The following is a 57,671-nucleotide window of genomic DNA, read 5'->3' on the forward strand; positions in this document are numbered from 1 at the left end:
AGATATTTATCGGATCTTTGGCGTGGCAACAATTGAAAAAGAAAGGCTTTCACGTTTGCGTACTGGAAAATATCGAAGTAGCAGCCGTTACTGTTAATCCTTATGCACCTTCAGGATATTCATTTGATCACAATGAATTAAAAAAAGCAATGGAAGATGCATTAGATGGAATTCCTGTAATTGATGTAAAGCTGGGGGGTGTGTTTGAATGAGTACGGAAGCACCAAAGCGTCTGTCTAATAGTAAAACAAGAACAGAAACAGGATTAGAAAGCGTATTACATAACATCAATACGTTAACACCCTATGGTACACGTAAAGTAAAAGAAATCAAGCCTTTCATGCCTGGCCGTGAAGTGGAATTAAGGCATGAATTTGATAAATTGGATTTGATGATAGGGTTAATACATGATTATCCTTCGGAAATTGAGCAGTTAACAGAGATTTTTATGGAAATCAAAGAGATTGCTTATACGTTAGATCGAAGTATAAAAAATGTATTGTCTGTAGTCGAATTGTATGAAATTAAAACTTTTTTATTGCAAACAAAGAAAGCATTGGATCTTCTTTCCGACATTAGTCATAATATGCCGTTGGAGTTTAAGCTTCATGATACGGTTACATTACTGGATACAATGGACCCGGGAAAAGATCGTATTAATACATTTTATATCTATGATCAATTTTCAGAAAAGCTGGGAAGCTTACGAAAAGAAAAAAGAGAGATAGAGTTAGAAATTCGAAAAGAACTGAAACAGGTTCGAAGAAAGTTGGAGCAAGAATATAAATTTCAGATGACTCCAAAATGTGAACTTCTAGTTCCAAAATCGGATGAAGCTACGATGAAGTTAGCGCGTGGAATATCTGAGATTGAACAAGTAGAAGAAGATTATATGACCATTACCTTTAAGGTGAAGGCTAATGATGCTGTTTACGAATTACAGAAGAAGATGTCTGATTTGAATGAAGCAATTGATGAAGAGGAATTGGCGGTTCGTACCACATTATCTCAAAAAATAGCAAAAGAAGCAGATGTTTTAAAAAAGAATTGTGAACACATTGGGAATCTCGATTTTGTATTAGCGAAGGCTTTTTATGCGCAATCACATGATTGTGTTCGTCCGACCATTGTAAATGAGCATATTTTAAAAATTGAAGATGGTCGACATTTGCTTGTTGAAGAAGTATTAAAGAAAAAGCACAAGCAATATTGTCCTGTAAGCGTTGATTTGGGCGATGGTGTTAGCTGCATTACCGGTGCAAACATGGGAGGAAAAACCATTTCATTAAAAATGATTGGATTAGTAGCAATCATGGCACAATATGGTTTTTTTGTTCCTTGTAAATCTGCTAGTATAGGCTTATCCAATTATATGCATATTTTGATTGGGGATAGCCAAAATGTACAAAGAGGGCTTTCTAGCTTTGGAAGCGAAATGGAAGAACTCAGAGAGATTTTGGATAACAGTAAAGACAGATCATTGTTGTTAATTGATGAAATTGCCAGCGGTACCAATCCGGTAGAAGGGTTGGCTTTAACAAAGAGTTTAATCCGTTATTTAATAGATCGTACCTATATTACAGTTATTACTACACATTTTGATCATGCAGCTGTAGGAAATAAGGTACATAATATGCAGGTAAGAGGTTTGGCAGATGCAGATTTCAATCGTTTAGCAAAGGAACTTGCACATGCAAATCGAAAAGAGCGTATCGAAATTGTTGGTCGATACATGGATTATCGTTTATATACTGTCAAAAATGAAGAACAGATTCCAAAAGATGCACTTAACATTGCAAGAATTTTAGGAATCTATGATGAAATCATTGATTATGCAAGAGAAATCATGCAATCAGATAAATAATTCGTCTTATTTTTAAGTTGATAGAAAATGTTGAAAAGGAGAAAAAAGGATGAAAAGTAAGCTAAATCTAGACCCAAAAGTGATCGACAGCGCAAGAACCGCTGCTGCTCACATTGCGGAAAGTATGCAGAGTTTCATTGACAAGCATACCACAGTAACTACAGAAAGAACAATTCTAAGATTATTAGGTATTGATGGTGTTGATGATGTAGAAAGACCACTTCCAAACGTAATTGTTGATGCAATTAAGGATGCTGGCGGACTTCCAAGAGGTGTTGCATACTGGATCGGTAATGCAATCATTCAGACTGGTAAAGAGCCACAGGAAATTGCAGAACTAGTTGGAAAAGGCGAATTGGATTTAATGAAGCTTGACATGTGCAAAAAGGAAGAAGCTGAAAAAGCAATTGGACTTTATGTAGATAAAGCTTTAAATAGAATTAAGGAACAAACTGCAAAGAGAGATGAATACCTTGCAACAATTGGAGAAGGCAGAAGACCTTATCTATATGTAATCGTTGCGACTGGTAACATCTATGAAGACGTTATCCAGGCACAGGCTGCAGCTCGTCAGGGTGCAGACATCATCGCAGTAATCCGTACAACAGCACAATCCTTGTTAGACTATGTTCCTTATGGACCAACTACAGAAGGTTTTGGTGGTACGTATGCGACTCAGGAAAACTTCAGAATCATGAGAAAAGCATTGGATGAAGTTGGTGAAGAAGTTGGAAGATACATTCGTCTTTGTAACTACAGTTCCGGACTTTGTATGCCTGAAATCGCAGCAATGGGTGCATTAGAAAGACTTGACGTTATGTTAAACGACGCACTTTATGGAATCTTATTCCGTGATATCAACATGCAGAGAACAATTGTTGACCAGTTCTTCTCTCGTGTGATTATCGGTTACTGCGGAATTATCTTTAACTCTGGTGAAGATAATTATCTAACTACAGATGACGCAATTGAATCTGCACATACAGTACTTGCATCTCAGTTGATGAATGAACAGTTTGCAGTTCTTGCAAATATTCCGGAAGGACAGATGGGTCTTGGTCACGCATTTGAAATGGATCCAGACACAGAAAATGGTTTCTTATATGAATTAGCACAGGCTCAGATGGCAAAGGAAATCTTCCCGAATGCTTCCTTGAAGTACATGCCGCCTACAAAGTTCATGACTGGAAATATCTTCAGAGGACACATTCAGGATGCATTGTTTAACTTAATTTCCGTATGGACTGGACAGTCTTTACAGTTGTTAGGAATGCTTACCGAAGCAATTCACACTCCACATCTACACGACAGAATGCTTTCCATTGAAAATGCACAATACATTTTCAACAATGCAAGAGACCTTGGCGAAGAAGTTGAATATAAGAAGGATGGAATTATCCAGAAGAGAGCACAAAAAGTTCTTGCTGATGCAAATGAACTTTTAATGCAAATCGAAAAGGATGGCTTATTCCCTACAATTGAAGCTGGTAAGTTTGCGGCAGTAAAACGTCCTATGGACGGCGGAAAAGGATTGGAAGGCGTATGCACTAGAGACGAACAGTACTTCAATCCATTTATTGCGAAGATGCTTGGAGGTGCGAAATAATGAGTAATACAGCAGCAGTAACAAAATTAGATTTAACGAAAATTAAGCCTTATGGTGATACATTGAACGACGGTCAGGTGCAGATGAGTTTTACTTTACCGGTACCTGCAGGTGAAGAAGCAAATGAAGCAGCTAGACTTCTTATGAAGAAGATGGGCTTCGAAGAACCAAGTGTAGTATATTTCAAGGACCTTGGAATTGGATATACTTACTTTGTCTGCTACGGTAAGACAACTCATACCGTTGATTATACTTCTATTAAGGTTACAAAGGTTGAAGTTGATATCATGGATCGTTTGGAATGCGAAAAGTATATCGAAGAAAATGTTAAGAGAACCGTAACAATGGTTGGTGCTTCTACCGGTACGGATGCTCATACAGTAGGTATTGACGCTATCATGAACATGAAGGGCTTCCATGGTCACTTCGGTCTTGAAAGATACCATGGTGTAAATGCAATCAACATGGGATCTCAGGTGCCTAACGAAGAATTAATTGCAAAAGCAATTGAAACAAAGGCAGATGCAATTTTAGTTTCCCAGACTGTAACACAGAAAGATGTTCATATTCCGAACTTAACTCAGATGGTTGAACTTTGTGAAGCAGAAGGCATCCGCGATAAAATTGTTCTTGTTTGCGGTGGTCCAAGAATTTCTCATGAATTGGCTCAGGAACTTGGTTATGATGCTGGTTTCGGTCCGAATACTCATGCAGAAGATGTTGCATCCTTTGTATTGACTGAAGTTGTAAGAAGAGGTTTGGTATAATTTACAAACAAGGGCTGGAAAATGTCTAAATAAAGATGTAAACTATTAGGGGCGGGTATCTATTTCACCTGCCCCAATTGTTATATTTTAAAGCGTTGAAAACCGTTAGTACAAATGTATTAGTGGTTTCGATGTATATTATTATAGTAATGGAGGGAGAAAATATATGATTAACAAAATCAGAACTGCTGAAGAAGCAGTAGCTGGCATCAAAGATGGCGCTACGATTATGGTCGGCGGATTTCTAGGCACAGGTTCACCTGAAATTTTGGTTGATGCTCTTGTAAAGAAGGGTGTTAAGCATCTGACTGTAATTGGTAATGATGGAGGACTTCCTGCAAATGAGGGAACTTCTGCAAGAGGTATTGGTAAATTATTAGAGGCAGGAATGGTTGACCATATCATCGCTTCCCATGTTGGTATGAATCCATTGATTGGAAAAGGAATGAATGATGGTACGTTAAAGTGCACTTTAGTTCCACAGGGTTCTTTGGCTGAAAAAATCAGAGCAGGTGGAGCTGGTCTTGGTGGTGTTTTAACTCCAACCGGTGTAGGTACTATTGTAGCTGAAGGAAAAGAAACTTTTAATATTGATGGCAAAGATTATCTTTTAGAAAAACCATTAAAGGCTGATTTTGCATTAATTCGTGCTTCTATTTGTGACGAATTCGGTAACTATTCTTGTGCTAAAGCGACTAAGAATTTTAACTATGTAATGGCAATGGCTGCAGAAACTGTAATCATTGGAACAGAAAAATTAGTTAAGGTTGGCGAAATGGATCCGGATACCTTTACAATGTCCGGCGTTTTTGCAAAGTATATTGTTGGAGGTGAAAAACCATGGCAGATTTAAAGGCAAGAATCGCTTCTAGAACAGCGAAGGAATTTAATGATGGTGATGTAGCAAATCTTGGGATTGGTCTTCCTACTAAGGTTGCTAATTATCTTCCAGAGGGTGTGCATATTACTCTTCAATCAGAGAATGGATTTACAGGTCTTTCTGGAAGCGCAGAATCGGGAAAAGAAAACGTTGACGTTATCAACTCTGGTGGGGCTTATGTAACATATGCTCCAGAAGCTAACTTCTTTGATTCTGCAATGAGTTTTTCAATTATTCGAGGTGGACATGTAGATGCAACTGTTCTTGGTGCAATGGAAGTTGATGAACATGGAAACTTAGCAAACTGGATCGTACCTGGAAAAATGGTTGCAGGTATGGGTGGAGCTATGGACCTTGTAGTTGGAGCAAAGAAAGTTATTATTGCAATGCTTCATACTCAAAAAGGAAACCATAAAATTTTAAAAGAGTGTACCCTTCCATATACTGCACTTGGTGTTGTTGACAAGATCATTACTGAAATGGGTGTTATGGATGTAACTCCAGAAGGTATTGTATTAAAGGAATTACATCCGGACTATACATTGGATGAAATTAAGGCAGCAACTGGATGTGAATTAATTATCAGTCCTGACTTAAAGCCAATGGAAGAAGAATAAATTAAAAAATATTTAACATAAAAAGGATTCATGCAATTGCATGGATCCTCAGACTGTAGACAAGGATATCTCTATCTTTGCCTACAGTTTTTTTTACATAATGTAATACATTTTATTGTATTTATGGTAAAATATATGTATAAATACATGGAGGTATTTGCTTTATGATGGGTAAGAAAGATTTATTAGGTCGTGATCAATTTCAAATGGTAACCTTGAATTCTCTTGTTCCACAAGATCATATTATTCGTAAGATAGATACTGCGATTAATCTCTCTTTCATTTATGACCTTGTAAAAGATTTGTATTCTGATGTGGGAAAAGAAAGCATCGACCCTGTCGTCTTAATTAAAATTACCCTCATTCAATATACCTTTGGTATTCGATCCATGAGGCAGACCATTAAAGAAATTCAAACGAATGTAGCTTATCGATGGTATCTTGGTTATAGTTTAGAGGAAGAAATTCCTCACTTTTCTACCTTTGGTAAAAACTACTCTCGTCGGTTTCAAAATACTGACTTATTCGAACAAATCTTTCAAAGAGTCATTGCTGAAATTATGGAATATGAATTCATTAATTCAGAAAGCATTTTCATTGACGGTACACATATTAAAGCAAGTGCAAATAACCATAACAGTGAAAAAGAAACCGTTTTGGAATCCGTTAAATACTATGAAAAAGAACTAATGAAAGAAATTAACGAAGATCGCATTGAACGAGGAAAACAAGCTTGTAAAAAAAAACGGAAGCCAAAGAAAAGACAAAAGTAATCAAGAAAAGTACCGTAGATCCGGATTGCGGTGTATTTCATAAAGGAAAGCATAAGGTAGTATTTGCTTATGCTGCAAATGTAGCTTGCGATCGAAACAATTACATACTTGCTTTTCATACAAATCCAGGAAATGTACATGACTCAGTTGCATTCCCAAAGATTTATGAAAAAGTAAAAAGATATAAAGGTGTAAAAAATATTGTAATGGATTCCGGATATAAAACACCTGCAATTGCTAGAGAAATACTCAAAGATAAACGAATTCCTATCCTACCATACAAACGACCTATGACAAAAAATGGTTATTTTAAAAAACACGAATATGCTTATGATGAATACTATGATTGCTTTGTATGCCCAGAAAACCAAGTGTTAAACTATACTACAACAAATAGAGAAGGGTATCGGGAATATAAGAGTAAAGGAGAAATTTGCAAGAGTTGCCCTTCCTTATCAGAATGCACAGCAAGTAAAGACCATGTAAAAGTAGTCACACGTCATATATGGGAAAACTACATAGAGCAATGTGAGGACATTCGTCATACTCCAAAGTATCGAGATCTTTACAAACTACGGAGTCAAACCATTGAGCGAGTCTTTGCCGATGCAAAAGAAAAACATAATATGCGTTATACACAATATCGAGGGATTCAGAAGATAGAAATGGAACTGAATCTTCTTTTTGCGTCCATGAATCTAAAAAAACTAGCAACATGGATTCATAAATCTGAAAGAAGGAATCAAATGGCATAGAGATATCCTTTTATTTTTTCTTTTTTTAAAAGCTTTATAGAAAAAATAGAAAATACCTTGCAGAAATTATAAGAATATAAATTTAGCAAGGTATTTTGTCTACAGTCTGAGGATTCATGCAATTGCATGGATCCTTTTTATATATCTTGGAAAACATAAAAAATGTAACTTAATTTGTATTTCTTTTTATGTATAAAAAATCATAAATGATATCATATATTATATCAAATAATGAATAAAAAGAACGAATAAAATAAAAAGATAGTATTAATTTAACAAAAATTGAAAATTAGATATGAATAATTATTTAAAAAAGTTAAAATAATTGATTTTTTAAAAATTTATTGTGCTTGACAACACTCTTTTCTACGATATAGAATGATTTTAAATCTCAAAATAATATACTATAATTTTAGATTGATATATGGAATCCCTTAATTATATGATATAAAGTAAATCTATTATGATAGATCTAAATTTATTACATATGAAAAAGAAAATAAGATTGCTTTTGTTGAATGTATCACAAAAAGTCAAGAGATACTATGATGACACCGAAATCTGATTTTAATGGTTAGAAAAATTAAGAATAATATTTTTAGAAAATGTTTTTTATTTAAAGTATAATTCATATCGTAAAGATCCTTAAAGACTGACTAGAATGATTGCTTGGCAAGAATTTGATTTTATCAGTTTTAAATGCTGATTAAAATACAATATTTTAAAGGGGGAATCATCTATGTTTAAAAAACGGTTATCACTCATTATTGTGATTGCCATGGTCTTAGCATCATTTGCTCCTGCGGCATATGCTACAGACACAATGATTTATGGCACACAATATACAGCGAATGAGTTTCTTGACTATCAAAATCCAATAGGTGCACTGGATGCGGATGAGGATTTAGATTGGACAAGCAGCAAAAGCAGTTTATCTTCAAAAGGAATAACCTTGCCGGAAGTTGATAATACAACTGGGTCTGCAATGTATTGCCATTTGAAAAAGTTATCGGTGGATATCGGAACAAGAATTGCTGCGACAGATGAAGAAAGGCAGGCAAGAGATTATATTGAAGCAGAATTTAAAGCTTTGGGCTATTCAACGACTGGACAAGCATTTACATACACTAGAAAAGGAAGCAGCTATGAGTCTAGTAATGTTATTGCAGTAAAACCTGGCAAAACAGATAAGCAAATTATTGTAGGAGCACATTATGATTCAGTAAATACGAAAGGTGCTAGTGACAATGCATCCGGCGTCGCAGTTATGTTGGGGGCAGCAGAGACAATTAAAAATATTGAAACACAATATACCATTAAATTTATTGCATTCGGAGCAGAAGAGGTGGGAACAAAAGGTTCACAATACTATGCATCTGAAATGAGTGAAACGGAAAAATCCAATACGATTGCTATGATTAATTTGGATACCGTTTTAGTTGGCGATAAAATGTATGTTTATGGAAATTTAGGGGAAAAAGGTTGGTTCCGCGATCAAACATTGGAATTAGCAGATACCTTAGATTTGAATGTAATAACCCAACAGGGATTAAATCCGGATTATCCAGCAGGTACAACCGGTGACTGGAGTGATCATGATCCATTTGATCAATTAGGTTTCCCTTGGATTTATTTTGAAAGCACAAATTGGGACCTGAAAGACTCTGAAGGTAACTATTCAACTGGAGAAAGTGAGACGGAACAATTTGGTGAAATCATGCATACAGAAAGAGATGAGCTTGAATTCATGCATGAGAATTTACCTGGAAGAGTCGAAAACAGATTATATACATATACCACATTACTTTCACATTTGCTTGTAAAAGTAAATCCGCCTATTGCAATTACTGCAAGTACGAATTTATTGTCTATGTCGGAAGTGAAAGAAGTAAACGTCGAATTTGATTTAGGATATGCTCCCCAATTGACCGATTTAAAATGGACATTAGGTGAAAAATCCTTTGAAGAATGGAAATCTTTTGATACAAAAAGTGGTACTTTTTCAGGAAATCCTTTTATTCATTTCTCTACAGAGCCATATATTGAAGATGAAAAAGTAAAAGCGGTGATTAAATGTGAATTACCTTTTGGAAAAACGAATCTACAGGGAAGACCATACCCAAGAAGAGTGTATCCAGAATTGCTTGGTAATTATGAATTAAAGGTAATTGATCAGACGAAAGATATTGAAGCGACTACGATATTTAAGTTAAATGCATATGATTCCTATCATACGCAAGATGAAATTCTCCCTGCAATCGAAGAAATTATTGGAACTGCGAAGGAAGATCGATACATAGAATATGCACCAATGGGAAAATCCGCGCAAGGAAGAGATATCCCGTTTGTAATGTTTGCTAGAGATAAAGATAGCATTGATATCTATCTCAATCAGACATTGCCGATGATGTTGGAAGAACCTGCTGCATTTATAGAAAAAATTGAAACGGGAACAGCAGGTGTATATAAACCAGCTATTTGGTTTAACAATATCCATTCCGATGAGGCAAATGGAGTGGATGCACAAATTGATATGCTTAAAAATTTAGCTACTTTAGATGAAATAACATTCCAAAGAGAAAAGATGGATAGTAAAGATATAGAGATGGTTACATTAGATGTTCAGAAATTACTAGATAATTATATTATATTATTTAATTTAAATAATAATCCAGATGGCAGATTTACAAATAGTCGAGAAACGGCAGCTGGTTTTGATCCAAATCGTGATGTAACCTATCAAACGCAGGTTGAAACTGCAAATGTATTTCAAGGACTTGCAAAATGGTCTCCAATGATTTTTAATGATTTTCATGGATTTGTTCCTAACTTTTTGATAGAACCATGTACACCGCCTCATGAGCCAAACTTCGAATATGATTTATTAATGAGTGGTGCTATTGAGCATGCACATGCTTTAGGAAAGTCAGGTATTGCGAATACTGATTATGATCATTATATAATTCCTATGTTTGATTATGGAGATGGCTGGGATGATGGCGCGCCTATGTATGCCGCAGTCTTAAGCTTGATGCATGGCGCAGTAGGTCATACAGTCGAAATCCCAGAATTAAATCAGGAGTCAAACGATGCATTTATGTATGCAGGTTTTGGTTCTTTAAAATATGCTTTGGAAAATAAGGAAAAGTTATTTAAAAATCAATTAGAAATTTACAAAAGAGGTGTTGAGGGTATTGATGATCGTAAAGTTGATCCGTGGTTAATTAATGCTAATGGTGATGCAATTGGAAGACCTAGAGGAGAAAATGAAAACTTCTTCCCTGAATATTATGTATTACCAGTAAATAGTGAATTGCAGAAAAATTCATTGGCAGCTTATGAAATGGCTGAATTCTTAATTAAAAATGGAGTTAAGGTACAAAAAACGAATACCCCGGTAACCGTAGGTGATACAACCTATCCAAGTGGCAGTTTTATCGTTGATATGCATCAAGCGAAACGTGGCTTTGCAAATTGCGTATTATATGATGGTTCAGATTTCTCGGATTTTGCTGCAATGTATGCAGAAGTAACGATGTGTTTCCCAGACTTAAGAGGTTTTAATAAATATGAAGTGAGAGTAGCCGATGCATTCCAAGAAAAAGCAGAACCAGTAACGAGTGTATTAATTCCTACCACTGAAATTCCGTGGAAGGTAAATAAACTTGTAATTAAAGCGACAAACAATGATGCAATCGAAGCGGTAAACGAACTTCTTGAAAATGGTAAACTGGTTTATATGACCTATTCATCAGGAAGTAACTATAAAAAAGGTGACTTTGTAGTTGCTAAGAAAGATTTAGAGACGGTTAAAGATAACTATTTCCTAGAATTAGCTCCATTTAGCGGGAAAGCCACAATAAAAAGATTAAAGAATCCAAAGGTGGTGGCAATTGGAGATGAATTAATCTATGTATTGGAGGGACTAGGTTTTGACTTAGAAGAATCCTACCATGAAGCCGATGTCATTGTTGATGAAGATGGTGTAGTAGATGAAGCTGTTAAAGATTCAATAGAAAATGGAATATCCTATATTGGTGTAGGTGGATATGCACTTTGTGAGATGGAAGAGAGCGGTTTACTACCAGGTTTTGATTGTGGAATGCTTACTTATGAATATAAAGGGCAAGAGTATTCAGAGTGTTATGAAGGTGTGCTTAGATCGGATCTGAATACCGATTACGTGATTACGGGAAGATATAATGAAAACGATATTCTTTATAATAACTCTGCATCATGGATTGAAAGCGTACCTAAGACTTCTAAAGTACTGGCAACAATCAGCGATAAAGATGATTTTTATATTGCAGGGTGGTGGCCAAATCATGAAGTGCTAAAAGGCAAACCATATATTATTCAAGATAAAGTGGATGATGCAAGTATCACATTATTTGCAAATCATGTTACAAATAAAGCACATCCGTCACATCAGTTTAGAATGCTGGCAAATGCGATTTATGACAGCACACCTGGAAAAATTACAAAACTTAGTAGTGGCGGTGGCAGCAGCAACAGTGGTAATCAAGGAAATCCTGTAACTCCACCTGTAAATGAGGATGTCAAAGATACCGAAAAAACAACGAAAACAACACCGAGTGATATTAAAAATCATTGGTCTGAATCAAGTATTCAGGAATTAATTAACATGGGAGCTGTTGCTACGTATCCAGATAAAACATTTAAGCCGAATAAAAACATTACAAGGGCGGAATTGGCTACTATTTTAGTAAAAGCTTTCAAGATAGACCTTAAAACAGATAGGGTATTTAGTGACACCAAAAATCATTGGGCAAAAGATTACATTGCAGCAGCAGCAGAATTCGGAATTGTAGCTGGCTATAACGATAATCAATTCGGTCCGGATGACCTTCTTACAAGAGAGCAGATGGCTGTAATGATTGTTAAGGCAATGAAGCTTAATCCGGAATTGGCACAAGCAACATTTGGTGATCAAGATAAAATATCAGATTGGGCAAAGGATTATATTGCAGCAGCAGGAAAGGCAAACTTGATTTCGGGATATCCGGATGGCTCTTTCAAACCTAAGGCAAATGCAACTAGAGGAGAAGCTGCAAGTATAATTGTAAGTGCATTAAAGAGTATGAGTAATTAGTTATAATATATATAAGGTTTAGGCATGTAATGGTCTAATGAGAAGGTAGTATATATAAAATCGGTACGATTAACGTTTGTTAATCGTACCGATTTTTTTATACATCAAAAATATTATCTTTATAGTTTATCGCAAGTGTTTTTCAAGTAAATCCAAGTAAGTTTCTAAATTTTCTGTTTTTGTAAATATAGCGCGTGCGCAAGTGGCGTTTCCACCGCCCTTCCCTTGGTAGATATCTGCGTTTTCACGAACAAGTTGTCCACAATCCGGCTTGCCATTTGAGAAGAGAAGCACGGTTAGTGCAGGCTCGCAAACGAGAATTAAGAGTCCCTTGATAGAAGCTGTTACGTGCCGCCCTAAAGTTTGCAGATCATCAGTATTAAAATAATCATAGGATTGAATCATGATTGGATTCGAAAAGCTTCCTTTAAAAGGAGGAAATAAAACATTTGTTGATAAAGAAGCATAAAGAGATTCAATTTTTTGAATTTCATTTCCAATCATCTTCTTTTTCAGTTCATATAGTTCTTTTCGAACTGCACTGCTCTTTTTTTCCTGGATTTTTATTTTTTCTAGAAGTTGGTGTGGCTCTGCCGAAAAGCGCTCACATAAAGGTGTTAAAACTTTATGCTCCAAAACAAAATGATTGTATGCGTTTTGTCCGGCTTTTACAGTAAATCGGGTCATTCCTTTATAATTTTCCATTCGGATAATTTTTATAAGCCCGACTTGTCCGGCTGTTGATGGATGCGTTCCGCAGCAAGCGACGCAATCTGCTGGATTGTCTTTGCTTCCTACACAGACAATAGAAATATTTTCTTCAATTTCTAGCTTTTTTCGAACTGGAAATACTTCCGCTTCGGATTTTTTTTGAAAATAATGGACGGATACCGGTACGTTTGACCAAATGGCTTTATTTGCTAAGCGTTCAACGTTTGAAACCATATCTTCTGTAAAATGTGTAAACTCAGGTTTTTCCTCTAAACGGATATCGATGGTCATATAATCTGAGCCCATGTGAAATCCTCGGTTAACTCCACCATATTCTTGATAGAACATACCGGATAAAATATGCTCTCCACAATGCATTTGCATATGTAAGAAACGGCGATTCCAATCAATTTGACATGTAACTGTTTTACCGCAAGCATTCTCAATAGAAGCTCCTAAAAAGCTAGAGGATGGAGACGCAAGCTGATGATAAACAATATTATCTTTTTCAAAGACATAAGAAACCGGACAGTCATTAATAAATCCAATGTCGCTTGGCTGACCGCCACCTTCCGGAAAAAATACAGTTTTATCTAAAATAAGGCAAAAGGTGTTAGGCTGTTCTTTTGCTCCCAAATTTTTCATCGTTTTTAAATCAGTTATAACTTCTAAAATAGTGCTTTCGCATTGTTTTAAATAAACATTTTGTTGATATAGTCGTTCTGTTTTCATAGTTTAACTCCTCTCCTTGTACCATTTTATCATAAACTATGAGGCTTTGTTCATATATTTAGCTAGAAGAAAGGCGGGATTATAATGAAAAAGAGATGGTGCTTTGCGACAACGTTGGCTGCAATTGTTCTATTTTTACTGATTGTTCCCTTTGGAAATTTGAAAATTACAGGGGTACAGCTCATATCAGCCTCGGATACCATTGTTTTAGATGCCGGGCATGGAGGTATTGATGGCGGTGCTGTGAGCATGAGTGGTATTATGGAAAAAGATATTAATCTGGCGATTGCAAAAGAAGTTTCAGCACTTGCAGCTGCTGACGGTTGGCGCGTTGTTATGACAAGAGAAAAAGACAAGGGTTTATATAGTGATGTTGTTGGAGATGGAACAAAACCGTTAGAAATTAAAAACAAAAGAAGCATTCGAAGCCTGAAAACGGAAGATTTAAAAGAAAGAATCAAAATGATTCAAGAAGTAAAACCTTTGATTGCAGTTAGTATTCATTTAAATAGTTTTAAAGAGGACCGTTCTGTTCATGGAGCACAAACCTTTTATCCAAAGGGAATTGAAAATGAAACGATTACAGAAGAGAGTAAACGTCTTGCAGAGTGTATACAAGAAGCACTGATTCAGGGAATTCAGGATGGAACAGAGAGAGCGGCACTTGGTAAAAAAGATGTGATGCTATTTAAGAAACCTACAGTACCTATGGTGATTGTAGAATGTGGTTTTCTTTCCAATCGAGAAGAAGAACAAAGATTACAAGATCCAAATTATCAAAAGAAGATTGCAGCTTGTATTTATGAAGGAATTATGAAGTACACCGGACGTGAGAAAAAAAAGACGCTGCAAGTCGTCGATAATAGAGGATAAGAACAAGTTTGCACATAATACGAACAGCCTGTGGATAATTTGTTTTTGTAAAAATAAATAATTTCTAAAATAGCTTGAAAACAAAGGGTTTCAAGCTATTTTAATTATCCACAGGCCCCGTTGGATAAAATTGTATACAATTTATTTTTTGATGTGGAAAAGCAATGTAAGTCCCAAAAAATAAACATTTATCACTTGTTGAAAACTGTTCTTAAATTTACAAACATTGGTTTACATAATATTATTCGTTCATTGCTTTACAGCTTATGAATATGACTATATTGAGTGTTCACTGCTTTCCGTTAAGCGTAATAGATGTGTTCGTATTTTTGTTTCCTCATTAATGGGTGCAAGACAAACCAAATAATCACCTGCAAGGATTTTTGTGTGACCCTTTGGTATGATTTCACTTCCTTCACGCTTTACAGCAATGAGAAGGCATCCGGATGGCCATGTAATGTCACGGACTTGGGAGCCATCTGCGGTAGAATGGAATTGTACAATAAACTCCATCGTAATTTTTACACTGTTATCTTCTTCATATGGGGACAAGCTATGACTTTTTAGGAGATTTTTCAATAAGGAGTCATAGATAGGACGACTCTTTAATAAATCAGCGACGACATAAGCAACTAAGGAAACGACCGTCAGTGCTAGCATATGGCTGAAGGAACCAGTCATTTCCACAATTAAAACAACTCCGGTTATTGGTGCACGTACAATGGCAGTAAAGTATCCTGCCATAGCTAATATAATAAAATTGTAAAAAAAGATATCACTGAACCCTAAAAAATTGACTGCTACATTTCCAAATATAGCACCGATGCAAGCGCCCATAATTAGGAGAGGAAAGAAAATGCCACCAGGAGCACCGCAACCAAAGCTAATCATGGAAAAAATAAATTTTAGCACAAGGAGCATAAGTAAAAATACAATTCCTGACTCCGGAGTAAGCTGTGGAACAATTTTATGTCCACCACCAAGTACTATAGGAAAGAAGAGTCCAAAGAATCCAGCGATAATGAAAGCGATTGCTGGTCTGCTTGCCGCTGGAAGAAGATCAATTTTTTTATACCATTTTTGTGTTTCCAGCAAGAACCAATTATAAAATGCTCCCGCAATTCCTAAAACAATTCCCAGTAGAATTAAAATCCAGTAGCTGGATAAAGGCATGGATTTTTCAATTGGAAAATGAAATACTGGTTGTAAGCCAAAAACATTCTTTGAGACAAAATCTGAGGTGACCGCGGCGGTCATCGTAGAAAGCAAAATCGAGGGAGAGAAATATTTGAAAATTTCTTCTAGTGTAAACATTACACCAGCTAGTGGAGCGTTAAAGGCAGCTGCAAGTCCGGCACTTGCACCACTTGCCATTAGAAATTTTCTTTCCATCCTGGTTTTTCCATATTTCTGAGCAATACCATCTGCTACACAAGCACCTAATTGGATAGACGGACCTTCGCGACCTAAGGATAAACCTGCTAATATGCAGATAGCACCACCAAAAAATTTAGCAAAAAGTGTGGATACCCAAGCATTTTTAAGATGTCCAAGCATTATCCCCTTTACTTGGGGAATTCCGCTTCCACCAATTAGAGGATATTTTTTGATTAACAATCCAATACCATACCCTGCAAGTATCAGAGCTGGGAATAATAAAAACGCCCCGATACTATGAGTTGACAAGAAATCATACATCTGAATCGATAGTGCTTCAAACGTTGCTAAAATCCATCGATAGGCAACTACAGCTACACCAACGAGTATGCCAATTAGAAGACTTTTCCCTATTAGAAACAGCATGTGCCGATCGGTATTAAATAGTGCTTTGTAATTATTTTTCATTTTTTCACATCCTATATTTGTTCATTTCATCTTTTATCATAGCGAGAAATTTAAAATTTGTAAAGTATATCGAAAATTTAGAAATATTCGAATTTTATAGTCGTATTAAAGAAATAATTGTTTGTATAACATTTGGTTCAATGTGTAAAATAAGGCAGAAAGGAGTTTAATGCATTTATGGAGTTAAACAACAATGATAATCAGACATGGAAGCGTATCCCCAAACACATTGGTGTGATTCCGGATGGAAATCGCAGGTGGGCAAAGCAGCATAGCATGGAAAAGCAAATGGGTTATGAATTTGGAATAGAACCTGGTTTTGAATTATATGAAATCTGTAAGCAATTAGGTGTTGAGGAACTGACTCTTTATGGATTTACTGTAGATAATACGAAGCGACCGGCGATACAGAAACAAGCCTTTCAAAAGGCTTGTGTTGATGCAGTGGAAACATTAGCACAAAAAGATGCTGAGTTGTTAGTCGTAGGTAATAGTAGTTCGAACTGCTTTCCAAAAGAACTACTTCCTTATCGAAGTCGTCGAAAATTTGGAAATGGGGGCATACGCGTTAATTTCTTAGTAAATTATGGTTGGGACTGGGATCTTAATTATCCGAATGGACTTGCTTCTGCAGACATTTCTCGGATTGATTTAATAATACGTTGGGGTGGACATTGCCGATTAAGTGGTTTTTTACCGGTGCAGTCCGTTTACTCTGATTTCTATATTTTGCAGGAACTGTGGCCTGACTTTGAACCAAATCAATTTTATCGTGCATTAGATTGGTATCAAAACCAAGACATTACTTTAGGTGGTTGATTTCATCATTTCTTTTCTTATATCTCATTGTAGGGAATCAATAAACTCATTGAAGTCATCAAAATCACTTTGGATGAATTCATAAAGTACCGGTTCCTTAAACTCATATTTCGCTGTTGGAATAATCATTAGGTTAATACCACTTTTATGCAAGCGATTTTCCAAATCTCGAATTTCTTCTTTTGTATATGCGGCAATGACCAATTGTCCATAGTCACTGATATAATAAAGGCCATGTACATCTTCATTTAATCGAAAGATTCGACGGGTTACATGGTCATTGTTTCGATTGAATTCCAAATATAATCTCCCATTATCATGAAGTGTTTGCATTGCACCTGTACTAAAAAGAGAAAATTCGCTTTCAAACTCATCTGGATCGACCAAAATCTCAAATAATGTGACGAATTCAGGCCGATTCAAAAGCATGGCAACCTCTGCTGGAGATACAGAAAATGAAGATCGTTTCTTTGCATAACATACTTTTTCATCTTCCAATTTTACTTCTGAAAGAATAATTTTGTAGTTATTTCCAACTTCAATTAATGATTCGGATAAATAGGAAAGTGAGCCATCCATATTTATAAACTCTTCAATAGTATTTCGACAAAGTGTTGAAGCCTTATCCTCGGCAATATCCTCAATATGCGCATTTTTTGTTAATAAATAAGAAGCACCTTCTGTATCTCTTCCAAAGGTACGCATTAGATAATAATGGACCACTTGATATTGCGATTTCATCTTTGTACATAATTTATTTGCGATATTCAATAGTTCTTCTGCAGTAAGTAAGATTGGATCTTCCAGTAAAAATGCATATTCATTTTGTGGCTCACAAGGCGTCACATTTAATGCTTGAGTTTCTTTAACAAATTGTTGAACTAAGTAACGAGATTCTCGTTCATTTAAGGTTTTTTTCTCACCACCAAGACCTTCAATAAGTGTTTTTTCAATAAGAGAAATTTCAAAGGCATCGTTTCCCATTACACTTTTATATGTTTCTAGCCCAAATTCTTCTGCATCAAAATAAAAAAACTGATGAAAATCAGAATAAAATGTGGGACTTTCTAACATCCAGTGAATATGCAAGCCAACAACACCCATGAGTCTTGTATCGGTTACATAAGCAGAGATAAATTTACGCTCACTAACTGCAACGGTGTTACTTCCGCCACCTTGAATTACTTTTAAATCATTACGGTTCAATCTTTTTCCTCCATGATTGTTGATATAGTCTCAATAATAAAGTATACCCTATTTTTTTATAAATGTGTTAAAATAAATATAAAATTAGCCTGCAAATAAAAAGTCAATAGTAAAAAGTTGATTTTTTTCAAAAGTACAATGAGGAAATATGACCATCACAAAAAGACCACCGGATATGGCTGGTCTGAAATAAGGGTATGTATGTGGTAATTACTGCGGAAGAGATGCTAAGTATTCTTTCACTCGTCCATAGTAGATACGTAAGAACTTATTGGCACCTGCAGTCATGTAGACATAATAAGGTTTACCTTGAGCACGTTTCTTGTCCATAAATAGATACACGGCATCATCCTGTGGCTTATTTTTGATAAGAGCGTCCATGACCTGAAACAAAGTTTTACGCAAGGTAGAAGATCCTCTTTTGGAAGCATGAACACTCTTTTGTTCATAGGTTCCAGATTGATTTACACCTGGATCGACACCAGCAAATGCTGTAATGGCGCCTTTGTGAGTAAAGCGTGTAACATCTCCAATTTCAGCAATTAGCTGAGGACCTAGAGACGAACCAACGCCTTTCATTTCCATGACGATAAAGTACTCTGGCAGTTTAGATGCAGTTTCATGCATTAAAGAACGAAGTTGTTCCACTGTTTGAGAGGCGATATTTAGCTGTTCTACAGCCTGTTTAACAATCAGTTTGGTTAAGTCATCTTTAGGAAGTACGGGAATAAGCTCCTTAGCTGCACCATAGATTTCTTCAGCTTTTGATTTACTGAAGTTGTACTTCTTTCTCTTGCACCATTTCTGATAATGGTCGGTGAAAGCATTTAGAGACATTTTACGAACACAGTCCACATGCCAGTATGTAGTGGCGAAATCAACCCATTTCTGACTACCATCATTACGGGCAGGGCTATCGAAGTAAGTATTAACACCTGGATAGGTTTGATCAAGAATGCCGATAAAGTTGTTTTTCATAGCCGTTTTGTGCTTCATATAGAAACCAAACTGACGGTTCATTGTTTTTAACTGATTGCGTATTTCATCCATAAGACAATACTGTTTCAAATCAGTCCAGCTGTCAAGAGCATAACGAGCTATTTTAACAGCATCTGCCTTATCAGACTTGACTTTACGGAGAGAATTATCTCCGAAATCTTTAATAAGTTTTGGATTTACGGCACTTACGAAAAGATTTGCCTGAGAAAGCTCATGAGCTAATGGTTCGTAATAACGACCAGTATGCTCCATGACAATCCGTGATTCACCTTCAATGGATTTGATTTGTTCAATTAAGAAACTAATTTCACTTGAAGTGTGGTGAATCTCAAAAGGTGAAGAAATAATCTCACCATATGGGCGGAGAATAGCAATCATGCTTTTGCCCTTAGAAACATCAATACCTACTGCGTTCATAAATTTGTCACTCCTATAGATTATTGCAATGGATAAACACCAGTTTTACTCATTGCCTATTCCATCTACTGTGGTGTGACCCGAACGTACTGTAGGAAGCAGTTCAACCTGCATAAAACGAACGCTGCGAATGAGGAGCTGGTTAGCAGTCTAATTTACGGACGCGAAGTCCAAGAAAGGAAGACGCCATACCTATTGCTCCATACATTCTAACAGCTTAAGCAACAAGATGGATAGTGACCTGACTGGCTGTCAAGCACATTAACCATAAATATATTGTAGTAGAAAGGAAATGAATTTGGGATATGGAACAGCAGAAAAAATATCAAAAAGTACGAAAAGCAATTATACCTGCAGCCGGACTAGGGACCCGGTTTTTACCGGCAACAAAAGCTTTGCCGAAGGAAATGATTCCCATTGTAGATAAGCCGGCCATTCAATACATAGTAGAGGAAGCTCTTGATGCTGGAATAGAAGAGATATTAATTGTCATTGGAAGGGATAAAGCTGCTATTGAGGATCATTTTGATAAATCCTTTGAAATGGAAGAAGAATTGGACAAAAAGGGGAAAAAAGAGCTTTTGCAGATAGTACGAAACATCTCTAATTTGGCTGACATCCATTTTGTGCGACAGAAATCACCCCTTGGTTTGGGACATGCTGTGAACAAAGGACGTATCTTTGCAGAAGATGAACCTGTAGCGGTGTTGCTGCCGGATGAAATTATGGATTGTGAAGTACCTTGCATCAAACAAATGCTTGATGTATATGAAGAATATGGTAGTTCTGTGTTAGGCGTACGTGAGGTAGAGAAGCACGACGTTTCAAAGTATGGAATTGTAGATGCAAAACCGTGTGGCGAAAATATTTATCAAGTGAAAGATTTGGTTGAAAAACCGAGTTTTGAAGATGCTCCTTCTAATTTGGCAATCATTGGTCGTTATATTATAACTGGAGAAATATTTCATTTATTAAATGAAATACAGCCAGGTGCCGGGGGAGAGCTTCAACTGACTGATGCGTTGCGTTTGCTTGCAAAAAGGCAAAACATGTTAGCATGTGCTTTTAAAGGAAACCGTTACGATTCAGGGGATAAATTTGGCTTCCTACAGGCTACCGTTGAGTTAGCACTGAAACGAGAGGATATTGGCCCTCGATTCCGAGATTATTTAAAAGAATTATTACAAGAATAGTATTTATATATACGTGTGAATCAAAGGTAGGTATGAATATGGATAAGAGATATCATCAGGTGGTAGCCTGCAAAGAAATGAAAGAAATAGAAAAAAAGCGGATGAGGAAGGTCTTTCCTATAGACAGATGATGGAAAATGCGGGGACTGCTGCAGCAAAAGTTATCTTTGAAAAAAGTAAGGATTCTTTTTCAGATAAAAATAATATAGTGATTTTTTGCGGTAAAGGAAATAATGGCGGAGATGGATTTGTTGTCGGCAGATATCTTTTAGAAAGGAATCAGAATGTAACGATGGTGTTGGCTGATGGACAACCCAAAACGGAAGATGCAATTGCCAATGCTGCGATTTTATCAGCGAGAGGAATTTCAATGATTGATGCAGAGAAACATCTTGAGATTCTTCCTCAAGCTATTAAAAATGCAAGTGTTATCATTGATGCAATTTATGGAACTGGATTTCATGGAAACTTAAACGATACAGTTCGGATGTGTGCAAGATTAATAAATGAGACAGCGAAAGAAGAAAAATCACGGATGAAAAACAAAGTTTTTTCTTTGGATATCCCAACCGGATTAAATGGAGATTATGGACAGCCAGACGTGGATACGGTTATCGCTGATAAAACAATCGTATTTCATAGGTTAAAGCCAGTTCATAAATTGAAGGAAGTAATCAAATTTTGTGGTGAGATTATAGTCGTTGGAATTGGAATTGATTAAAAATAGAAAAATATTCGTAGTCGAGTGTTTGACATTCTGGCTTTATGGTTATATAATAATTACACAATCGAATAAGACCTTATCAAGAGTGGCAGAGGGAATAGGCCCTGTGAAGCCCGGCAACCTAGGTGCCTGAGAAATCTCAGACAGAAAAGGTGCTACGTCCTACAGATTTTATTCTGAGAGATGAGGAGAAGATAGTATTATGCATAGTATAGCCTCTTCTTCGGAAGAGGCTTTTTTCGTAATAGAAATATCGTATCCTATCTTACGTGTATTTTACGTATTTTTTATAGTAGTAAAGGGAGGAAAAAAAGAATGGCTAAAAGATTGTTTACATCGGAGTCCGTAACAGAAGGACATCCAGATAAAATGTGCGATCAGATCTCTGATGCAATTTTGGATGCAATTTTTGAGCAAGATCCAAATGGTAGAGTTGCAGCAGAAACAACAGTGACAACGGGACTGGCAATGGTGGTTGGTGAAATTAGTACAAATTGTTATGTTGACATTCCTAAAATTATTCGTAATGTAATCAAGGACATCGGTTATACTAAAGGTGAATATGGCTATGATGGTAATACCTGTGCAGTTATGACTGCAATTGATGAACAATCCGGTGACATTGCTATGGGTGTTGACAAAGCTCTTGAGTATAAAGAAGGTACTTTACAGGATAACATTGAGTCTATTGGAGCAGGAGATCAAGGCATTATGTTTGGATATGCCTGCAATGAGACGGATGAGTTAATGCCGATGCCAATTTCTTTGGCTCATAAATTAGCGATGCAATTGACGAAAGCAAGAAAAGAAAATAAGTTATCTTATTTGCGTCCGGATGGAAAGACACAGGTAACGGTTGAGTATGATGGGGATAAGGTGGCTCGTGTCGATACCGTACTTATTTCTACTCAGCATGATCCAGATGTGACACAGGAGCAAATTCGAAAGGATATCATTGAACACGTAATTGCACCGATTATTCCTAAAGAACTCTTGGATGAAAATACAAAGTATTTTGTAAATCCTACCGGTCGATTTGTGATCGGAGGTCCACATGGAGATTCCGGCTTAACAGGAAGAAAAATCATTGTCGATACTTACGGTGGTTATGCAAGACATGGCGGTGGTGCTTTCTCCGGAAAAGACCCTACAAAGGTAGATCGTTCCGCAGCTTATGCAGCACGATATGTTGCGAAGAATATCGTAGCTGCCGGACTTGCTGACAAATGTGAAATTGAGCTTGCTTATGCTATTGGAGTTGCAAAACCGGTCTCTATTTTAGTAGAAACCTTTGGAACCGGTAAAATTTCTGAAGAAAAGATATCCGAGTTGGTAGAAAAGAACTTTGATTTAAGACCGGCTGCGATTATTCGTGATTTGGATCTGCGTAGACCGATTTATAGAAAGCTTGCAGCATATGGACATTTTGGAAGAACTGACATTGATTTGACTTGGGAGAAAACAGATAAGGCTGAGATTCTAAGGAAAGAAGCACAGCTGTAAATGAAAAGCATACAATGAAAGGGAAATGGTCACATATGGTTGACCATTTCCCTTTTTTGCAGTAAAATAGGAAAAATATTAAATAAAATTTGGTGAATGCAAGGTAACCTGCAAAATACCCCGTTTTATATAAATAGAAATTTTAAGAGAGGAACCAATCAAATGGGAGTGAAAGTAGCGAAATTTGGAGGAAGCTCCGTAGCAGACGCCATTCAGCTATCCAAGGTCAAGAGCATCATAGAGGCTGACGCAGATAGACGATATGTGGTGGTATCCGCTCCGGGAAAACGTTTTAGTGAAGACAATAAAATGACGGATTTACTTTATTTGTGTAAGACGCACATAGAACACAATGTACCGTATGATCAAGTGTTTCAGGTAATTTGCGATCGTTTTCGTGCGATGGAAATGAATCTTGGTGTTGATGTCAATTTAGAAATGGAATTTGTTAAAATTAGAGAGAATCTAGAAAGTGGTGCCAGTGCAGACTATGTCGCAAGTCGTGGAGAGTATTTGAGTGCGGTATTGACCGCAGCGTATTTAGGCTATGACTTTGTGGATGCTGCCGGTTTGGTACAGTTTGATGAAAAGGGAAGGTTCTTGGATGAAGAGACCAATGAAGCTCTTTCTAAGGCTTTGTCAGAGCATGAAAGAGCGGTTATTCCGGGATTTTTTGGAACGTATCCTGACGGAAGCATTAAGACCTTTTCCAGAGGCGGGTCGGATATTACCGGGTCTCTTGTAGCAAAAGCCGTAAAGGCAGACGTTTATGAAAATTGGACGGATGTACCGGGATTTTTAGTTGCAGATCCGCGTATTATTAAAAATCCGGAACCGATAAAAACAGTATCTTATCAAGAATTAAGAGAATTGTCCTATATGGGCGCAAGTGTACTGCATGAGGATGCTGTTTATCCAGTGAGAGAAGCCAACATTCCGATTAACATTCGTAATACCAATGATCCGGAACATCCGGGTACAATTATTCTATCGGAGCCGGATCGTAGCTCTGATCGTATTGTGACAGGAATTGCAGGAAGTAAAGATTTCTCTGTTATTGCGATATCAAAAAATATGATGGCCTCAGAACGAGGGTTCATACGCCGTGTATTGAGTATTTTAGAAGATTATGACGTTCCTGTAGAGCATTTGCCGAGCGGCATTGATACCATTTCAATTGTTGTTTCTAATAAAAAGCTCAATCGTGCCTTGGATGAAATTTTAGAAGAAATTGAACGAAAGGTACAACCGGATAAAATTGATGTATTTAATAATATGGCTTTGATAGCAACGGTAGGAGCTGGAATGACCAATCGTAGGGGGGTATCGGCAACATTGTTTACTGCACTTTATGAAGCAAAGGTAAACATTCGAATGATCGATCAAGGTTCCAGTGAAATTAATATTATTGTCGGTGTAGAAAATAAAGATTTTGAAACAGCAATTAAAGCTATTTATAATGCCTTTGTAAAATAGAAGCATCATTATATAAAAAGAAAAAAACAAGTATTTTTTAAAAAAGAATGGTTTTAAAAATACTTGTTTTTTGTTTCTTTTTGGAATTAAATCTTAATAAAATATATTTCTTAATAAAAATTAAGAAATTTCCTAATATTTCTTAAAGTGAAAATGTTATAATATTAACGAGAAATAAATGTTTTATTTTTACAGTATGGAGTTGAATAATGATGCAAAAAAAACGTATTTTAATTGCGGATGATAGCCCTGAAATTATAGAAATATTAACAATTCTACTTAATTCAGAGGAGTATGATGTGATAACAGCCATGAATGGTGAAGATGCGGTTAATCTGGTAGATGACACCATTGATCTGATTGTTCTTGATGTGATGATGCCTTTAAAATCCGGGTTTATTGCCTGCAAGGAAATTCGCGAAAAGACCATTGCACCGATTCTTTTTCTTACTGCAAAGGATAATGACTCAGATAAGGCCATCGGTTTTAGTGCTGGAGGAGATGATTATTTATCCAAGCCATTTTCTTACCCGGAATTTTTGGCACGGGTAAAATCGCTTTTGAGGCGCTATTATGTTTATCAAGGAAAACAACAGACGGAAACAAATAAAAATTTATGCATTGATTTACTTAATATTGATTTAATTAAGCAGCAAGTTACGTTAGACGGCAAGGAGATTCTATTAACTGGTTTAGAATACCGAATTCTTGTTTTGATGGCTAAGAATCGAAAAAAAATATTTACAGCACAAAATTTATATGAAAGTATTTGGAATGAACCTTATTTTTATTCTGCTAATAATACGATAATGGTACATATTTTAAAGCTTCGTAAAAAAATAGAATCGGATTATAAAGAACCGAAAATTATTAAAACGGCTTGGGGGAAAGGCTATTATGTTGATTGAAAAACTTCGAAAAGAAAGCCTTTATTCTCAGGTTTTATTATACATAATTGTTTCGGCGGGAGTCGCATTGGTACTTTATGGGACAACCGTAGCTTATTTGAATGATTATTTGCAAGAGTATAGTAAACGCTCTGAAATTATTGAACAGGATTCAAAAAAGTATGCGCAAAGGCTGCAGGATTTCATAGAAGTACATGAATTAGAACGTACGGATATTGATAGAATTGCACGTTGGAATGAAATTAATTGGTATGTTTCCTTAAAGGTTTATCAGAATGATACCGTATATTTTGACTCGTTTCTACATTATGTAGATTGGACCAAGGAATCTGATAATTTAACCGATAGCTTTGGTTGGGATGGAACCTCTCGTCCGTGTTTTGAATATCCAATTCATTTTAAAGACGGAGACGCAATACTTCTGATTAGTGGATGCTTTTTTTATCAATATGAGATGATGATTTCTTTTGCAAGCTTTACGGTATTTCTTGTCGCTTTTCTATTCTGTTTTATTTTTCTTTGTCGTCGACGCTTTGGTTATATAGAAGAAATCCATAAGGGATTGGAACGAATGAACAGAGAAGAACCTACGCATCAGATTTCCTTAAAAGGGAATGATGAACTAACCTGCCTTGCTGCTTATATTAATGTAATGAATGCATCCATTCAGAATCAAAGAAGGTTGGAGCAGGAAATGATTGAAAAAAATCGGGAGATAATAGCGGCTATTTCACATGATATTCGTACGCCGCTTACTTCAGTCATCTGTTATTTGGATTTTTTAAAAGATTCTCGTTATGAAAATCAGGAAGTAATGAACCGTTATATAGAAAATGCTCGCACACGTGCTTATCAAATTAAAGGGATGACGGAAGAGCTTTTCGAGAGATCGATTCAAAAGGAAAAGCAGAAGGAGTTAAATTGGGAAGTGTTAAACGGAAATGAATTCGTTTCACAAGTAATTTCTGAAATGTTTTTTACTTTACGGGAAGATGGATTTCATCCAGACTTTAATTTTGATTTCAAGTATGCCTTTGAAATGAAGGTGGACGTCATCGCGTTTCGTCGAGTTTTTGATAATATTTGCTCCAATATATTAAAATATGCGGATTCTACGCTTCCCGTGCTGCTAACAACGGAGATTAAAGGAGAAACACTTGAAATTATGGAGAAAAATATTAAGTCGGCCAGTCGATACGTGGAAAGTACAGGAATCGGGCTTTATAACTCTAAAAAAATAGTGCAGCAGCATAAAGGGGAGATGAAAGTTAAAAATGATGGATATTACTTTGAAGTTCATATTACTTTGCCCATTATTCTAAAATAAGAATTTTTTAGATTTCTTTAAGATTATATTAAGTTTTTTTCTCTATGCTTAAGCCATAAAGGTGCAAAACCTTATGGCTTATTTTTACTTCATGTATCTTTAATGTATTTCTTTTTTTTATTTTTATCTTATTTTAAGGAGGAAGAAACTTATGGGTAAAAAGATTCCAATGTGGCAGATACTAATAATTCTAGTTGTGCTAATTATGTTACTAATCTATACACTTGTTATCATCGGCGGTACAGTACATATTCCAATTGCAACTACAGCCGCTTTAGCAGCATTGATTGCCATTAAAAATGGTTTCAAATGGTCATTTCTTGAAAAAGCGATGATTAATGGAATTTCTCGATCAATGCAGGCAATTTTAATTTTATTTGTTATCGGTATGGTTATTGCTACTTGGATAGCAGGTGGAATTGTACCAGCGATGGTTTATTACGGACTAATGATTATTAAACCTTCTATTTTCTTAATTGCTAGTATGTTGCTTTGTTCCATCGTAGCACTTTCAACAGGCTCTTCATGGACGACAGCAGGTACGGCAGGAATCGCACTTATTGGTATTGGAGCTGGGTTGGGTTTACCACTTCCAATTGTTGCTGGTTCAATTATTTCTGGAGCTTACTTTGGTGATAAAATGTCACCTCTTTCTGACACAACAAATTTAGCTCCAGCTATGGCAGGATCCAATTTATTTGATCACATTAAACATATGGTGTATACGGTTACACCATCGTATATCTTTGCATTGGTAGCATTTGGTATTTTGGGAATGAAGATTACGAATACTACCGAAGTGAATATGGATGAAGTTGCTACTTTGATGGAAGGATTGAAAGCAAACTTCTATATTTCTCCATTATTACTAATTCCACCTTGTTTGATTATTGCAATGGTAATATTCAAAGTACTTGCTCTTCCTGGATTATTCGGTGGCGCACTTTTAGGTGTGATTTGTGCAGCAGTATTCCAAGGAGCAAATTTTGCTGAGGTAGGTACCGTTATTGCTTATGAGGGCTATGTGGGTAATACGGGCATTGAACTTCTTGACAAGTTGTTAACCAGAGGTGGTATGACTTCCATGTATGGTACAGTAGGTATCATTCTCTGTGCAATGTGCTTTGGAGGTATATTGGATTCAACAAACATGTTGGCAAGTATTTGTGATGCTATGTTAAAGGTTGCAAAGAATACAGGACTCCTTGTTACAATGGTTGTAATCAGCTGTATTGCAGTTAACGCTGCAGCTTCCGACCAGTACTTATCCATTGTACTTCCAGGAAGAATGTTTAAAACTGCTTTTGAAGATAGAAAATTGAAAGCAAAGAATTTGTCAAGGTGTTTGGAAGATGCAGGTACTATTACTTCTTGTCTGATTCCATGGAATACGTGTGGTGCAGCGATGTCTTCTTCTTTAGGTGTTGCTACCGTAGCATATGCGCCTTATTGTTTCCTTAATTTAGTAAATCCATTTGTTTCTATTTTCTATGGTTTTACTGGAATTACGATGGAGAAAATGACTGATGAGGAATATGAGGAAATTTTAGAACAGCGTCGATTAGATAATGAATTAGCAGCAAGTGCATTAGCATAATACAAGATATTCGACCGATTTTTCGGTAGAAGATAAAATGAGGTAAGATAAGCAGAAAAATCCTGACCATTTTGGCCGGGATTTTTCTGTTTTTGCATATTTTTTAAAATAAAAGGCGATGTTTTATTTTTATTCGACTTTAATCAACTCGTATTGGTCGCTGCCATAGCCCATTTTTACAGCATGATCGATACCGGTCTTCCAATCGGTTGCAGGGTGCAGAAGACTAAAGTAATCACAGTGGCATTTTCCGGTGCAGTCACAGTCGTTTTCTTTTCTATGCTTTAATAGTGCTTCTTCGAGAATGCTTCCTGCATTAACTGGCTGTTCATTTGCCATATCTGCACAGCAAACATCAAGTGCTACCGGATCAAACGAAGCAAACATACCTACGTCAGGTATGATAGGCATATCATTTTCTCCATGGCAATCACAGAATGGGGAAACGTCCATTAAAAAGGTTATGTGAAAATGCGGCTTTTCTTTTATAACGGCATAGGCATATTCCGCTATTTTTTTATTAAGTATTTCTTCCGCCTCATCCCATAAAGGACGAATGGCATCCACCGGACATACGCCAATGCATCGTCCACAGCCAACGCATCGATCAATATTAATTTGTGCTTTTTTTTCTACAAAGGAAATGGCATCGTGAGCGCAATTTTTTCGGCAGGCACCACAGCTTATGCAACGTTTTTGACTTACTACCGGTTTCCCGCTGTTATGCATTTCCATTTTACCTGCTCTGGAGCCGCCACCCATACCAAGATTTTTTAATGCACCACCCATACCTGTAGATTCATGACATTTAAAATGGTTCATTGATATAATTACATCGGCATCGGTCAGAACTCGTCCTATTTTTGCTTCTTTAATATATTCGCCGTTAATTGGAACTATAGTTTCGTCCGTACCCTTTAAACCATCTGCAATCAGTATGTGACAGCCGGTTGTAAAGGGATTATATCCGTTTTCATAAGCAGATTCCAAATGATCCAAAGCATTTTTTCTGCCTCCGACATAGAGTGTATTTGCATCTGTGAGAAAAGGTTTTCCACCATTTTCTTTTACAATATCAGCAATGACTTTTGAGAAATTTGGGCGAAGGTAGGCTAGGTTTCCGGGTTCACCGAAGTGGATTTTTATTGCAGCATATTTATTTTGAAAATCAATGTCATCAATGCCGGCTTCTTTTACTAATTTCTTTAGCTTATCAAGCAGGCTCACACCTAATTCCGTACGAAAGCCGGTATAATATACTTTTGCTTTTTCCATTATCGTTCCTCCTGAGGTATTATTCTTTTCTTTTTGAGTTTAAATCAAGTTTAGCATAGAAAGGAGTGAGAATCTACAAAGAACGCATACTTATAAACGTAACATTAATTTTTCAGTGCATTTTTGATTTTTAGATTATTGTATGATATAATATTTTGTCAACCTATACGTATATTTTATAAGTAAAAATAGGTTGAAATTGCTTGGAAGAAAAATGAAAACTTATATAAAAAAGAAGGGATCATGAAAGATGGGGTTATTAGAAAAAATCTTTGGTGATTTAAATGCCAAAGAAGTAAAAAAGGTAGAGAAAATTGTAGATAAAATTGAAGTTCTGGATGAACAGATGAAAGCGTTGTCTGATGAGGAACTTAAGGCAATGACACCAAAGTTTAAAGAGCGGCTTGCACAAGGGGAGACTTTAGATGATATTTTGCCGGAGGCCTTTGCTGTATGCAGAGAAGCTGCATGGAGAAGCTTAGGATTAAAGCATTTCCGAGTACAGCTCATTGGTGGTGTAGTATTGCATCAAGGAAGAATTGCTGAAATGAAAACCGGTGAAGGTAAAACCTTGGTTGCAACTTTGCCTGTTTATTTGAATGCTTTGGAAGGAAAAGGCGTTCATGTCATTACCGTTAATGATTACTTAGCAAAGCGTGATATGGAATGGATGGGTAAGCTTTATACCTTCCTGGGACTGACCGTAGGATGTGTTGTGCATGGAATTACCAATGACGTTCGAAAAGCCGCATATCGTGCAGATATTACTTATGGAACTAACAATGAATTTGGGTTTGATTACTTACGTGATAACATGGTTATCTATCAAGAAGATTTAACGCAACCTCAATTAAACTTTGCAATTGTAGACGAAGTCGATAGTATCTTAATTGATGAAGCACGTACGCCTTTGATTATTTCTGGTCAAGGGGAAAAATCAACGGACCTTTATCATGTTGCCGATCGCTTTATTCGAAGTTTTAAACACGATGTTGATTTTACCATGGAGGAAAAGGACAAGACCGTTTCCATTACGGAGGAAGGGGTCACAAAATGTGAAGAATTTTTCAAAATTGATAACTTCTCGGACCCGGAAAACATGGAAATCAATCATCACGTTCATATTGCATTAAAGGCACATAATTTAATGAAACGTGATGTAGACTATATCGTAAAAGATGGAGAAATCGTTATTGTTGATGAGTTTACCGGTCGTTTGATGTTCGGAAGACGTTATAGTGACGGTTTACATCAGGCAATTGAGGCAAAGGAAGGGATGAAGATTCGTCAAGAATCAAAAACCCTAGCGACCATTACGCTGCAGAACTATTTTAGAATGTATCAGAAGCTCGCTGGTATGACGGGTACTGCCAAAACGGAAGAACAGGAATTCCGTGACATTTATAATATGGACGTTGTGGTGATTCCTACGAATAAGCCAATTGCTAGAATTGATAAAGAGGATTCTATTTATGGAACGGAACGCGGCAAGTTTAAGGCGATTGCGGAGCAAATTGCAGAGCATCATGCTACCGGTCAGCCGGTTCTTGTTGGTACCATTTCTATAGAGAAGTCAGAAGCCATCAGTGAGGTTTTAAAGAGAAAAGGAATCAAGCATAATGTATTGAATGCTAAGCAGCATGACAAGGAAGCGGAAATCATTGCAGAGGCTGGTCGATTGGGCGCGGTAACCATTGCAACGAATATGGCAGGTCGTGGTACCGATATTTTACTTGGCGGTAATCCTGATTTTGAAGCGAAGAAGGAAATGAGAAAGCTTGGTTTTGATGATACGGCTATTTCCTTTGCATCCAGTTTTGTACCGCTTGAAGACCCTGCGCTTATTGAAGCAAGAAAAGAATACAACCGTTTACTCGAACATTATAGACAGGAACGTGCCGATGAACAACAGCAGGTAAAAGAACTTGGTGGTCTTCATATTATTGGTACAGAACGCCATGAATCAAGACGTATTGATAATCAGCTGAGAGGGCGTGCAGGACGTCAGGGAGACCCTGGTTCTACGCAGTTCTTTATTTCGTTAGAAGATGAACTGATGCGTTTGTTTGGTGGTGAACGTATTCAAGGTATTGTTGATAAGCTTGGCGTACCGGAGGATGAACCGATTGAGGCCGGAATGCTTACAAAGTCCATTGAAAATGCTCAGAAAAAAGTGGAAGGCCGAAACTTTGGTATTCGTAAATATGTCTTACAGTATGATGATGTTATGAATAAGCAAAGAAGTATTATCTACAGTGAAAGAAGAAGAGTTCTAAATGGAGAAGACCTTCGTGAACATATGATGTCAATGCTGGAAGAAATTGTGGACGAAAACATTGAAATATGTGTAAGCGGTTCACGATTCGCAGAAGAATGGGATATTGAAGGATTAAATACTAATATTCATAAATATTGCGGGAAACTGGAAAACTTAAGTTACAGCAAAGAAGAAATTGCAGATTTAGAAGTAGAAACACTTCGAAATGATGTATTGGATAAATTCTTATCTTACTATAAGGAAAAAGAACAAGAAATCGGTGAAGAAAGAATGCGTGAATTGGAGCGCATGATTTTGCTGAGAGTGGTTGATACAAAGTGGATGGATCATATTGATGCTATGGATCAGCTGAAATCCGGTATCGGTCTTCGTGCGCTTGGACAGGAAGATCCGGCAAGAGCATATTCGAATGAAGGATTTGATATGTTTGAACTTATGATCAAATCCCTTAAGGATGATACCGTGAAATTCTGCTTCAATGTAACCATACAGACGCAGACGCAACGTAAACAGGTTATGAATGCAGGAGAGGGAACAAAAGCGGAGTTTGATAGCAACATGGGTGGTGAATCCGGAAATGTGCCGGAAGCGGCAAAGGTTCCGGAACGTGAAAGAAAGCAGGAACCGGTGCACAAGGAACCGACTGTTGGCAGAAATGATCCTTGCCCTTGTGGAAGCGGTAAAAAATATAAAAAATGCTGTGGTGCAAATTTAAACGATAGTAATATGGAATAGTTTTTTAGCAGAAGATATATAAATAAAAAGTTTCAGAAAAAGGATAATTGGAAGGATGTGAAAGGAATGCTTGAATTGGATTCGATTAAATCCGAACTGGCAAATGAACAAAAAAATCTAAATGAATTGGGTGAGTCCCTTTGACGTTGCGAAGCTTACCCTTGATTTGGAAGAAATAGATTTTAAAGTACAGATTGATGGCTTTTGGGATCATTTAGAAGAAGCACAAAAGACGTTAAAGGAAAAGAAACGATTGGAAACAAAGCTTGGTGAATTCAATGGCTTGAAAACTCAGCTTGAGGACGTAGAAGTATTGATTCAAATGAGTGAAGAAGCCGAGGATGCTTCCGTAGTGGAAGAGATTCAGGAGATTTACAGGGATTATAAGGAAAAAGTAGAAGAGCTGCGATTAAAAACGCTGCTGAGTGGTCCCTATGATAGCAGTAATGCAATTATTTCCATTCATGCCGGTTCTGGTGGCTTAGATGCACAGGACTGGGCAGAAATGCTTCATCGTATGTATATAAGGTGGGCAGAAAAGAAAGATTATCGCATTCAAACCTTAGATTATCAGGGTGCGGATGAGGGTGGCATTAAGAGTGCAACTTTGCGTATTGAAGGTGAAAATGCGTATGGGTATTTAAAGAATGAAAAGGGAGTGCACCGGATTGTTCGTATTTCTCCGTTTGATTCTTCAGGAAGAAGACACACTTCTTTTGCTTCATTGGATGTAACACCAGAGCTTGACGATAACGTTGCGGTAGAGATTAATCCTGACGATATCCGTGTAGATACTTATCGTTCCAGTGGTGCAGGCGGACAGCATGTCAATAAAACTGATTCCGCAATACGAATTACACATATTCCGACTAACATCGTTGTAACTTGTCAGAACGAACGATCACAGCATCAGAATCGGGAAGTGGCGATGCGTGTGTTGAAAGGAAAATTATACGAATTGGCTTTGCAGGAGCATAAGGATAAGATTGATGAACTGAAAGGAGATTTCAGTCAAATAACGTGGGGAAGTCAAATTCGTTCTTATGTCTTCCATCCGTATAACATGGTAAAGGATCACCGTACCGGAGCGGAAGTAAGTAATGTTTACGGTGTGATGGATGGAGATTTGGATTACTTCATCAATGAAAAATTAAAACAAAAAGAGACGACTGATTCATAAAATTGTATCAGATACCTTATATTTTAATACTAATAATAGAGCAACCCGTTGAGGGTTGCTTTTTCCTTTAAATGCCAGTCATTAAATGCCAAACCTATCACTTAATGGAAATGGGAACCACATCTTACAATGATTGACAATTTGTTGTGGCTATGATATATTGTTTATAAAGGCATTCTGCAAAAATAAGCGGGGTGCCTTGCTATATTTCTAAAGAATTCCCATTAAATGTAATGAGGAAACGTGGATTAAGAGGAGGTATTATATGAGCATAGCAACATTAAATGCGTCAATCAGAAATGGTAAAGCAAAAAAGAGTAGGAAAGAAGGGTTTGTTCCTGCCGTTGTTTATGGAAAAGGCGTTCCAAGCACACCAATTCAATTTCACAATAAGGATATTATCAAAGCAATTAAAGAAAATGGAAGCAGAACAACCGTTAAAATAAAATTGGACGCAGAAACAAAAGTAGGAATTGTAAAGGATGTTCACGTTGATCCGGTAACATCGGAAATGCAGCATGTTGACATTCAGCTTGTAGATAGAGACGAAATCGTAAATTGGGAAATACCAATCACTTTTTCAGGAAGAGAACAATTAAAGTTGAAGCGTTTATTCCTTGAAACGAATTTATCTCAGATTAAAGTTACCGGTAAGGTAAGTGACATTCCGGATTTTATCAATGTAGATGTCGGTGAAAAAAATGCTAACGAGGATATTACAATCGCCGATTTGAATTTAGATTCTAGCATCAAATCATCCCGTCCATTGGATACGATTCTTGCTGTTGTAAAATACGCAGTAAGTAATTAAAATGATAAAAAATAAAATTATACGCAACATACAATCAAAATACCTGCTAAGAATGGTTGCTTTAGCAGGTATTTTTGATTCATAGAAATAACACGTGAAGCATAAGCTTAACAAGGAAATTCATTGGCATTTTTTGTGTGGTAGGGTATACTAATAGATAGAACCTTTCGAAGGAGGATGCTTGTGTGGATTTAAGGAAAAGAAAGCGATTTATCATTAATGCGGCGTATTGTTCTTTGGTTGTTGCTATCGTTGTGGTGATATTTCGTTATGCAATATTTTGGGTAATGCCGTTTGTGATTGGTTTTTCAGTTGCATTTCTATTAAAACCGGTTATTAATAAGCTGTCAAAGCTTACCCATATTAATCGAAAGCCGATAGCAGCATTGGTGCTGTTGCTTTTTTATGCAACGGTAGGACTATTGGTATTTTTGTTTGGGCTTCAAGTATTCTTCTCAGTGCAGCGATTTATATATCAGATTCCTGATATATACACCCAAAAAATGGAGCCGGCTTTGGTCAGCAGTTATAAAAGCTTAGAGATGTGGGCAGCACATTGGGATCCAAAGATTATGAACGCCATTAGTGAAGTTGCAAAAGACTTGCTTGCACAGTTAGGGGCACTGGTATCCAGCGTTTCAACAAAGATGCTTGCCATGATTTCTGGTATCGCGGTTTGGGTTCCGGGTATGTTTGTATCTCTTATTTTTACCATTATATCTTCTTTTTTTATTGCAATGGATTATTATAAGATAACAAATTTTATCGTAAGACAGTTTAATCCACAGCATCAGAATTTAATTTTGGATATAAAAAATTATGTAGTTGGTTCCGTTTTTAAATTCATCACATCGTATGCTTTAATTATGTCGATTACTTTTGCGGAACTTTCGATCGGACTAACGATATTAAGAATCGATCATGCAATTTTGGTCGCATTTCTGATCTCTATGTTGGATGTACTTCCTGTACTTGGAACAGGCGGTGTTGTTATTCCATGGATTCTGATTGAATTGATACAGAAAAATTATTCATTGGCTTTGGGTCTGCTTTTTTTGTATTTATTCATTACCATTATGCGAAATGTCTTGGAGCCAAAAATTGTTGGAAAACGAGTGGGACTTCATCCGGTTTTAATGTTAATCAGTATGTTTGTAGGTGTAAAGCTTTTTGGACCGTTAGGTCTGATTATATTGCCTTTTATATTAATTGTAATTAAAAATTTGAATGAAAGTGGGAAAATCCATTTATTTAAGTAAGGAGACATTTGTCATGATTTTAGAAAAGTTAGCACAAGAATTTCATTTAAAACAATCTCAGGTAGAAGCAACGGTTGGCTTAATTGATGATGGAAATACCATTCCGTTTATTGCAAGATACCGAAAGGAAATGACAGGCGGTTTAAGTGACGTTATACTCCGTGATTTGGAAGAGCGTTTGATATATCTCAGAAATTTGGACGAGCGTAAAGAAGAAGTTATTCGTTTAATTGAAGAACAGGGAAAGCTTACAGAAGAGTTAAAACAGGAAATCGTTAAGGCTGAGGTTTTGCAAAGAGTGGAAGACTTATATAAACCATTTAAGCAAAAAAAAGCAACCAGAGCATCCAAAGCAAGAGAAAAAGGCTTGGAGCCGTTGGCTGTGATTCTTATGGCACAGCAATTAGAGAATGGCACGCCGGAAGAAGTAGCAGCATCGTTTGTACAAGAGGAAAAAGGAGTTGCGACTGTAGCTGAAGCATTGCAAGGGGCAATGGACATCATTGCGGAGATTGTGGCAGATGATCCGGATTACAATGCAGAAGTACGAAAGATGACGTTTGAAAAGGGACATATGACTTCTGAAGCGGTAGATGCAGAGGAAAGCACAGTTTATGATATGTACTACGATCGTTCGGAACTGATTTCACAGATACCAAATCATCGTGTATTGGCTGTGAATCGAGGAGAAAAGGAAAAGAAGCTAAAGATTAAAGTAAAAGCACCGGTAGAAAGCATTCATGATTATCTGAAAAATAGAGTGATAACGAATGAAAAATCTATATTTACTGCAATGCTCAATGATACAATAGAAGATGCCTACAAACGCCTTATGGCTCCTTCGGTGGAAAGAGAAATGAGGAACCTATTAACGGAGCGGGCAGAAAAGGATGCTGTAAAAGTCTTTGCAAAAAATACGGAAAAACTATTAATGACACCTCCGGTAAAAGATGCAAGAGTGTTAGCGATTGATCCGGGTTATCGTACAGGCTGTAAGGTAACGATGCTGGATGAAACAGGGAAACTACAGGCTTATGGTACAATCTATCCAACGGAGCCTAAGAAGGATGTAGCAGGAGCAAAGAAGACACTAACTGCTTTGATAAAAAAATTCAAAGCGAATATCATTGTCATTGGAAACGGAACGGCTTCCAGAGAAACAGAAATTTTTGTGACGGAGCTGATTAAGGAACTATCAGAGCAAGGCATTCATGATTTGCATTATACCATTGTCAATGAAGCGGGTGCTTCGGTATATTCGGCGTCAAAGCTTGCTACGGAAGAATATCCTGATCTTGATGTAACCACAAGAGGTGCAATGTCCATCGGAAGAAGATTACAGGATCCTTTGGCTGAGCTTGTTAAAATTGAGCCAAAGCATATCGGTGTGGGACAATATCAGCATGACATCAATCAGACACTTCTAAATGGTGCGCTGACGAATGTTGTGGAAGATTGTGTAAACCGAGTGGGTGTTGATCTTAATACAGCTTCCCCTTCCTTACTTTCCTACATTGCAGGAGTAAATTCCGGCATTGCAAAAAACATTGTAGCGTATCGAGAAGAACATGGTCGTTTTCAAAATCGAAAACAATTAATGAAGGTTGCAAAGCTTGGTGAAAAAGCATTTAAGCAATGCGCCGGATTTATGCGTATTTCTGATGGAGAGAATCCTTTGGATGCAACTTCGGTGCATCCGGAATCTTATGAAACTGCAGAAAAAATGCTGGACAAGCTTGGAATAGAAAAAGATGAAATCGGAAAAGGCGGAGCAAATAAAATTGACGAAAAAATTATAGACTTGTATCCGGTTGAAAAGAAGAAGCCGCAAAACGGTCATGTAAAAGGGCTTGCAGCTTTAGCCGTGTTAAAGGTTAATCCTAAGGAAGAAAAAAAGAGTTTACCAAAGAGCATTGAAAAAATGGCAGCAGATTTGGGAATCGGTGCTTTGACACTAACGGATATTGTTGCTGAAATAAAAAAACCAGCCAGGGACCCTCGTGAGGGAATGCCGCCTGTAGTATTTCGAAATGATGTATTAAGTATTGAGGATTTAAAGGTGGATATGGAGATGACCGGAACGGTACGTAACGTAGTGGATTTTGGTGCATTTGTTGATATTGGGATTAAAAATGATGGCCTCGTTCATATTTCTCAAATAAGCAACAAGTATATTAAGCATCCTATGGATGTGGTTGGGGTTGGTGACACAGTAAAGGTGAAGATTTTAAGTATTGATTATGAGAAGCAGAAGGTTTCTTTAACAATGAAAATATAGAAAGAAAAGAGAAGACATATGAAGAAAAAAACAACAGTACTTTTTGATTTTGATGGTACAATTATGGATACAAATGATATAATTGTAAAGTCTTGGCAACATACCTTTCGGACTTTAGAAGGAAAGGAACGATCCGTAGAGGAAATTTTAGCGACATTTGGAGAACCCTTGCATATTACGATGGAACGTATTTTGCCGGGCTTTGATACAGACAAAGCAATCGAAATCTATCGCAGCTATCAGTTTAATCATTATCATGAATTGATTGAACTATTTCCAGGTATGGAAAAGGTGATTACAGAATTAAAACAAGAAGGGTATAAGTTAGCAGTTGTTACGTCACGTTTAAGAAACTCCACAGAAACGGGGCTGAATAAGTTTGATTTAACAGAGTACTTTGATGTCATTGTAACCGCAGATGATACAAAAAAACATAAGCCGGATCCCGAACCTGTTTTGATTGCACTGGAAAAGCTCGGTTCTAATCCGCAAGAAGCAATTATGATTGGTGACAGTATGTTCGATGTTCTTTGTGCACAGAATGCAGGCGTTGAAGCTGTTTTAGTGAGCTGGGCTATGGCTACCGATGCACAAGGGAAATTACAAGAAGTAAAACCGGAATATGTCATTGAAAAAGCAGAAGAACTATGGACAATTTTGCGGTAAACGAATGATTATTATTTCATAATAGGAGATGAAATTCATGACGACAATTTTGATTGTAGAGGATTCATTTCAAGATCGAAAGCTTTATTCGGAAGCAATGTCAAGCCTTTTCCAAGTGGAATTATTGTATGCAGAAAGTGCGGAAGAGGCATTGAAGCTAATGAAAATACATAAAATTGACTTATTTCTTTTAGATGTAGAGCTTCCGGGAATGGATGGATTCTCTTTAGCAGCAAGAATTCGAAACACTGCTCAGTACGAGTTAACACTGATTTTGTTTATTACAGGTTACAGTAAAAATCCGTTGGAAGCATTTCGACAATATCATTGCTATGATTTTATTGTAAAACCATTTTCCATCGAAGAATTTAAAGAAAAGATAGCTGGATTAATTGAAAAATTACATAGAAAAAAAGAAAGAGAGAGCCCTATAATTCGAAAATTGGTTGCGTTTGAAACGGAAGGGGAAACTATATTTGTTCCCATAGAGGAAATCTTATTTGCTCAAGTGAGTCGAAGCAGATGCGAAGTGCAGACAAAAACACACCTAATTTCTCTGAAAAAAGTGGCCTTACAGGATGTGATTGAAACGGTAAACGATACTTTTTTCGTACGTTGCCACAAATCTTTTGCCGTGAATGTGAAACAAATTGCCTCAATACGAAGAATTAATTATCGTTTAAGTGAACTTTCTTTTGAGCATTCGGAAAGAAAGATTGATATGTCAAAGCTATATCAAGGAAATGTAGAGGAGCTCCTTTCAGAATTAAATCAAGTGGAAGGAGAGAAGCAGGAGAAAAGCAATGAGTTGGTATGAAAATGGAATCGGAACGTTTTTAGAATTAATGGCAACTCTCTGCTTATTAAACTTATTTTCAGAAGATTATTTACGGCATAAAGTTTCAATCCTATCAATAGGAGTAATCACTGCAGTTGTAGACGTCGTTTTAAATTTTTATTTTACTGATTATCGGCTGATTATTTTAGTTGATTCGATTTGCATTTTAACAATGCTAAAAGCGGTGGTCAAAAGAAAATGGAGTGAACTTATTTTTGAATTCTTCATTTGCTGTGTTGGGGTAATTCTTTTTGAATTTGTTTTAATATGTATCGGCCATTTACTAGGCATGTCAGATGATATGAGTTTCTTTACGCGGTTGGTTCATCTTTCTATCACGCTTTTATTTTGCTGGTGGATAGGAAGTCGAAAGAAGTTAAGGAATGAGTTATGGATTTTTTATAGTAGATATAAGCAGATTTTTTATTTAGTTTTTGGAAATTTATATGTAATATTTTTATTGGAAAGTTATTTGTGGAATAATAAAAATAATATTTTTTATAGTGAAATCGGATTGGTGGCCATTGTTATCATGATTTGGATTTTCATCAATGCTTTGCTTTTTAAAGAATACATACAAAATAGAAAAAAGAGCGACTTGATCGGTATTCATGAGAATTACATTCAGATGATTGAAAATCTCTTAGATAATCTCCAGGAAGAAAAACATGAATTTAGAAAACATTTACAAACAATTGAAGGATTTAGCCATGAAGATGATTCAGTCAATGCAATAATGGGAGTAAAACAGTATATAAAAGATTTGAGAGGAAGAGAAAAGGAAACGCAAGAAAAACAGCCAATTTCTTTCTTAACCGGAAATCGTGTCATTAATGCATTGCTTTCAATCAAGGCAAAAGAAGCAAGCGAGAAGGGAATTTCTTTTTTTATATACCATCAATGTCATTTCCTAGATTGCCATGTGAACAATACGAGCTCATTGAATTAGTGGGTAATTTACTCAATAATGCATTTGAATACGTAGAGAAATTAGACAGGGAAGAACGGAAGGTAACCTTAAGAATTGGTGAAGATGAGAATGAAAAAAGCTTTATTGAAACGAGGAATGTATTTCATATAAAATCACAAGAAGTTCTTCATCTTATGAGCCAAAAAGGATATTCCACAAAGGGGCAAGCCAATCGGGGATATGGACTGCATCATGTCAAACGGATTGTAGAAAAATACAAAGGTACTTTCTTGCTTTTTCAAGAGGATGATTGCCTGGTGATTCGCCTGCTATTTTAGCAATTCTTCAGGACAATCAGGTTCTCCATGATGAAATAAAGATGTGCTGTTGAGTGTAAGATCAGCTACTACAAATAAAAAGCTTGCAGCAGTTGAAAGAAGTAGGCTGTGCATTTTTTTAATCATATGATATTCCCCTTTTAATCATTTTATTATGTACATTAACGTATAATATTTGAATGGCTTGCATAAAAAAAGCCCATATCCCACAATGTATAAAGTAGCTGTCTTTCACGACCAAATGAAACATAAGAAACCAAAAGATACATAAAAGACAAGAGAAGCATTTATTTCTGATATATTTTTCTTTTGTTTTGATTGCTCTTTTTTGCGGAGGCGCCAATGGCAGAAGACAAATCAATGAAACACTAACGATAAAAATGCCTTCATAAACTGCCGCTCCAAGCTTAAGATTCGGTAAAAAAACAAGTTGCAGTAGAGTAAATAGTAAGCTAAGAAAAAAGCATCCCCAGCTGCTGTTTACATGGATACCACCGGTAGTCATACGAATCGGAGCAATGACTGCCATTAGTAGAAGAAATGGCAGCAGCAATCCCATGAGATAAAAAATGAGCATCAGTAGTAAGCTCCCAAAAACAGCATTTCGTCCTTTTTATATTGCCAAAAAATAAAAAACGTTGTATGGTTTGTGTCATAAGAAATTTTAGAAAGATTTATCAGCTATGAGAAGAATTAAGGGGATTTGATTTATGTTAATACGATTTGAATACAAAGCGACACCATATTTGCCTATAAAAAATATTTGTGTTATCGGTTCCTTTAATGGGTTTCAGCCAGAAAAAGGTGTCATGCAAAAGAAAAATGGTGCTTGGGTTTTTGATATGTTACTACCTGAGGGGGAACACCGATATAAATTTTTAATTAATTATAGGATAAAGCTAAATGATCCTAACGCAAACCTGTATCGTCCCGATGAATCGGGTGAACTATGGTCTGTCATTTTAATTGATGATAAAGGGCAGCGTTTATATAATAATGAACAATATAAGATAACAATAGAAGAATATTTACTTTCAGGGAGAATTGTAGAGCCCGAAGAAACAAACGTAACTAGCAGAAAACATTTTAATCGAACTTTGGATAAAATGGTTGTTGCAAGATTTGCTTTTACTGAGGTTACCGGTATTCATGAGGTAACCGCATTTTGGTTTGAACCAAACGGAAGTTTGCATTCTTACTCTCAAAGAAATTTGTTTTCTGATGAAAAAGATCTGGACGAGCCAATTCATCTTTGGTTTTGGGTTCCCTTTGATAAAATAAAGGGAGATGGTTCTGCAGGACTTTGGACTTTAAAACTCTTTATTAATGGGAATTATATAATGGAAGATCAAATGACTATTAGTAGAAGCTTTCCTTACCAAGGGTATGGAAATGGATATGGATTAAAGAGAGTTTAGATTAATTGCAGTAGCGTTCCTTTAGAACCTGAATGATTGCTTCTACACGGTGATCACTGATGGAATAAACGATGTTTTGACCTGTCTTTTTTGAACTGAGAATCCCATGTGCCTTTAGTACAGAAAGATGCTGTGAAAGAGCAGATTGCGTAATATGCGAGACCCTGTTTCCAATTTCACTTACGCTGAGTGGCTGCTCCATAAGGACACATAAAATCATAAGGCGATTCTCATTTGCTAGCACTTTAAGAATTTCCGTTACATGAGTAAGATTGTCTTCTTTTAGCAATTCATCCTGATTTTTCTCAAAACATTCTTTCTTTTCATTATCCTCATTTTTATTCTTGTCACGATTTATATCGTTAGTATTTTTATAATCTTTCATCTAATAATCCTCTCTTTCCATCCTCATTTTCGCATACCAATCAGTAAACCGTCAAGACTTAACGTGAACTTGTGGTTTTGTGTCGTAACTGGCATATGCTCTGTGTCATAGTTCCCATAGGACAATAGACACACCATGAGCGAGGCTTATATAAAGCCATAGTGATTAGACCGAGTAAGGTGGATGTCAGCATTAGGCTGTAAAATCCAAAAGAAAATTGTGCAATCCAAGGAGATACCATGGAGGTATTCGTCCATTCCCAAGGAACTTTAAACGTCCAAAACAACGTAATAATCTCTCTTAATCCATGTACATTGGAAAACACTAGATAAGTGGAAAAGAGCATATTAAAAAACATTGTCATGAAAAAGACCAAAAATCCATATCGGAACCATTTAGAGCGAAGCCATGATGGGATGGATCGGTGAGAAGATAAACGAAGTCCGTTTCCCAATCGTTCCAATAGTTGGCCTCGACCACAGTAGTGATTGCAGTAATGCTTATTCCCTCCAATCAAAGCAAATAAAATCGGAATGATAAAGCAAAGAATGCCAATCCAAGCAAAAAGAATATTAAAAAATCCTAATATCAGATAGGTTGCAGTTACAATCCAAAGATAATCGTACCAATGTTTCTTCTGTTTCATTTAAGACTCCTTTCTTTCTGTAATGGTAATCACTGACGCAGGGCAGACCCTTTGACATTTGCCACAGCCTACGCATTTTGTTGCATCTATGATTGCGTGGCTTCCTTTAAAAATTGAAATCGCTTGAAGCGGGCAAGCTTTTAAACAGCTCCCGCATGCTACACACTCTTCAGAAATTAAAGCTATTTTTTTTGCCATTAAATATCTCTCCTTATTAGAATATTAGTATATCCTAATATACTAATAAATAAAACAAATGTCAATCCCTTTTTTACAGAATTGACATAAAATTTTTCTTTTTTTCAATGGAATAAAATCTTTAATAGGAAAAGGTTTTTAAATCATCTTTGATGGATTCTTCACCTTGATTGGGAAACATTGTATGATGGTATCGTTTGTAATAATAAAAAGAAAGAAAGAGTGTTAAAAACTCAGCGACAGGTACGGCCAGCCAGATTCCGGCTTCTCCAATAAATTTGGGGAGAGTGACAATTGCTATGGATGCAAAAATCAGACAGCGAAATGCAGAAAGAATTCCGGCGATGCGACCGTTCCCAATTGCAGTGAAAAGTGTAGCTATAAAAATATTGATTCCGGTAAATAGAAAGCACCAAGAAAATAGAAACATTCCATAATCTGCTACTTGAATAACAGCAGTATCTTCAGTGAAGATTTTAATCATAAGTACTCTTCCGGTAAGGGAGAGTAAAAAGATTAGAACAGACATCCAAGCCAAGCTAATGTAAGAGTGTTTCAGTACCAATCGGGTACGCCAAGCATTTCCTGCTCCGTAGCTGTAGCTGATAATTGGTGATGCGCCCACGGAAACGCCAATATAGATTGCAACGAGGAAATAATAAATAAACATAATGATTGAAACAGCAGCAATCCCCGTCTCTCCTTGATATTTTAAAATACTGATATTAAAAAGAAACGTAATCACACCTGTGGAAAGCTCAATTAACATCTGAGAGCTTCCATTGATACAACATTGTACGAGAAACATTATATGAATAAGCGGTTTTGTATAGTGAAGATTGGAACGCTTGGTGAGAAAGTAAATCACACCAATCAAGCCTGAGAGCAATATGGATAAAAAGGTTCCTAAAGCAGCACCTAAGATACCAAGCTGCATTGGAACAATAAACATATAATCAAAAATAATATTTAAAACCAACCCTAGGGTAGACATGAAAAAAGCAAGGGAAGGATTACCGTCAATACGTGCAAAATGCTCAAAAAAAAGTTTAAACATCATTGGAATGGTCATAAGGATTGTTACAAATCCATAGACCGTAGTATAAGGCATTAGTACATCGGTAGAGCCTAAAAGTTTTAAAATCGGATAGAAAAAGGCTAAGCATACTAAGGTTAGGATAAGACCAATTAAGAATAAGGCTAAGACGATAAAGCTAAATAATCCATCGGCTTCTTTTTTCTTTTGTTCTCCAAGCTTAATCGCGATAAAAGCGCCTGCACCGGAAGCAAGCATGAGTGCAATGCCATAGAATACGCAGGTAAGCGGAATAATAATATTGATTGCTGCTAGAGCGTTTGCTCCGACAAAACGGGAAACGAAAAAACCATCCACTGTTGTATAAAAAGATAGAGTAATCATACTTATAATTGAAGGCAATAAAAACCGTAAAAATTGCGGATAAGTTTGTCGCGTTGTAAATGTAGTTGATTCCATGATGGACCTCCGTTCGAGTGAAAAATGATATAAGATAAAATTCTTATAGTATAAGAATAAACCTTGTAGTAACTATAGAGTCAAGAAAAATAAAAAAAATCTTCCTCATATCCGTTAGGAATGTAGGAAGATTTTATAAAGGTAGGATTTCCATATATTATTTTAAAACCGCATATACACGATAATACTCAGTACAATGATTTCGCTCATAGTCGGTGATGCTTTGCCTTGCATAAATATCACCAGTCAGTAATAAGTGATGATGATTGGCATAGTTTAAGATTGGAGCGAGCATTTCATTGACATTGTCCTGATATTTTACCACGGTAAACAGACAGCGGTCGGCCTTTTCTTCGATGATATCTTTACCAGTAAAATCAAAGTCTAAATTTTGTGAGATGCTTTTATCTAACACAATGTAACGCTCTACCATAAGCGGTTTGTTTTTATTAAGATTACAGTAAAAAGAAAAGGTTAGAAAAAAATCTAAGTTCTGATTGGGACGCAGTCCTTCTTGGAAGGAAAAAAGACTGTCTGAATAATTACCATAGGAGTCTTTTTTACAAAGAGCTGCAGGCATAGAGCGAATGTCAAATTTCCCATAAAATTGCAAGGATTCCGTATGAAGGTGTTCCCAATTTTCCAGCTTAATTAAAGAATCTTGATAGCGACGGATCTTTTCTTTTATTTGTAATTTTTTTTCACCAATCATGTCAGTGATTTCGTTGACTCCCATGCCATTAAAAATTTCACGGATGTCCTTTATTGGGATACCGATGTCTCGATAAAACAGAAGATCAGTCAACAAGAAAATATCTTCAAAGGTATATTCTCGATATCCATTTATAGGATTTTTTTTCGGAAACAAAAAGCCTTCACTTTCATAGTAACGTAATGTTTCCGGTGATATTCCAAATAATTTTGAAACTTTACCAATATTTAGCCTCATAACAACCCCCTATTTGGCAATCGTTTTTTCATTATATGAAAAACATATAGGCAGCTTCTTGGTTTCGGATGGCTACTTCTTCAACAAGATCGGCTAAAGAAATTTTTGATAATGTTTCAAATACTGCTTCATCTAATTTCGAAAAAACTCGTGCTTCCATTGCTTTATCCAAAAAAGGAGCTTTTTCCTGAACTGTTTGCTCCGCAGGTTGAAATAAGGTACTTTCGATAGCGGAAAGTACTTGGAATACAGTTATTTCTTTTGGATCTCGACTTAATAGATAACCGCCCTGCGGTCCTTTGATAGAAGTAACGAGTTCTGCTTGTCTCAGCAGAGAGAAGGCCTGTTCCAGATATAACTTGGAAACTCCAAGTGCTTCCGATATTTTAATAAGTGTAACAGTTTTGTCGTTCGCATGAATTTGTGCCATGTAAGTGAGCGCTGCTAACGCGTAACGGCCTTTTGCTGAAATTCGCATGGTTTCCTCCTAGACATTCTTTTAACTAAGAATGAGGTCTTACCTTTATTGTACGAAAAGTAAAAAAAGATGTCAATACATAGTAAACATATATGTAATAAAATATTTGAATGATAAATAAAAAAGAATAAAAAAACCTATTGACAAGAGAATAGGAGAAAGATATAATTCAAAACATATTAAACTAGTATGAAATGTATGTTATTAAGAATATGTTTTTAGAATACAAAGAATGGAGGATTAAAAATGAGTAAGATTGCAAAGAGTTTGACAGATTTAATTGGGAAAACACCCCTTATGGAATTGTCTAATTATGAGAAAAAGAATGAGTTAGAAGCAACTTTAGTTGCAAAATTGGAATATTTTAACCCAGCAGGCAGTGTGAAAGATCGTGTCGGAAAGGCTATGATTGATGATGCAGAAGCAAAAGGGTTATTAAAAAAAGGTTCCGTAATCATTGAACCAACCAGTGGAAATACAGGGATCGGTCTTGCATCAGTAGCGGCGGCCAGAGGATATAAAGTTGTTTTAACAATGCCGGAAACCATGAGTATAGAACGAAGAAACCTATTGAAAGCATATGGAGCTGAAATAGTATTGACAGAAGGTGCAAAGGGTATGAAAGGTGCAATTGAAAAAGCAGAGGAATTAGCGAAAAATACACCGAATTCTTTCCTTCCAAGTCAGTTTACAAATCCAGCAAATCCAGCGATTCACAAAGTGAGCACCGGACCTGAAATTTGGGACGATACGGATGGAAAGGTGGACATTTTTGTAGCAGGTGTTGGTACTGGTGGTACAATTTCCGGAACCGGTGCTTATTTAAAGGAGAAAAATTCAGAGGTAAAAGTAGTGGCTGTAGAACCGGCAAGTTCTCCGGTACTGTCACAGGGCAATGGAGGACCTCACAAAATTCAAGGAATTGGCGCCGGATTTGTACCGGATACATTAGACACTTCCGTATATGATGAAGTCATCGCAGTTGAAGATGAGGATGCATTTAAAGCAGGAAGAGAAGTCGCACATTCCGAAGGACTTTTGGTCGGAATTTCCGCCGGAGCAGCTGTTTTTGCCGCAACAGAGCTTGCTAAGCGTCCGGAAAACAAAGGAAAATTAATTGTAGTATTGCTACCGGATACAGGAGAACGTTATTTATCGACACCATTGTTTTCGGAATAAGGCATTGTAAATCTCTTTCAAAAAAAGTAAGATAAAAGAAACAGAATAAGAAACGAAAATGATTACAAAACGAAAGAGAAAGAGGGGACTCTATGCTGCGAATTTATTACGGCAGAGAAAATCTCGATAAAGATAAATTTTTATTCGGGGAAATTGAAAAACGATTAAAAGAAATTGCAAATTGTGAAAATCAAAATCATATTTTATTGGTCGTACCCGACCAATTTACACTACAGGCGGAGCGCAATGCTTTCGCCTGTCTTGGTGTAGAGGGATTGATGGATTTGGAAGTATTATCGCAGTCTCGTCTCGGCAGCAGAGTTGTACAAGAAACCGGTGGAGGGAAACGGCTTCATATTGATAAATACGGGCGTCATATGTTGCTTTCAAAAATTATAGGAGAGCAAGAGGATTCTTTTGATGCGTTTCAGGGTATGAAAAAATCCCATGCTTTTATTGAAATGGTCAATGACCTAATTACTGAAATGAAGCAATATAATCTAACGGCAAAGGAATTGACGGAATATCTTACTGAAATGGAAGCGGATTCATTGTTATATCGGAAGCTTTGTGATGTTCAAAAAATATATGCTCGTTATGAAGCTGCTTTAGAAGGAAATTATGCCGATACGGAAGACAGCATGGCATTATTTGCCGAAAAAATCCCGGAATCTCAATGGATTAAAAAATCAGAAATTTGGATTTATGGATTTGATTCATTTACACCAAAATCATTAAAAATTATAGAATCATTGATGTTACAGTCTTTGAATGTGACGATTGTTTTAACGGATTGTAGAGAAAAGGTCAGAGATCAAGATCTCTTTGATTTGTCGAAAGATATGATTCGTCGCTTGGAAGCATTGGCGCTGAAAAATCAATTCCCTATCGAGCTGATTGAAATTCCGAATCATTATATGATTGAAAAAAAACAAGGTAAGCAGTTCTTTGGAAAAGGGAAAATGGAAGAGCTTATTCATTTAGAAAGAGAGCTTTTTTCCTATCCGCAGAGACTCTATGCGGAAAAATTGAAGGCCATTTCCTTTTGTACTTGTGCAAATTTTTATGCGGAAGCGGAAACAGCTGCAACAGAGATTACTTCACTCGTTCGTGATTATGGATTACGGTATCGTGAGATAGCGGTCATTTGTAACGATATGGAAGAACGTGGTTCGGTTATCCGACGAGTTTTTGAGCAATATGAAATTCCTTTCTTCTTGGATCATAAGCGAACTATTTTACATAATCCTGCCATAAAGTTAGTATTGGCACTCCTTTCTCTTATTGAAGGGAATTATGCTTTCGAAGATGTTTTTGAATGCATTAAAACCGGATTGTTTTTTGATGACGACTTTTTTAATGAAGAGATTGATTCACTTGAAAACTATGCCATTCAATATAAAATAAGAGGAAATCGATGGAAAAGCGAGTTTCGATATGGGAAGAAGGAATGGGGCGATGAGCAGCTTGCTAATCTTAATCACATGCGGAGCACTTTTCATCATACAATTGATCGATTTAAAACCGCGTTTCAGGAATCTCAAAATGTGAAAGAGCAAACAACGGTACTATATCATTTTTTAAGTGATACTCTTAATCTACCTTTTAAATTGGAAGAATTACAGCAAGAACTGATTGATCGAATGGAATATGAATACGCCGAAGAGGTAGCACAGGTCTGGGAGGTTGTACTGGCTATGCTTGATCAGCTTGTGGAGCTTTTGGGAAGTGAAGAATTGAGTGTGGAAGATTACGCTAAACTTCTGCATGCAGGCTTTGAAGCGGTAGAGATCGGACTTTTGCCACCAACCGCAGATCAGGTTTTGGTAGGAACGATGCAGCGTACTCGTACAGGTAAAATCAAGGCACTTTTGATTTTAGGAGCCAATGAAGGTGTACTGCCTTCTGCACAAAATGAAAAAGCCTTACTGAATGATGATGAAAAAGCAGTCTTAATGCAAAAAGGAATTGAGATCTGTAAGGATGATATATTACGAATACAGGAAGAAAAGCTTGCGATTTATAAAACGTTATCAAAGCCGACTGATTATATTTGGATGAGCCATACAGTTTCTGATTTAGAAGGAAAAGAAATGAAGCCATCTATGATTTTTGAAAAGCTGCATGCTCTTTTTCCTAAGGTCACTGTCGAAAAGGATATTCAGAACCGTGATGATGTTATGCTGAGAATTCAACGGGTACCAAGCACAGCAAATTATTTGACGGAAGCTTTACGTGATGCTTCTGATGGAAAGACTCTTCGTGAACAATGGAAGATAGTATATAATTGGTTTTTACAAAAAGCGAATGAGAAGACGGAAACCAAATTACCGGGAATCATTTCCGGATTGCAGGCAGGGATTTTATATGAAAATCGAGTAGAAAAATTGCAGCGTGATTTGGTAGAAACACTTTATAAAAAAGATGGATGGAAGGATTTTCTTTTAAGTCCATCCAGGCTGGAACGCTTTGGACGCTGTCCTTTCTCTCATTTCATTCAATATGGACTTCGACCAGCAGAACGACGTATTTTTGAAATCGCAGGTCGTGAAGTAGGAGATGCTTATCATGAATGCTTGATGCGATTTTCTCAGGAATTAACGGTAGAAGGAATGGACATTACGGATGAGAGATCGCCTTGGATGAAGCTTACAAAAGAAACTTGTGCCGATCGTATTTCATCATTGATGAAGGAAATTGCATTGGAATATCGTGAAGGTGTTTTTTCTCAGGGGGAAGAGGAAAGCTATCGTATGGATCGTATGAGTCAAGTATGCATTGATGCTGCATGGGCTTTGGTCTCTCATGTTCAGTGCGGTCATATCAAGCAAGTATATTTTGAAGCAGAATTTGGACAGGCAAAAGAAAAGCCGTTTCCTCCGGTCGTAGTGGATGTACAGGGTCAAAAGGTTCGGATTGAAGGGAAAATTGACCGTGTGGATGTTCTCTCCGGAAAAGAGAATTCCTTTATTAAAGTCATTGACTATAAATCCGGTAAGGAGCGATTTAATCTAGAGGAAGCCAAAGGTGGATGGCGGTTACAATTGATGCTATACTTGGAAGCGGCAATGGGAGGATTTTCAAAGACAGATACAAAGCCAGCGGGTGTTTTCTATTTTGAAATTGCAGAGCCTATGGTGGATGCTAGTGGAATTGCTCCGGAAGAATATATAGATAGCTTAAGGGAAAAACTAGCTCGTACCTTTAAATTGGATGGTGTGCTTTTGGATAATCCAAATGTAATCGAAAGTATGGCAGGAGATTTTACTGGAATATCCGATGTCATTCCGGTTCGAAAAAAGAAGGATGGTACGTTTTCAGGTACTTCTGAAGGAAAACTTTTGGATGAAGCGGAATTTGAATCATTTCGTGAGCAAGTGCATCATACCATTGAAGGCTTATGTAATGATTTGGTTTGCGGCAAATTAGACATTCGACCTAAAAAAACGAAAACAACAACCGCTTGTGAATTTTGCAAATTTAAAGGTATCTGTCATTTTGATTTGGCATTCAAAGGCTGTCAGTATAGTAAATAGTGAAAAGTGCATAATCTATAATGATTAAAATAAGTAAGGGTGTGTATCCATTTCATTGATACACACCCTTAAAAATGATATTCTTATGGCAATCAATGTTTTGCGAAGGAGGTATTAGAACGATGAGAACTCAAAGTAAATCATTTAAAATATTTATAATAGTAATTATGGTTCTGATTATTGCTTGGATATCCATGTTTGTTACGGACTATATTCGATGTAGTTCTTTAAAAGCCCCTATTTTTGTAATTGCAGGAGAAATAAAAAAAGATGGCGGATCAGGACAATATTTTGGATTAGGTTATACGGTTGATATTAAAAAGAATCTAAGTGCAGAATATGGTGTTACAATTGAGTCAGTTGAAATGTCTGTATTAGGAAACGTTGTATCCGCTTCAATACAATAAAATGTTGTGGTGAAGTTTATTTTAATAATAGGTTAGATACTGATATCTACTGCACTATATAAAAGAAAAGGATATGTATTGCACAAAATAAAAGAATATGGTAATATAATCAATGGCGATATTGTCTCGTCATTGATAGATGCTTCTGTGGCTCAGCTGGTAGAGCAACGCATTCGTAATGCGTAGGTCTGTGACTGTAGATAAGGAAGGCTATTTCAAAATACACAAACTATAAACTAAAAGCGGTTTATGACAAATAAAAACAGAGGGTGGCAACACCCACCCTCTTATATATGCTGATGTGGCTCAATGGCAGAGCAGCGGTATCGTAAACCGCAGGTTGTCCGTTCGACTCGGATCATCAGCTCCAATATCATAAAGCACCCTAAAAGTTTCGACTTTTAGGGTGCTTTCAATTATGCTTAGATTGCAATATGCTATAGCATGTGATATAATTTATTTTGAGTTATTATATTAAATTGGAGGCAATATCGAATGGAGTTAAAAGAGATAATAAAGGTAATTCGATTAGAACTTAATCTTTCGCAAGAAGCTCTTGCTCGAGAACTTCATGTTGGTTTTACCTCGGTAAACAGATGGGAAAATGGACATACAAAGCCGAATCAGATTGCTCGACACGCTTTAATTGAGCTTTGCAGAAATAATAATGTAGATTCTGACTTGATTTCGCTAATTGAAAAAGCGAAATAGTTATTAAAGATAACCACCATTCTATAAGTAAAGGAGATCTTTTTATGAAATCTGAAAGGGAAATCGAATTGAGCTTTATTCAAAAGCTACAAGATTTAAAATACAAATATCGTGAAGATATTAGAGACAAGGTTTCTCTCGAAGCCAATTTTAGAGAACACTTTGAAAGATTAAATCGAGTTAAACTAAGTAATTCCGAATTTATACGTCTGCGGGATAGTATTGTAACTGCAGATGTATTTGCTGCTGCTAAAACATTACGAGAGATGAATACCTTCAAGCGTGATGATGATACGCCTTTACAATACACACTTGTAAATATTAAAGACTGGTGCAAAAATGAATTCGAAGTAGTCAATCAGTTGCGGATCAATACGGATAATAGCAATCACCGCTATGATGTAATTATCCTCATCAATGGTGTTCCTGTTGTTCAAATTGAGCTAAAAACCCTGCAAATTACACCCAAAAAAGCTATGGAGCAAATCGTTAATTACAAAAATGATCCTGGAAATGGTTACACAAATTCATTACTGTGCTTTATGCAGCTCTTTATTGTGAGCAACGAAACCAACACCTATTATTTTGCAAACAATCATACCGAACATTTTTGCTTTAATGCAGATGAAAGATTTTTACCTATCTATGAGTTCACAGACAAAGACAACAAAAAAATTACAAACCTTTATGATTTCACCACAAACTTTCTACCTAAATGCACTCTTGGTGAACTAATCAGTAGATATATGGTGCTTGTGGTAAGCGAACAAAAGTTGATGATAATGCGTCCTTATCAGATTTATGCTGTCAAAGCAATCATTGATTGTATTGACGAAAACAGAGGAAACGGCTATATTTGGCATACCACTGGAAGTGGAAAAACACTCACATCATTTAAGACATCAACACTATTGAAGGATAATCCTGAAATTGAAAAGTGTCTATTTGTTGTAGATAGAAAAGATCTGGATCGACAAACTCGATTGGAATTCAACAACTTTCAAGAAGGCTGTGTTGAGGAAAATACCAATACGGAAAAATTGGTTAGACGGCTTACATCAGATGACTATAAAGATAAAGTTATTGTTACTACCATTCAAAAATTAGGGCTGGCTCTGGATGAAGACAGTAAACGAAACCAAGAGAAGAAAAGAAAGGGTCAGCCCACTTTTAAAGAAAGATTGGCAAAGCTCCAAAACAAGCGTATTGCTATTATTTTTGATGAGTGCCATCGCTCTCAATTTGGAGAAAATCATGATGCAATAAAAAGTTTTTTCCCAAAGGCACAGCTTTTTGGATTTACAGGAACACCGATTTTTGAAGAAAATTCAACCTATAAACAGATAGATGGTACTATAGGCTCCTACAGAACAACAACAGATGTTTTCCAACAAGAGCTTCATGCCTACACTATCACCAATGCAATTGACGATGGTAATGTATTGCGTTTCCATATTGACTATTTTAAGCCTGATGACTCACAAAAAGCTGCAAAAGCAGACTCCGCAATAAGCAAAAGGAAGATTGCTGAAGCAATCCTCTCAAAACACGATGCAGCAACCTACAACAGACGATACAATGCTATCTTTGCTACGGCATCTATTAATGACGCTATCGAATATTTTGAACTATTCAAAGAACTACAAGAAGAACTTGAAAAAGCCAATGAAGACTTTACTCCTATTAACATTGCTTGTGTATTCTCTCCACCTGCAGAAGGCAATAAGGATGTAAAGCAGCTCCAAGAAGACCTTACACAGGAAAAGGCTGATAACCAGCAGGAGCCGGATAAGAAAAAAGCGGCTCTTAAAACAATTATTAAAGACTACAGTGATAAATTTGGCACAAATCATAGCATAAACGATTTTGACTTGTATTATCAAGATGTGCAAAAGCGTATTAAAGACCAACAATACAACAACACGGATTATCCGCATGAAAACAAGATAGACATTGTTATCGTGGTTGACATGCTGTTAACTGGTTTTGACTCCAAATATTTGAACACCTTATATGTAGATAAAAACCTGAAGCAGCACGGTCTAATTCAAGCCTTTTCAAGAACAAACCGTGTGCTGAATCCTACAAAACCTTATGGAAATATTATTGACTTCAGAGGGCAAGAAAAAGAAGTCAATGACGCAATCAAACTCTTTTCGGGCAAGGAAAACGCTGAAAAAGTAAAAGAAATTTGGCTTGTAGATCCCGCACCCGTTGTGATTGAAAAGCTGGATAAAGCCGTTGCAGCACTTGAAAAGTTTATGAAATCACAAGGCCTTGAGTGTAAGCCAGAGGAAGTGAGCAATCTTAAGGGAGATACTGCTCGTGCAGAATTTATTGATAAGTTCAAAGAAGTGCAACGCCTAAAAACGCAGCTTGACCAATATACCGAAATAAAAGAGGAGCAAGCAGCCGAAATTGCCGAGCTGTTGCCCGAAAACACCATGCGGGCGTTCCGAGGAGCCTATCTTGAAACAGCCGAGAGATTAAAGGATCAGCAAGGCAAGGATATTGAGAATAAAATACCCGAGGTAGAACAGCTCGATTTTGAGTTTGTTCTGTTTTCCTCTGCCATTATTGACTATGACTATATAATGTCACTTCTTTCAAAATATACCCAACCAGATGTCCCGAAGAAAGAAAAGATGACGAAAAAAGAATTGGTAGACCTGATCGCTTCAACCTCCAATTTAATGGAAGAACGCAAGGATATTGAGGAATACATCGAAGAACTTGACAAATATATTAAAACTTTCGAGTGTAATAAGGGACTGACCGAACAGGAAGTAATGGACGGTTATAAAAAGTTCAAAGCTGAAAAATCAGCAAATGAGCTTGTAGCACTCTCCAATAAACACGGACTTGAAGCACAATCCTTACAAGCGTTTGTTGATGCGATTATGGAAAGAAAGATTTTTGACGGTGAAAAGCTAAGTGATTTGTTAGAGCCACTTGACCTTGGATGGCGTGATAGAACCAAGAAAGAATTAGAACTTATGGATGACTTGATTCCACTGCTCAAAAAATTAGCCGGTGGGCAAGAGATCGTGGGGTTAAAAGCGTATGAATAAAAAAAATAAAACAGTTATTCCCAAATTAAGGCTTTGTCAATTTAAAGATAAGCCAGAATGGGATATTTGTAAATTTGGTAGACTAATTGTTCCTGTAGAAGAACGAGCTGGCTCAAACAAATATACACTCATGAGTGTTACCTCTGGTGTGGGTCTTGTGTCTCAAGTAGAGAAATTTGGAAGAGAAATTGCCGGAAGCGCCTACAAAAATTACTATGTGATTAAGAAAAACGATTTTGCTTATAACAAAAGTGCAACAAAACTATTTCCGGAAGGCTATATCTCAATGCTTACAGAATACGAAGAAGCAGCTTTGCCAAATAGCATTTTCACTTGCTTTCGGATTGTTGACAAAGAGTGTGATCCGAGATTTTTTGACCAGCTTTTTCACAATAACTATCATGGAACATGGTTGAGAAAATACATTGAAGTTGGCGCTCGCTCTCATGGATCATTAAGTGTTGATACAAAACACTTGTGGAATATGCCCGTTGCTCTACCGAAATTAGAAGAACAACAAAAAATCGCTGACTGTCTATCTTCCCTCGATGACCTTATTGCTGCAGAAGATAAGAAGTTGTCAGCACTGAAAGACCACAAAAAAGGTTTAATGCAAAAACTCTTCCCTTCCGAAGGCAAAACTGTTCCAGAGTGGAGATTTCCAGAGTTTAAAGATTGTGGGAAGTGGGAAAGTAGAAGCCTTTCCATGATTTGTGATATGCAAGCGGGTAAGTTTGTGCAGGCAACACAAATTTTTGAAAAGCAAAAATGTAATATGTATCCCTGCTATGGCGGAAACGGTCTGCGCGGATATACGTATTCATTCACGCATTCGGGTGAATATTCACTTATCGGAAGACAAGGGGCACTTTGTGGAAATGTTACCCATTCAACCGGAGATTTTCATGCAACTGAACATGCAGTTGTCGCTACGGAAAAGCACAATGTATGTGCAAAGTGGTTGTATTTTTTGCTAATTAAAATGAATTTAAATCAGTATGCGACTGGACAAGCTCAGCCGGGCCTTTCGGTCCAAGCCCTCGAAAAAATTGGGACTTATGTTCCAAAACTTATAGCAGAGCAACAAAAAATTGCCGACTGTCTTACATCTGTGGACGAACTTATTACCTCACAAACTGAGAAAATAGAAGCCTTAAAGGAACACAAAAAAGCTTGATGCAAGGGTTATTTCCCTCTATTGAGGAGGTGTGCCAATGAGCACAAGAAGGTACACGAACCTAAAGGGGTTAGCACGAAATATACGTGATACACTTGGCACAGCAGACACACCCGACACAAAAAATTACTTTCTTCTTTTTGCTTACAATGGAACCGGGAAAACAAGACTTTCCGGAGAATTCAAAGATTTAGGCAAAAGAAGAATCCGTGGCAGCGAAGAAAGAACACGAGATACTTTATACTATAATGCCTTTACAGAGGATCTTTTTACTTGGCACAATGACTTAGAATCAGATACGGATAGACGACTACTTTTTAATACAAGTTCTCGCTTTTTCGATGGTTTAAGAGATCTTGAAATGGAAACTCGTATACGAGAGTTTTTGAGAGTTCATGCTGATTTTGACTTTACCATCAATTACGAAGATGGCTATGTTATCTTTTCACGAGAAGTCCAAAATAGAGAAGGAACAGAAACCGTTACCGGAATCAAAATCTCTCGTGGTGAAGAAAATATGTTCATTTGGTGCTTCTTTCTCGCCATTGTGCAACTGGTAAAACTCGAAGCTCTGTCCTATGACTGGGTCAAATATATTTACATAGATGATCCAATTTCATCTCTTGATGACAATAATGTTGTAGCGGTAGCGTGTCAGCTTGCAGAATTACTTAAGGATTGTCAGATTAAAACCGTTATTTCTACTCATCATGCATTGTTTTTTAATGTACTGTATAATGAGTTAAAA

The 57,671-nt window shown here is 36.6% G+C and carries 45 protein-coding genes, 1 tRNA gene, 2 pseudogenes and 1 riboswitch (2 of these 49 cut by a window edge); of the genes and pseudogenes, 35 read left to right on the forward strand and 13 right to left on the reverse strand.

What is annotated here, in order from left to right:
• From I2490_RS04085 to I2490_RS04120, 8 genes and pseudogenes are all read left to right on the forward strand, one after another.
• Positions 1 to 212, forward strand: the 3' end of a protein-coding gene (locus I2490_RS04085; RefSeq protein ID WP_206458509.1) for a hypothetical protein. 826 nt of this gene lie to the left of the window's left edge; only the last 212 of its 1,038 coding nucleotides appear in the window; the start codon falls outside the window, past its left edge; its stop codon occupies positions 210 to 212.
• Entirely contained in the window at positions 209 to 1,864 is a 1,656-nt protein-coding gene (locus tag I2490_RS04090; RefSeq protein ID WP_206458510.1) for a MutS-related protein, read from the forward strand. The genes I2490_RS04085 and I2490_RS04090 overlap by 4 nt, the downstream gene beginning before the upstream one ends.
• A gap of 49 nt (positions 1,865 to 1,913) precedes the next feature.
• On the forward strand, positions 1,914 to 3,470 hold the full coding sequence (locus I2490_RS04095) for a lysine 5,6-aminomutase subunit alpha (RefSeq protein WP_206458511.1): 1,557 nt from the start codon (positions 1,914 to 1,916) through the stop codon (positions 3,468 to 3,470).
• Complete coding sequence (locus I2490_RS04100) at positions 3,470 to 4,237, forward strand: OAM dimerization domain-containing protein (protein ID WP_206458512.1); 768 nt, start codon at positions 3,470 to 3,472, stop codon at positions 4,235 to 4,237. The genes I2490_RS04095 and I2490_RS04100 overlap by 1 nt, the downstream gene beginning before the upstream one ends.
• A 166-nt stretch (positions 4,238 to 4,403) precedes the next feature.
• Positions 4,404 to 5,090 carry a CoA transferase subunit A gene (locus I2490_RS04105; protein WP_206458513.1) on the forward strand — a complete coding sequence of 229 codons (687 nt, stop codon included), beginning with the start codon at positions 4,404 to 4,406 and terminating at the stop codon, positions 5,088 to 5,090.
• Entirely contained in the window at positions 5,078 to 5,734 is a 657-nt protein-coding gene (locus tag I2490_RS04110; RefSeq protein WP_206458514.1) for a 3-oxoacid CoA-transferase subunit B, read from the forward strand. Before I2490_RS04105 ends, I2490_RS04110 begins: the two co-directional genes overlap by 13 nt.
• Positions 5,735 to 5,898: 164 nt before the next feature.
• Positions 5,899 to 7,262 (forward strand): annotated as a pseudogene (locus tag I2490_RS04115) (IS1182 family transposase).
• Positions 7,263 to 8,001: 739 nt separating this feature from the next.
• On the forward strand, positions 8,002 to 12,375 hold the full coding sequence (locus tag I2490_RS04120) for a M20/M25/M40 family metallo-hydrolase (RefSeq protein ID WP_206458515.1): 4,374 nt from the start codon (positions 8,002 to 8,004) through the stop codon (positions 12,373 to 12,375).
• Between the two features lie 126 nt (positions 12,376 to 12,501).
• Here the strand turns inward: I2490_RS04120 and I2490_RS04125 are convergent, their stop codons facing one another.
• A complete protein-coding gene (locus I2490_RS04125; protein WP_206458516.1) occupies positions 12,502 to 13,818 on the reverse strand; it encodes an alanyl-tRNA editing protein in 1,317 nt (438 codons plus the stop codon).
• Positions 13,819 to 13,902: 84 nt separating this feature from the next.
• On the opposite strand from I2490_RS04125, the gene I2490_RS04130 reads away from it, so the two are divergent.
• A complete protein-coding gene (locus I2490_RS04130) occupies positions 13,903 to 14,691 on the forward strand; it encodes an N-acetylmuramoyl-L-alanine amidase (RefSeq protein ID WP_206458517.1) in 789 nt (262 codons plus the stop codon).
• A gap of 276 nt (positions 14,692 to 14,967) precedes the next feature.
• Here the strand turns inward: I2490_RS04130 and I2490_RS04135 are convergent, their stop codons facing one another.
• Positions 14,968 to 16,536 (reverse strand): ClC family H(+)/Cl(-) exchange transporter, encoded by a 1,569-nt coding sequence (locus tag I2490_RS04135; RefSeq protein ID WP_206458518.1) that lies wholly within the window; start codon positions 16,534 to 16,536, stop codon positions 14,968 to 14,970.
• 177 nt (positions 16,537 to 16,713) lie between these two features.
• Here I2490_RS04135 and I2490_RS04140 point away from each other — a divergent pair, with 177 nt between their 5' ends.
• A complete protein-coding gene (locus I2490_RS04140) occupies positions 16,714 to 17,355 on the forward strand; it encodes an undecaprenyl diphosphate synthase family protein (protein WP_206458519.1) in 642 nt (213 codons plus the stop codon).
• A gap of 24 nt (positions 17,356 to 17,379) precedes the next feature.
• Here the strand turns inward: I2490_RS04140 and I2490_RS04145 are convergent, their stop codons facing one another.
• Positions 17,380 to 18,561 (reverse strand): hypothetical protein, encoded by a 1,182-nt coding sequence (locus I2490_RS04145; RefSeq protein WP_206458520.1) that lies wholly within the window; start codon positions 18,559 to 18,561, stop codon positions 17,380 to 17,382.
• 210 nt (positions 18,562 to 18,771) lie between these two features.
• Entirely contained in the window at positions 18,772 to 19,977 is a 1,206-nt protein-coding gene (locus I2490_RS04150) for an IS110 family transposase (protein WP_206458492.1), read from the reverse strand.
• 305 nt (positions 19,978 to 20,282) lie between these two features.
• On the opposite strand from I2490_RS04150, the gene galU reads away from it, so the two are divergent.
• The 7 genes from galU (at position 20,283) to nhaC (ending at position 28,705) form a co-directional block, all read left to right on the forward strand.
• Complete coding sequence (gene galU, locus I2490_RS04155) at positions 20,283 to 21,170, forward strand: UTP--glucose-1-phosphate uridylyltransferase GalU (protein ID WP_206458521.1); 888 nt, start codon at positions 20,283 to 20,285, stop codon at positions 21,168 to 21,170.
• Between the two features lie 67 nt (positions 21,171 to 21,237).
• The gene (locus I2490_RS04160; protein ID WP_209010600.1) at positions 21,238 to 21,891 is read left to right on the forward strand and encodes an NAD(P)H-hydrate epimerase; all 654 of its coding nucleotides are present in this window, start codon (positions 21,238 to 21,240) and stop codon (positions 21,889 to 21,891) included.
• Positions 21,892 to 21,967: 76 nt separating this feature from the next.
• Positions 21,968 to 22,084: riboswitch (SAM riboswitch) on the forward strand.
• A gap of 125 nt (positions 22,085 to 22,209) precedes the next feature.
• Complete coding sequence (gene metK / locus I2490_RS04165; RefSeq protein WP_206458522.1) at positions 22,210 to 23,397, forward strand: methionine adenosyltransferase; 1,188 nt, start codon at positions 22,210 to 22,212, stop codon at positions 23,395 to 23,397.
• 162 nt (positions 23,398 to 23,559) lie between these two features.
• Positions 23,560 to 24,873, forward strand: coding sequence for an aspartate kinase (locus I2490_RS04170; protein ID WP_206458523.1), 1,314 nt, complete (start codon positions 23,560 to 23,562; stop codon positions 24,871 to 24,873).
• Positions 24,874 to 25,082: 209 nt separating this feature from the next.
• A complete protein-coding gene (locus I2490_RS04175) occupies positions 25,083 to 25,781 on the forward strand; it encodes a response regulator transcription factor (RefSeq protein ID WP_330634568.1) in 699 nt (232 codons plus the stop codon).
• Entirely contained in the window at positions 25,771 to 27,108 is a 1,338-nt protein-coding gene (locus tag I2490_RS04180; RefSeq protein ID WP_206458524.1) for a sensor histidine kinase, read from the forward strand. Before I2490_RS04175 ends, I2490_RS04180 begins: the two co-directional genes overlap by 11 nt.
• 151 nt (positions 27,109 to 27,259) lie before the next feature.
• On the forward strand, positions 27,260 to 28,705 hold the full coding sequence (nhaC, locus tag I2490_RS04185) for a Na+/H+ antiporter NhaC (RefSeq protein WP_206458525.1): 1,446 nt from the start codon (positions 27,260 to 27,262) through the stop codon (positions 28,703 to 28,705).
• A gap of 129 nt (positions 28,706 to 28,834) precedes the next feature.
• Here nhaC and I2490_RS04190 read toward each other — a convergent pair whose 3' ends face one another.
• Positions 28,835 to 29,980 (reverse strand): DUF362 domain-containing protein, encoded by a 1,146-nt coding sequence (locus I2490_RS04190; RefSeq protein ID WP_206458526.1) that lies wholly within the window; start codon positions 29,978 to 29,980, stop codon positions 28,835 to 28,837.
• A 250-nt stretch (positions 29,981 to 30,230) separates the two neighbouring features.
• Between I2490_RS04190 and secA the strand changes: the two genes are divergently transcribed.
• From secA to I2490_RS04235, 9 genes are all read left to right on the forward strand, one after another.
• The gene (gene secA, locus I2490_RS04195; protein WP_206458527.1) at positions 30,231 to 32,993 is read left to right on the forward strand and encodes a preprotein translocase subunit SecA; all 2,763 of its coding nucleotides are present in this window, start codon (positions 30,231 to 30,233) and stop codon (positions 32,991 to 32,993) included.
• A 66-nt stretch (positions 32,994 to 33,059) separates the two neighbouring features.
• A protein-coding gene (prfB, locus tag I2490_RS04200; protein WP_206458528.1) for a peptide chain release factor 2 occupies positions 33,060 to 34,173 on the forward strand; the annotation gives its coding sequence in 2 pieces (ribosomal slippage) (positions 33,060 to 33,134 and positions 33,136 to 34,173; 1,113 coding nt in all).
• Positions 34,174 to 34,438: 265 nt separating this feature from the next.
• Positions 34,439 to 34,984 (forward strand): 50S ribosomal protein L25, encoded by a 546-nt coding sequence (locus I2490_RS04205; protein WP_206458529.1) that lies wholly within the window; start codon positions 34,439 to 34,441, stop codon positions 34,982 to 34,984.
• Positions 34,985 to 35,169: 185 nt separating this feature from the next.
• Positions 35,170 to 36,243 carry a sporulation integral membrane protein YtvI gene (gene ytvI / locus I2490_RS04210; protein ID WP_330634571.1) on the forward strand — a complete coding sequence of 358 codons (1,074 nt, stop codon included), beginning with the start codon at positions 35,170 to 35,172 and terminating at the stop codon, positions 36,241 to 36,243.
• A 13-nt stretch (positions 36,244 to 36,256) separates the two neighbouring features.
• Positions 36,257 to 38,521 carry a Tex family protein gene (locus I2490_RS04215; RefSeq protein WP_245157086.1) on the forward strand — a complete coding sequence of 755 codons (2,265 nt, stop codon included), beginning with the start codon at positions 36,257 to 36,259 and terminating at the stop codon, positions 38,519 to 38,521.
• A gap of 18 nt (positions 38,522 to 38,539) precedes the next feature.
• Positions 38,540 to 39,187, forward strand: a complete 648-nt coding sequence (gene ppaX, locus I2490_RS04220; RefSeq protein WP_206458531.1) for a pyrophosphatase PpaX — start codon at positions 38,540 to 38,542, stop codon at positions 39,185 to 39,187.
• A 37-nt stretch (positions 39,188 to 39,224) separates the two neighbouring features.
• The gene (locus tag I2490_RS04225; RefSeq protein ID WP_206458532.1) at positions 39,225 to 40,004 is read left to right on the forward strand and encodes a LytR/AlgR family response regulator transcription factor; all 780 of its coding nucleotides are present in this window, start codon (positions 39,225 to 39,227) and stop codon (positions 40,002 to 40,004) included.
• Positions 39,991 to 40,974: a hypothetical protein gene (locus I2490_RS04230; protein ID WP_206458533.1), complete on the forward strand. Its 984-nt coding sequence runs from the start codon at positions 39,991 to 39,993 to the stop codon at positions 40,972 to 40,974. Before I2490_RS04225 ends, I2490_RS04230 begins: the two co-directional genes overlap by 14 nt.
• Positions 40,974 to 41,273 (forward strand): GHKL domain-containing protein, encoded by a 300-nt coding sequence (locus I2490_RS04235; protein ID WP_206458534.1) that lies wholly within the window; start codon positions 40,974 to 40,976, stop codon positions 41,271 to 41,273. The genes I2490_RS04230 and I2490_RS04235 overlap by 1 nt, the downstream gene beginning before the upstream one ends.
• On the opposite strand, the gene I2490_RS04240 is transcribed toward I2490_RS04235, so the two are convergent.
• Positions 41,265 to 41,399, reverse strand: a complete 135-nt coding sequence (locus I2490_RS04240; protein WP_206458535.1) for a cyclic lactone autoinducer peptide — start codon at positions 41,397 to 41,399, stop codon at positions 41,265 to 41,267. The two genes, I2490_RS04235 and I2490_RS04240, sit on opposite strands and share 9 nt — an antisense overlap.
• Positions 41,392 to 41,859 (reverse strand): annotated as a pseudogene (locus I2490_RS04245) (accessory gene regulator B family protein); the annotation flags it as partial. The pseudogene I2490_RS04245 and the gene I2490_RS04240, both read right to left, overlap by 8 nt.
• Positions 41,860 to 41,983: 124 nt before the next feature.
• On the opposite strand from I2490_RS04245, the gene I2490_RS04250 reads away from it, so the two are divergent.
• Positions 41,984 to 42,691 carry a hypothetical protein gene (locus I2490_RS04250; protein WP_206458537.1) on the forward strand — a complete coding sequence of 236 codons (708 nt, stop codon included), beginning with the start codon at positions 41,984 to 41,986 and terminating at the stop codon, positions 42,689 to 42,691.
• Between the two features lies 1 nt (position 42,692).
• Here I2490_RS04250 and I2490_RS16580 read toward each other — a convergent pair whose 3' ends face one another.
• The 6 genes from I2490_RS16580 to I2490_RS04280 form a co-directional block, all read right to left on the reverse strand.
• On the reverse strand, positions 42,693 to 43,076 hold the full coding sequence (locus I2490_RS16580; protein WP_206458538.1) for an ArsR/SmtB family transcription factor: 384 nt from the start codon (positions 43,074 to 43,076) through the stop codon (positions 42,693 to 42,695).
• A gap of 58 nt (positions 43,077 to 43,134) precedes the next feature.
• Positions 43,135 to 43,722 carry a 4Fe-4S binding protein gene (locus I2490_RS04260; protein ID WP_206458539.1) on the reverse strand — a complete coding sequence of 196 codons (588 nt, stop codon included), beginning with the start codon at positions 43,720 to 43,722 and terminating at the stop codon, positions 43,135 to 43,137.
• The gene (locus tag I2490_RS04265; protein ID WP_206458540.1) at positions 43,723 to 43,920 is read right to left on the reverse strand and encodes an ATP-binding protein; all 198 of its coding nucleotides are present in this window, start codon (positions 43,918 to 43,920) and stop codon (positions 43,723 to 43,725) included.
• 121 nt (positions 43,921 to 44,041) lie between these two features.
• Positions 44,042 to 45,415 carry an MATE family efflux transporter gene (locus I2490_RS04270; RefSeq protein ID WP_206458541.1) on the reverse strand — a complete coding sequence of 458 codons (1,374 nt, stop codon included), beginning with the start codon at positions 45,413 to 45,415 and terminating at the stop codon, positions 44,042 to 44,044.
• A 157-nt stretch (positions 45,416 to 45,572) separates the two neighbouring features.
• Positions 45,573 to 46,364: a MerR family transcriptional regulator gene (locus I2490_RS04275; RefSeq protein ID WP_206458542.1), complete on the reverse strand. Its 792-nt coding sequence runs from the start codon at positions 46,362 to 46,364 to the stop codon at positions 45,573 to 45,575.
• Between the two features lie 31 nt (positions 46,365 to 46,395).
• A complete protein-coding gene (locus I2490_RS04280) occupies positions 46,396 to 46,842 on the reverse strand; it encodes an RrF2 family transcriptional regulator (protein ID WP_206458543.1) in 447 nt (148 codons plus the stop codon).
• Positions 46,843 to 47,088: 246 nt separating this feature from the next.
• On the opposite strand from I2490_RS04280, the gene cysK reads away from it, so the two are divergent.
• From cysK to I2490_RS04320, 8 genes are all read left to right on the forward strand, one after another.
• A complete protein-coding gene (cysK, locus tag I2490_RS04285; RefSeq protein ID WP_206458544.1) occupies positions 47,089 to 48,021 on the forward strand; it encodes a cysteine synthase A in 933 nt (310 codons plus the stop codon).
• Between the two features lie 92 nt (positions 48,022 to 48,113).
• Entirely contained in the window at positions 48,114 to 51,557 is a 3,444-nt protein-coding gene (locus I2490_RS04290) for a PD-(D/E)XK nuclease family protein (protein WP_206458545.1), read from the forward strand.
• A gap of 122 nt (positions 51,558 to 51,679) precedes the next feature.
• On the forward strand, positions 51,680 to 51,964 hold the full coding sequence (locus I2490_RS04295; RefSeq protein WP_206458546.1) for a hypothetical protein: 285 nt from the start codon (positions 51,680 to 51,682) through the stop codon (positions 51,962 to 51,964).
• A 295-nt stretch (positions 51,965 to 52,259) separates the two neighbouring features.
• A tRNA-Thr gene (locus I2490_RS04300) sits at positions 52,260 to 52,334 on the forward strand.
• 125 nt (positions 52,335 to 52,459) lie between these two features.
• Positions 52,460 to 52,675, forward strand: a complete 216-nt coding sequence (locus tag I2490_RS04305; protein ID WP_206458547.1) for a helix-turn-helix domain-containing protein — start codon at positions 52,460 to 52,462, stop codon at positions 52,673 to 52,675.
• Positions 52,676 to 52,719: 44 nt separating this feature from the next.
• Positions 52,720 to 55,746 (forward strand): type I restriction endonuclease subunit R, encoded by a 3,027-nt coding sequence (locus I2490_RS04310; RefSeq protein WP_206458548.1) that lies wholly within the window; start codon positions 52,720 to 52,722, stop codon positions 55,744 to 55,746.
• On the forward strand, positions 55,739 to 56,923 hold the full coding sequence (locus tag I2490_RS04315; RefSeq protein ID WP_206458549.1) for a restriction endonuclease subunit S: 1,185 nt from the start codon (positions 55,739 to 55,741) through the stop codon (positions 56,921 to 56,923). The genes I2490_RS04310 and I2490_RS04315 overlap by 8 nt, the downstream gene beginning before the upstream one ends.
• Before the next feature lie 37 nt (positions 56,924 to 56,960).
• On the forward strand, positions 56,961 to 57,671 hold the 5' portion of the coding sequence (locus tag I2490_RS04320; protein ID WP_206458550.1) for an AAA family ATPase. 411 nt of this gene lie beyond the right edge of the window; the window shows 711 of its 1,122 coding nt (coding positions 1–711); the start codon lies at positions 56,961 to 56,963; its stop codon lies beyond the right edge, outside the window.

The organism is Anaerovorax sp. IOR16 (genome assembly GCF_017168145.1).
GTDB lineage: Bacteria > Bacillota > Clostridia > Peptostreptococcales > Anaerovoracaceae > IOR16.

Excerpts from the sequence above, each read along its gene's own strand:
- I2490_RS04125 (WP_206458516.1), bottom strand. The coding sequence starts at position 13,818 with ATGAAAACAGAACGACTATATCAACAAAATGTTTATTTAAAACAATGC.
- I2490_RS04225 (WP_206458532.1), top strand. The coding sequence starts at position 39,225 with ATGACGACAATTTTGATTGTAGAGGATTCATTTCAAGATCGAAAGCTT.
- I2490_RS04135 (WP_206458518.1), bottom strand. The coding sequence starts at position 16,536 with ATGAAAAATAATTACAAAGCACTATTTAATACCGATCGGCACATGCTG.
- I2490_RS04275 (WP_206458542.1), bottom strand. The coding sequence starts at position 46,364 with ATGAGGCTAAATATTGGTAAAGTTTCAAAATTATTTGGAATATCACCG.
- I2490_RS04130 (WP_206458517.1), top strand. The coding sequence starts at position 13,903 with ATGAAAAAGAGATGGTGCTTTGCGACAACGTTGGCTGCAATTGTTCTA.
- I2490_RS04295 (WP_206458546.1), top strand. The coding sequence starts at position 51,680 with ATGAGAACTCAAAGTAAATCATTTAAAATATTTATAATAGTAATTATG.
- I2490_RS04110 (WP_206458514.1), top strand. The coding sequence starts at position 5,078 with ATGGCAGATTTAAAGGCAAGAATCGCTTCTAGAACAGCGAAGGAATTT.
- nhaC (WP_206458525.1), top strand. The coding sequence starts at position 27,260 with ATGGGTAAAAAGATTCCAATGTGGCAGATACTAATAATTCTAGTTGTG.
- I2490_RS04290 (WP_206458545.1), top strand. The coding sequence starts at position 48,114 with ATGCTGCGAATTTATTACGGCAGAGAAAATCTCGATAAAGATAAATTT.
- I2490_RS04280 (WP_206458543.1), bottom strand. The coding sequence starts at position 46,842 with ATGCGAATTTCAGCAAAAGGCCGTTACGCGTTAGCAGCGCTCACTTAC.
- I2490_RS04175 (WP_330634568.1), top strand. The coding sequence starts at position 25,083 with ATGATGCAAAAAAAACGTATTTTAATTGCGGATGATAGCCCTGAAATT.
- I2490_RS04240 (WP_206458535.1), bottom strand. The coding sequence starts at position 41,399 with ATGATTAAAAAAATGCACAGCCTACTTCTTTCAACTGCTGCAAGCTTT.
- I2490_RS04250 (WP_206458537.1), top strand. The coding sequence starts at position 41,984 with ATGTTAATACGATTTGAATACAAAGCGACACCATATTTGCCTATAAAA.
- I2490_RS04180 (WP_206458524.1), top strand. The coding sequence starts at position 25,771 with ATGTTGATTGAAAAACTTCGAAAAGAAAGCCTTTATTCTCAGGTTTTA.
- I2490_RS04090 (WP_206458510.1), top strand. The coding sequence starts at position 209 with ATGAGTACGGAAGCACCAAAGCGTCTGTCTAATAGTAAAACAAGAACA.
- ppaX (WP_206458531.1), top strand. The coding sequence starts at position 38,540 with ATGAAGAAAAAAACAACAGTACTTTTTGATTTTGATGGTACAATTATG.
- I2490_RS04260 (WP_206458539.1), bottom strand. The coding sequence starts at position 43,722 with ATGAAACAGAAGAAACATTGGTACGATTATCTTTGGATTGTAACTGCA.
- I2490_RS04315 (WP_206458549.1), top strand. The coding sequence starts at position 55,739 with ATGAATAAAAAAAATAAAACAGTTATTCCCAAATTAAGGCTTTGTCAA.
- I2490_RS04230 (WP_206458533.1), top strand. The coding sequence starts at position 39,991 with ATGAGTTGGTATGAAAATGGAATCGGAACGTTTTTAGAATTAATGGCA.
- I2490_RS04120 (WP_206458515.1), top strand. The coding sequence starts at position 8,002 with ATGTTTAAAAAACGGTTATCACTCATTATTGTGATTGCCATGGTCTTA.
- I2490_RS04190 (WP_206458526.1), bottom strand. The coding sequence starts at position 29,980 with ATGGAAAAAGCAAAAGTATATTATACCGGCTTTCGTACGGAATTAGGT.
- I2490_RS04105 (WP_206458513.1), top strand. The coding sequence starts at position 4,404 with ATGATTAACAAAATCAGAACTGCTGAAGAAGCAGTAGCTGGCATCAAA.
- metK (WP_206458522.1), top strand. The coding sequence starts at position 22,210 with ATGGCTAAAAGATTGTTTACATCGGAGTCCGTAACAGAAGGACATCCA.
- I2490_RS04150 (WP_206458492.1), bottom strand. The coding sequence starts at position 19,977 with ATGAACGCAGTAGGTATTGATGTTTCTAAGGGCAAAAGCATGATTGCT.
- I2490_RS04095 (WP_206458511.1), top strand. The coding sequence starts at position 1,914 with ATGAAAAGTAAGCTAAATCTAGACCCAAAAGTGATCGACAGCGCAAGA.
- galU (WP_206458521.1), top strand. The coding sequence starts at position 20,283 with ATGGAACAGCAGAAAAAATATCAAAAAGTACGAAAAGCAATTATACCT.
- cysK (WP_206458544.1), top strand. The coding sequence starts at position 47,089 with ATGAGTAAGATTGCAAAGAGTTTGACAGATTTAATTGGGAAAACACCC.
- I2490_RS16580 (WP_206458538.1), bottom strand. The coding sequence starts at position 43,076 with ATGAAAGATTATAAAAATACTAACGATATAAATCGTGACAAGAATAAA.
- I2490_RS04205 (WP_206458529.1), top strand. The coding sequence starts at position 34,439 with ATGAGCATAGCAACATTAAATGCGTCAATCAGAAATGGTAAAGCAAAA.
- I2490_RS04265 (WP_206458540.1), bottom strand. The coding sequence starts at position 43,920 with ATGGCAAAAAAAATAGCTTTAATTTCTGAAGAGTGTGTAGCATGCGGG.
- I2490_RS04170 (WP_206458523.1), top strand. The coding sequence starts at position 23,560 with ATGGGAGTGAAAGTAGCGAAATTTGGAGGAAGCTCCGTAGCAGACGCC.
- I2490_RS04140 (WP_206458519.1), top strand. The coding sequence starts at position 16,714 with ATGGAGTTAAACAACAATGATAATCAGACATGGAAGCGTATCCCCAAA.
- I2490_RS04310 (WP_206458548.1), top strand. The coding sequence starts at position 52,720 with ATGAAATCTGAAAGGGAAATCGAATTGAGCTTTATTCAAAAGCTACAA.
- I2490_RS04100 (WP_206458512.1), top strand. The coding sequence starts at position 3,470 with ATGAGTAATACAGCAGCAGTAACAAAATTAGATTTAACGAAAATTAAG.
- secA (WP_206458527.1), top strand. The coding sequence starts at position 30,231 with ATGGGGTTATTAGAAAAAATCTTTGGTGATTTAAATGCCAAAGAAGTA.
- I2490_RS04305 (WP_206458547.1), top strand. The coding sequence starts at position 52,460 with ATGGAGTTAAAAGAGATAATAAAGGTAATTCGATTAGAACTTAATCTT.
- I2490_RS04215 (WP_245157086.1), top strand. The coding sequence starts at position 36,257 with ATGATTTTAGAAAAGTTAGCACAAGAATTTCATTTAAAACAATCTCAG.
- I2490_RS04270 (WP_206458541.1), bottom strand. The coding sequence starts at position 45,415 with ATGGAATCAACTACATTTACAACGCGACAAACTTATCCGCAATTTTTA.